A 57671-nucleotide genomic window follows, 5' to 3' on the forward strand; every position below is an offset into this window, starting at 1 on the left:
ACAAACAAACGGGCATTTTGCTTAATATACGGCAGAATCCATTCTTCTTTCCTCATGTTCTTTCCCCCAGTTGCGCCTTTACAAGTTTGGCGTATACGCCTTGTTTTGCCATCAATTCGTCATGGGTGCCGATTTCCGCTACCGCGCCGTGATCAAGCACGATAATTTCGTCCATCTCAAGCATCCAGTGAAGACGGTGAGTGGCCAGAAAGACAAGCTTGTTTTCAAACAGGTCTTTCATCGTTTCTTTTATTTCATATTCTGTTTCAATATCAAGGTGAGCGGTCGGCTCATCCAAAAGGAGAATCGGCCGGTTCCCTAAGAAGGCTCTGGCCAGCGCGACACGCTGAGCCTGCCCTCCGCTGAGCGCCCGTCCGCCCTCGCCGATCCGGCCGTCAAGACCGCCGGGCAGATTACGAATCAGGTCGGAAAGACCCGCCGAAGCGGCGGCGCGCGCCGTTTCCTCATGGGAAGCATCAGGATGATAAAACCGGATATTATTCAAAAGCGTGTCATCAAAAATATACGGATGCTGCGGAATATAAAGCAGCTGCTTCTGCCAGCTGTCCGACTGCAGATGTGAGCGGGATTCACCGTTGACCTTAATCTCACCGGACGCAGGCTCTAAAAAGCCGCCCAGCACATCAATAAGTGTCGATTTTCCCGCCCCGCTTTCACCGATAATCCCGATTTTCTTCTTCCCTTTAAAGGACAGATTAAATTCAGACATCGATTCACGGACGTTCAAACGCGTAAGCTGTAATTCGTCCCCGTCAGTCCACGTATCAAGTTCGAGCGGCTTTTCTTCTTTAAAACCGGGCTGCGCCAAAATCGCTTGAATCGTTTTTCCCGCCTCCTGCCCGTTTAATGTCGCGTGGTAGTCATTTCCCACCTCGCGGACCGGGAGAAAATATTCAGGGGCGAGAATCAGCGCGGTCAATGCCGGACCGAGAAGAATATGCCCGTCTATCAGCCGTAAGCCGAGAAACACCGCAACTGTCGCCACCGACAGCATCGTAAAGAAATCAAGGGCGAATGATGATAAAAACGCGACCCGGAGCGTGCTCATCGTCGCCTTACGGTATCTCTCACTGACATGAAAGATATTTTTGCTGTGTGATTTGCTTAATCCTAAAAACCGCAATGTCTCCAGTCCGCGGAGCGAATCCACGAAATGATTGGAAAGCGTCTGATAGGACTTCCATTGGCGATCGGCTTTTTTCTGCGCGACAAGCCCGAGCAGAATCATAAATACAATCAAAATCGGAAGCGCCAGAATCAAAATCAAAGCCGATGTTTTATCCTGAAAAAACACGTAAATGACAACGGCTGCCGGCACAATCGCCATGCTGACCATTTTCGGCAGAAACAGCTCTAAATAGCGGCGGAATTGGCTGATGCCTTCCATCGCCAGCGTTACCATCCGGCCCGTCCCCTCTTTTTTCGCAAAGCGGGGGCCGAGACGGAACAATTGCTCAAGAAATCTTTTTCTTAAGTCCGCGCCGGTTTGAGCGGCATATTGGTACACGATTTTCTGCCGAACCGCTGTCACCGCATGCCGGACCAAAAACGCAAGCAGGAAAAAGCCGATAACCGGATAAAGAGAAGCAATCCGCTTCCCGTTAAACAATCCGGTTACCGCCTGGTTCAGCCATTCCGCCTGCAAGATAATGGCGGCCGTTTGTATTATCGTTAATCCCGTAATGATCGCAAGAATCCGCTTCATTCCTTTATAAAGAAACAGGTCTTTTCCCATTAATAAGTCATAGGCTCCTTATGGCTGACGCGTTTCCGGAAGACGTAGTAGCTCCAGATCTGACTGCCGATGACAAACGGCAGCAAAGTCAGTGCGGCAATTGTCATGACCTTAAGTGAATAATCACCGGAAGACGCGTTAGCTACTGTTAAGTCATACGCGCTTTTCAGCGAGCTGACCATGACGCGCGGGAACAATGAGATGAAAATCATCGCGACTGTCAACGCAAGTCCCGCACCGGTCATACCGAATGCCCAGCCGTCTTTTTTCTTGCTCATAAACAGAACGGCAAGCAAGTTGCAGATGACAATCAGCACGAACACGGGGATCGTGATGTTTGCCCGGCGTGTAAACATATCCGTGTCGTATGCAGACATCGCAAAGAAAGCAAGTACAACAAGAAAGATAACACCAATTACGCGTTTTGCCATTTTTCTCGCACGCTCCTGTAAATCACCGATCGTGCGCAGTGTAACAAACATTAAACCGTGCAGGAATGAAAGAAGGGTGACCGCGGCTCCGCCAAGAACGGAATACACGTTCACAATATCTGAAAATCCAGCATGCATATTCATATGGCCGTCAATCGGCATGCCGCGGAACATGCTTGTGAAAATAAGGCCGAATACAAACGGCGGGATAAGGCTGCCGAAGAAAACCACCCAGTCCCATGTTTTGACCCATTTCAAATTATTCACTTTCCCGCGGAATTCAAATGCCACACCGCGGCCCATCAAGGCAAGAAGGATGATGATAAACGGAATGTAATATCCGCTCAGCATCGTCGCATACCAGTTCGGGAATGCCGCGAAAATCGCTCCCGTCCCTGTCAGCAGCCATACCTCGTTCGCATCCCAGAACGGGCCGATGGTGTTAATCAGCACTCTGCGTTCTAATTCATTATGGCCAAGAAATCGGGTCGAAATGCCGACACCGAAATCAAAACCTTCTAAAAAGAAAAATCCGACAAACAAAACCGAAACGAGTATAAACCAAAGATCATGAAGTGACCCCATGGTAGACCTCCTGACTGAACGGATCCGTTGATACAGGAACATCCTTGTGATCATCATGGTCCGCACCTTTTTTAATTTCACGAACGAATAGGAAGACAAGCAGTGTGCCTAAAATCAAGTACATGACGCCGAAGCCGATAATTGAAAACAGCAGAGATCCCGTCGTTACGTTAGGCGAAACGGATTGTGCGGTCGTCATTTGCCCCATGACCGTCCACGGCTGGCGGCCGATTTCAGTCATAATCCATCCGGCAGAGTTCGCAATGAATGGGAATGCGATCAGCGCGACCATACCGCGTAAGTACCACTTGCTCGTATGAAGCTTTTTGCGGCGGTTCAGAATAAAACCGGCAATTGCGGCAAAAATCATAAGCGCGCCCGCTCCCGCCATAATGCGGAAACTCCAGAACGTCGTTTTAACAGGCGGGATATAGTCGCCTTTTCCGTACGTTTTTTCGTATTCTTTTTGAAGTGTTTTCATCCCTTTAACACTGCCGCTGAACTTCTGATAAGCCAAGTAGCTCAGTGCGTAAGGAATTGAAATTTCAGATGTGTTTTTTTCTTTATTCGTATCAATGTTCGCAAAAGCCGTCCACGCAGCAGGATCACCGCTGTCATCCCAAAGCGCTTCACTGGCAGCCATTTTCATCGGCTGCGATTCCATTAAATGCTCAGCCTGCATATGTCCGCTGAACGCAACGCCGATACCGGCGATCAGCCCGACAATCATCGAAAGCTTGAACGATTTATGGAAGAACGGCACTTCTTTTTTCTTCAATAATTTAAATGCGCTGACACCGGCGATAAAGAAAGCACCCGTTGCAAGCGCTCCGAAAATGACGTGAGGAAATTCAACCCAAAGCTGAGGGTTTGTTAAAAGCGCCCCGAAATCACTCATTTCCGCGCGGCCGTTTTTAATCGTAAAGCCGACCGGCTCCTGCATGAATGAGTTTGCCGTCAAAATCCAGAAAGATGACATAATCGTTCCGAAGGATACAAGCCAAATGCAAAGCAAATGCACTTTTTTAGATAAACGGTCCCAACCGAAAATCCATAATCCGATAAAAATAGACTCCATAAAAAACGCCAAAAGCGCTTCAACCGCAAGCGGAGCTCCAAATACGTCTCCAACGAAGCGGGAATAATCAGACCAGTTCAAACCGAACTGAAATTCCTGAAGAATCCCTGTGACGACGCCGACAGCGAAGTTAATTAAAAAGAGATGTCCCCAAAATTTAGCCATTTTGAGATAGGTCTCTTGTTTTTTGACAACATAAAGCGTCTCCATCAAAGCAACCATAAACACAAGCCCGATAGACATAGGCACAAACAAGAAGTGAAACAATGTTGTAGATGCAAATTGAATGCGGGCTAAAACCAACTCACTCATGATGTTTTTCCTCCAATCTGGTAAATTGCTCAACATTTCACAAACACGACAAGATCCTTGCTCGCTATTTCACAAAGAATGATATATTTGCTCAATGTTTCACAAATTTGTCAAAACTAATGAATTATCAGCCTGTACACCCTGGGGTCAGCGGCTGTCATAGAAATGATTCAATATCATTACTTTACAACGATTCGGCCTAAAAAAAAAGATCAATATACCTAAAAATAGGCTGAAATTGTGACCGATTATTGTCGAATTTATAGAGAATTTATGTCAGCATCTAGGATATTTGTCCCTTTGATATCGTACCTCTTTTTTATTCGTGTGGCGAACAAAATGCTTTATGCAGTGAAAAAGCCCGTCAGATCGCCTTTTTGAGAAAGAAAACGAAGAAAAAGTATATCTTCTAGTAAATTCATAATATATGAACAATTTAAATTTTTTAGTATACTTTAAATGGGGATATTTTTCACTACATAACGACTGGGGGAACAAGCATGGGAGAACTTCAACCAAATTTGCAAACGGAATCATTCCAAAAACAGGAACGGACTGATAACTGGTTTGCCAGAGCAATGAATATAAGAATCGGCATTATTCCACTTCCTATCTATATCCTGCTGTTCTTGCTTATTACGGTGTTTGTCATGAGCCGCGATGTAAAAAGCGACATCCTGACATCGATTGCCGTCATGAGTTTTTTCGGATTTACCTTCGGCCAGATCGGAAAATCCATTCCGATCGTGCGTTCCATCGGCGGCCCTGCGATCCTCGCAACCTTTATTCCGTCCGCTGTCGTCTACTACCACCTGCTTCCGAAAGACATTATCACTTCAACAACAGAATTCACGGAAAGCTCTAACTTTCTCTATCTATTTATTGCCGGTATCGTCGTCGGCAGTATTCTCGGGATGAAAAGAGAGACGCTCGTTAAGGCTTTCGTCAAGATTTTTATTCCGCTTATCGCCGGCTCGATCGCAGCCGCCATCGTCGGCTTATGCGTCGGGACCCTGCTCGGCCTCGGCTTTCAGCACACGCTGCTTTATATTGTCGTCCCGATTATGGCTGGAGGTGTCGGTGAAGGCGCGATTCCTTTATCCATCGGCTACTCCGATATTATGCCGATGTCCCAGGGGGAAGCCTTTGCGCTTGTGCTGCCGTCCATCATGCTCGGAAGCCTTTGCGCCATTATGTTATCGGGCCTGCTGAATGTCATCGGTAAAAGCAAACCGGAATGGACGGGCAACGGGAAGGTTGATAAGTCTGATCAGAACGCTCCGGCATTGGAACAGCCGGCCAATGACAAAACGTTTGATTTGTCCTTTTTCGCTTCCGGAGGCATTTTAGCTGTTTCTTTATATTTGGTCGGCATGCTGGCGCATGATTTCTTTCAGCTTCCGGCTCCTGTCGTGATGCTCGTCCTTGCCGTGCTTATTAAGCTGTTCAGGCTGGCGCCGGCCTCGATTGAAAACGGAGCCTTCGGCGTCTCGCGTTTTTTCTCGACAGCCGTGACCTATCCGCTCCTATTTGCGATCGGCGTTTCAATGACACCATGGGACAAGCTCATTGCAGCGTTTACTATCAGCAACATCATTACCATTTTATCAATCGTCGTCACGATGATGGCCGTCGGTTTCCTGACAGGAAAATGGCTGAACCTGTACCCGATTGAGACGGCGATTATTAACGCCTGCCATTCCGGACAGGGCGGCACCGGCGATGTCGCGATCTTAAGCGCCGCCGAACGGCTTGAGCTTATGCCGTTTGCCCAAGTGTCCACCAGAATCGGCGGGGCGATTACCGTGAGCGTCACCCTTCTATTGCTTCATCAATTCTATTAAACGGAAAAAAGCCTCCGCCATATGCGGAGGCTCTGTTAGTTCATCACATTTTGAATATAAGAGCCGAATGCCGCGCCGGACATACCAGGCGACACACGTACACGGTGAAGCCCGTAAAGGCCCTGATCTCTTGATGCCGCACCCGGTTCCGTCGTGACCGCCATACGGTAGCCTGATGCAGCGGCGGCTTTTAATGTTTCCTTATTATACCGTCCGACAGGATAGCTGAGCACAGACGTCCGCTGCCCGAACATTCGATCAAATAAATGCTTGGAGTCCGCCATTTCACGGCGCTGCTGTTCCGGTGTGAGTCCGTTCAACTCAAGATGGTTCATCGTATGGCTTTGAATGGAAATGCCGTGTGCGGCCATCTCCTTCATCTGCTTCTCAGTCAGATGATTTCTATGTCCGATAAAATTTCCGATCATAAAGATAGTCGCTTTCATTTTATATTTCTTTAAAATCGGATACGCCTCTTTTACATTGTCGGTATAGCCGTCATCAAATGTGATCAGAACGCATTTTTCACGCGGCTCTCTATCCTCCGTCAACATCAGATAGGCTTCTTCCGGAGTCATCGTATAATAGCCGTGATCATGAAGCCATTTCATATGCTGCCGGAATTCTTCCTTCGGCACACGCAGGCTGTTCCCCTCAGAAATGCTGTGGTACATCAGAATCGGCAGTCTCGCCGTTCCTTTCGTTTTAACCCATGCCGACGTATCCGGCTCTTTTTTTATTTGCGGATGTACGGACTTTTTTTCGTGGTGCTCTTCCGCCTTCGGAATACTCTGTTCGGTACTTGCCTCATGCCCCGAGCAGGCGGCAAGCGTAAACACGGCAGCCAAAAGGCACATGCACATGATGATGCGTTTCATGGTTTTCCTGCTTTCTGTCTTATATTTACTTTTTATATCGGTTATGCTGATAAAATTGTTACATCAAAAAAGCCGGACATCCAGCTGTCCGGCTTTGTGTTATGAGCGGATTCTGATTTCTGTTTCACTGTCAAAGAAGTGGGCTTTATTCATGTCGAAAGCGACAGTCAATTCCTCACCGGCGTGAATGTCATGGCGGGCGTCAATCCTGGCGATGAAATCCTGATCCCCGATCCGGGAATAAACCATAATTTCTGACCCAAGCAATTCCGCGACATTGATTTTAGCTGTGATGGATGAATTCTTATAGGATTCTACCACAATCAGCTCGTCATGGATGTCTTCCGGACGGATTCCGAAGATGACATCTTTGCCGGCATAGCCTTTTTCCCGGAGCATTTTCATTTTTCCCTCCGGCACGCTGAGAGCGGCTGAACCGATCTGAATGGCGCCGTCTGTCAGCCTTCCTTTAAAAAAGTTCATCGCGGGGGAGCCGATAAACCCTCCGACAAATACGTTTTCCGGATGTTCATAGACTTCTTTCGGTGTGCCGATCTGCTGAATCTTTCCGTCCTTCATGACCACAATGCGTGTCGCCATCGTCAGCGCTTCGGTTTGGTCGTGCGTCACATAGATTGTGGTTGTTTGCAGCCTTTGATGGAGCTTAATAATTTCAGCCCTCATCTGTACCCGAAGCTTTGCGTCCAGATTTGACAGCGGCTCATCCATCAGGAATACTTTGGCGTCCCTGACAATCGCCCGTCCCAAAGCAACCCGCTGCCGCTGTCCGCCGGAGAGCGCCTTCGGCTTGCGGTGCAGATACTCTGTGAGCCCCAGCATTTTCGCTGCTTCTTCGACCCGTTTTTTAATCTCCGGTTTCGGCATTTTTCTCAGCTTCAGACCAAAAGCAATATTATCATAGACTGTCATATGCGGATATAACGCATAGTTTTGAAACACCATGGCGATATCCCTGTCTTTAGGAGCGATGTCATTCACTCTCGTATCACCGATGTAAAAATTGCCTTTCGTGATGTCCTCCAGCCCGGCAACCATCCGCAGTGTTGTCGACTTTCCGCACCCCGACGGACCGACAAACACGATAAACTCTTTATCTTTAATATGAAGGTTAAAATCATCGACAGCCGCTTCTTTTTGATCGTAATACTTATAAATATGCTCCAGCCGAAGTTCCGCCATGTCATATCCCCCTTTTCTTGAAAACGCTTTCCTAAATAGGATTGTAACAGCGCACGGCGGCGGCGTGTATGGGCAATGTACATAAAAAAAGTCCGCTGCCTTCGTGCATATTTCCCATTTAATGTGACTTTTCATACTGCAGGCAAATAAAATAAGCCAGCAGAGCGCCCCGATATGTTTTAATATCAATCCCCGAGCGTTCCGCAAATTTATCAATCCGATATTGAAGACTGTTGCGGTGCAAATGCAGTTTTTTCGATGTGAGCGACATGTTCGAGTTATGTTCAATAAAAGCCTGAATCGTATGCTTCAGCTCCGGTTCTTTCTGAAACAGCAACGCCGCCTCTTCCTGAAGCAATGCGGAAAGCTTTTCCCTGCTTTCTTCCGTGAGCATTGCCGGAAATACCGTTTCCGCGGTCATCGTGCTCAGCTGCGGGAGATGGCGCCTGCCATTCTGAAAATATTGCTGTTCTCTCCGATAATGATGGCGCAGACGTTCTCCGGCGCCGTAATACCTTCCGATGAAAAAACGGACACTGAAATAAAAATCGGCTTCAAGAACCTTTACAAAAGATGCGATATCATCCTGATCAGGCGCTTCAAGCTTTTCTTCCTCTACAATCACGCCCTGATCCCTTCCCGTCCGGACAACTGTATACGGAACCGGCCAGAAATGGCGAAGCGCTTCCGTAAATGCCCCCCAATCCCTTTCTCCTAATAAATCATAATGGATAAAACGGATACGAGGCTCCTTGACTTCAGGCACCAGGCCCTCTTCCAGCAGAAAACGCCGCCACCTCTTTGCCGCCGCTGTCTCCGGGAAAAAAACGCCCTTCTCTTCAGCGGGTGTCAAAAACGAATTCAGAAGCAGTTTCTCCTTCTGGGTGATATCCTCCTTCGGAATGGCGACATAGACCCGCCTCTTCTCATCATAAAAACAAAAGACATCCTCCGCCGTACAGCACGTATCAGACAACACAGCCCTCGGGTAAATTGCCAATATCGGGTTCATATGCGCTCCTCTCTATCGCTCTATCATATTTTCAGTATAAAACGTCCGGCGGATTGTATCCACTGAGTTTTACGAAACAGCTTTCCGGCTATTTCCCGGGAAACGAATCATAAACGCTTCTGCCGGATATGAAAAAACCCTCTGCACCAGCAGAGGGATCTTTTTTATTTAGAGATATCGACGAAGCCTTCTCCAAACACGTCACGCACATCATGAACAATGACAAACGCCTTTGTATCACAGCTTTTAATAATTTTCTTGAGCATGGAGAGCTCTTGCTTCTGGATGACGATATATAAAATTTCTTTTGACTGCCCTGTGTAATTTCCTTTACCCGACAGCAGCGTCACCCCTCTGTCCATAAGCGTGTTGACCTGTTCAGCGATTTCGTGCTTATGCTCAGATATAATCGTCACCGCTTTTTTCGTATTCAGACCTTCAATGATAAAGTCCATCACCTTCGTTCCGATGTAAAGCATGACAATGGTAAACATCATTTTTTCCGCGCCGATGATGAAATAAGAACTGAAGACGACAATCAGATCAAAGAACAAAAGCGCGTAGCTGATATTCCAATCGAGATATTTATTCGCAATCCTCGCCAAAATGGCAGATCCCGCAGTCGTGCCTCCGACTCGAATAATGATCCCGATTCCGACACCGGCAAACACACCCGCAAAAATAGTATTAATAATGAGTTCATGTGACGGCGAGTGCCAATCATGCGTCAGATGCAGAAACAGTGAGTTGGCGACAACGGTAATGATCGTATAAAGCGTTGTTTTTCCGTCTAAAAATTTATATCCGATGATCAATAAAATTCCGTTCAAAATGATATTCGTCACCCCTGGCGACCATTCAAACACATAGTACAAGATCAAGGTAATCCCCGTTACCCCGCCCTCTCCAAGATCATTCGGAATGGCGAATAAATTAACAGCCAATGCAAAGATAAAAGCCCCAATGATCAGCATCAGCACATCCAGCAATCTTTTTTTCATCCCAGACACTCCCTTTTTATAAAATCAAAAAAGCCCGGGGAGAGCACTCTTCATCAAAAGAGCAGAAACTCCCGGGCTTTTATCCCACCGTGTCACAGCAAAAACCTGCTGTGTGTTTTCTCTCGGTCCAGACCAATTCAGCATTGCGGAACCCTAGAAAACCACTGTTTTTTATGTTCAGTTTTTGTATTTCTTTCAAGATTATACGGGAAATCACGAGCATGTTCAACCTCTCTTTTTTATTAAACTTATGAAAAATTTGACCGTTCTGCCGATACTAAAAAAGGACCTAAAAATACATGACTAAAAAATCATTAAAATACTGTTTTTCTCAAAATAGTATTGACTGAAGGTTATTTTACAGGCATTATAGTATATAGTTTTCAAGAAATAGTTTACATAGGAGGAAATATTATGGCAGGCAACTTAGTGTCTTGTAAGGCATGCGGCAAAGAAATCGCTAAAGGCGTTAAAAAATGTCCAAACTGCGGTAAAGATCAGCGAAACTTTTTTATGAGGCATAAAATCATTACATTTATTTTGGCAGTGGTGGTTATTATCATTCTCGCAAACATCGGCGGCGGAGGCGGGTCTTCATCATCTAAAACTGCGTCTTCAAAAGCTGCGGAATCCAAGGAAAAGCTGTATAACATCGGTGACACTGTTAAAACTGAAAAAACTGAAGTGACTCTTACAAAAGTAGAAAAAAGAGACTCAGTAGGGACACAATATATCGAGAAAAAAGCATCTGACGGCGGCGTTATCGTAGCTGTACAATATACAGTTAAAAATGTGTCAAACAAGCCGTTAAGCTCTTTCTCCATTCCGAGCGTGAAATTAGTAGATTCTAAAGGAACTTCCTATGATCCGGATATTGACGCTTCATCGACTTATGCAACGGAAACAAAAGTGAACAACAGTAAAATTTTAAGTGACCTGAACCCGAACATTAAGGTCACTGGAGTGAAAGCCTTTGAAGTTGATAAAAACGCATACGCTAAAGGCACTTGGAAAATAAAATTCAGCAACGATGTTGAAGTAAAAGTTAAATAATGATCATAACAAAAGAGACCTTCACCATTTGAAGGTCTCTTTCTTTTTACACCTTTTGATATCCGTTCACATTGGAGGATTGCCACTTCCAAGAGTCGGCGCACATTTCTTCAAGACCGCGCTTTGCTTCCCAGCCCAGTTCAGCCTTCGCTTTTGCCGGGTCGGCGAAGCATGCGGCGATGTCTCCCGGGCGCCGGGCGGCAAAACGATACGGCACTGCTTTTCCCGATACTTTTTCAAACGCCTTGACCATCTCAAGAACGCTGTAGCCTCTTCCCGTGCCGAGATTATAGGCATCGGCGCCCGTTGTGTCCAGCACCTTTTCAAGCGCTCTGACGTGGCCCTCGGCAAGGTCAACGACATGGATGTAATCCCGCACGCCTGTGCCGTCCTTCGTCGGATAATCATTGCCGAACACCTGCAATTGCTCAAGCTTGCCGACAGCGACTTGGGCGACGTACGGCATTAAATTATTCGGGATGCCGTTCGGGTCTTCCCCGATCCGGCCGCTCGGATGCGCGCCGAACGGATTAAAGTAACGGAGAAGCGCAATGCTCCATTCAGGGTCCGCCTTATGCAGATCGCGCAAAATCTGTTCCAGCATCAGCTTTGTCTGCCCGTAAGGATTGGTCGCGCTTAACGGAAAATCCTCTGTGATCGGCGTTGTTTCCGGAACGCCGTAAACCGTCGCTGATGAACTGAAGACGATTTTTTTTATACCGTATGCCTGCATGACTTCACATAAAATAAACGTTCCCGTCAGATTATTATGATAATAACGGAGCGGAACAGCCACAGACTCACCGACCGCTTTTAATCCCGCAAAATGAATGACGGCTTCAATCTCATTTTCAGCAAATACCCGTTGAACGGCGTCACGGTCCAGAAGATCCGCTTCATAAAACACAAGCCCTTTTCCGGTAATGTCTTTTACCCGCTCCAATGCTTCCGGTGAACTATTTGACAGATTATCCAGAACCACGATCTCATAGCCGCTGTTTAACAGCTCGACACATGTATGGCTTCCGATATAACCCGCTCCGCCTGTCACTAAAATCGCCATGAAGAAAGCCTCCCCTATTGAATGAACTGTCCATATTATATAGTTTTTTTCTTCCTCAATCATCCATTTCCAAAAAGTTTAATCGTTTAGTCATCGTTTCTTCATAATTTGTTTTCATTCGCGTAAAAAACAGAGCCTTCGATTCAAAACGGGTGGCGAAATAGAAATCCCTCCCCCGCACATGGTAAGATAAGACAAAGGAGATGACGGTATGAAAAATGAAATCATTGAACGCTTTACCTCTTATGTAAAAGTCGATACACAGTCTGACGAAAACAATGAAAACTGCCCTTCAACCCCCGGACAGCTGACTTTGGCCAACATGCTGGCGGATGAATTAAAGTCGATCGGCATGACAGAAATCACAGTCGATGACAATGGGTACGTGATGGCGACTCTTCCGGCTAATACGGATAAAGACGTGCCGACTGTCGGTTTTCTGGCTCACGTGGATACCGCAACTGATTTTACCGGAAAAAATGTGAATCCTCAGATTATTGAGAGCTATGACGGACATGATATCGTTCTGAATGACAAACTCAATGTCGTCCTTTCGCCTGAACAATTCCCGGAGCTTTCCCGCTATAAAGGCCAGACGCTGATCACAACGGACGGCACGACGCTGCTCGGAGCCGACAACAAAGCGGGCATCGCCGAAATCATGACAGCAATGGCGTACTTGATCAAACACCCTGACATCAAACACGGCACGATCCGGGTCGCCTTCACGCCTGATGAAGAAATCGGCAGAGGCCCTCACAAATTTGATGTCGGCCGCTTCAACGCCGCATTCGCTTACACGATAGACGGAGGCCCCCTCGGCGAACTGCAATATGAAAGCTTCAACGCAGCCGCAGCTAAGCTTACTTGTTACGGAAAAAGCGTTCACCCCGGAACGGCAAAAAACAAAATGGTAAACGCTTCAAAAATCGCGATGGAATTTCATCACGCGCTGCCGAAAGAAGAAGCGCCGGAATATACGGAAGGATATGAAGGCTTCTATCACTTGCTTTCCATGAACGGCGACGTTTCTGAAGCCGCCCTGTCGTATATCATCAGAGATTTTGACAGAGAGCGCTTTACAGAACGAAAAGAATATATGCAGAAAACCGCCGACGCGCTTACGGCCAAATACGGCAAAGAAAGCATCAAGCTTGAATTGCATGATCAATACTACAATATGAGAGAAAAAATCGAACCGGTCAAAGAGATCGTCGACGTCGCATATCAAGCCATGAAAAACCTCGACATCGAACCGATTATCGAACCGATCCGGGGCGGAACCGACGGATCACAGCTCTCTTACATGGGACTGCCGACGCCGAACATCTTCACCGGCGGCCAAAACTTCCACGGAAAATATGAATACATTTCTGTCGATCATATGGAAAAAGCGGTAAACGTTATTGTTGAAATCGCCAGGCTGTTTGAAGAACGCGCGTAAAACCAAAGCCCCCTGCTTTGGTTTTTTTCTTTCACGTGAAACCTTTCCTTCTTTCTTTCCGTATATAAGGTATGAAATGGAAAAAAGGAGTGAAGACTATGGCAAGAGGCACTGTAGCGAAAGAATTGAAAAAAACCTTAAAAGACCCGCGCGTTTTGGAAACGAAATCAAATCCTTTTAAAAAGCTGCGGAAAATGTTCAAACGATTTTTTTAAGATAACTTATCGTTTTCTTACAAAAAATAAAGAAAGCGCTGTCAATCTATAATCATCTGTTAGAAGCAGTTATTTTGCATATCATAGGATTTTTTAGGGTACTGAATAACACAAGGCAAACGAAAACACTGAATTAGTTAATTCGACTCTGTTAAAAAATAGTAAAAAAGTGATATAAACGTTAATCATTCAGCAGCCGATACAATCTATAGAACCACAACATGAGTGAAATCCCTTGCAACTTATAGTCGTTTTTACGGAAAATGTCGTTATTTTTTAAAAAAGTGACAATTGTTTGAATACTTTTCGTTTGTTTTTTCGTACAATAATAATACCAAAACTTTTTTTGGGAGGTATGTAAAATGATGCTACTTATTTTTGCTGCTTTGACAGGATACCTGGTTTTCTCTTTCAGTAAGGACAACCGCCGGAAAACGCCAAAGACAAGCCCGCTGGTGACAGCTGCCGACACGAATAACATCATTGATTTAAATGCGATCCGTCAAAAACGCCGGATGCCGCTATCATAAAAAACGACAGCTGCCGCAAAATCGGCAGCCTTTTTTTATGCACCTGCCTATATGAAACCATCCGCCTCCTTTTTACGTACAACATAAAAAAGGAGTTTTTTTATGAATCATTTTTATATCAAAGAGCGGGTGTTTACATTTAAGAATCGGTTTCAAGTGTTTCTTGAAAGCGGAAAAGAAGTCTTCAATGCGGAGGGAAAGTTGTTTTCGTTCGGCGATGAACTGAAGCTGACTGATTTGGACGGACGCACACTCGCCAGCGTCAGTCAGAAACTGATGTCGCTCGTTCCCCGTTACGAGATTTCCGTAAGCGGCAAACCTGTATGCCAAGTCATCAAGAAAGTAACGTTTTTCAAACCGAAATTTGAAATTTCCGGCCTCGGCTGGGATATTACCGGCGACGTGTGGGGACGGAATTTTCAAGTGACAGACGGAAAATCAAGCCGGATGACCGTCAGTAAAACATGGATGAGCTGGGGCGATTCCTATCATCTGCAGATTGAAAATGAAGAGGATATCGTTCTTTGTCTCGCAATCGCAATTGTGATTGATATGGTTCTATTTGAGGGTGACAAATAAAAATATTTATCGAAATATATTGACAATTCGAGAAAACATACTAAGATTAATAGTATTACAGTTTATTCTGAAAAATAGCATATTTCCTTATCAAGAGAGGTGGAGGGACTGGCCCTATGATACCCGGCAACCGCTGTTCAGCAGAATGGTGCTAAATCCTGAAGATAAGGTTGAGATTTGCGGACGCAAGCTCTTCCCTATCCGAGGGAAGAGCTTTTTTATATTTCATCAGGAAAGAAGGAATCGTTCATGTCACAGCAAAACACAGAGCAACCATTGCACACTCTTCTAAGAAAAAACCCGCCGTTTCGCGCGGATCAGGTCGGAAGCCTGCTGCGGCCGGCGGCTGTGAAGCAAGCCCGTCTGCAAAGAGCGGCTGATGAGATTTCGGCAGAACAGCTGCGCGAAATCGAAAACAAAGAAATCATCCGCAGTGTGGAAAAGCAAAAAGAAACCGGCCTCAATGTCGTGACAGACGGCGAATTCCGCCGTGCCTGGTGGCATTTCGATTTTCTCGAAAACTTAGACGGCGTCGAAGCGTTTACGCCTGAGAGCGGCATTCAGTTCCACAACGTACAGACGAAAGCGCGCGGCATTAAAGTAACGGGAGATATTGATTTTTCTCAGCATCCGATACTTGAAGATTATAAATTCCTGCACAGCATTGCCGGCGATGCTGTGCCAAAAATGACCATCCCAAGCCCGAATATGCTGTTTTTCCGCGGAAAATTGGAAAAAGCGGCGTATCAGAACGATTACCAACAATTTCAGCATGATGTATCACAGGCGTATAAAAAAGCGATTCAGGCTTTCTATGACGCCGGGTGCCGCTATCTTCAGCTCGATGATACCGCATGGGCCGTTTTCTTATCGGAGGCGGGGCTTCGTCAGATTGAAGCTTTCGGCACGACGCCGGATGAGCTGCGCAGGCTGTTCGCCGCTTCCATTAATGACGCCATCAAAGATCGTCCTGCCGATCTGAAGGTTACGATGCATATCTGCCGCGGCAACTTCCAGTCCACATGGACGGCTGAAGGCGGATATGATGCGGCGGCGGAAACGATTTTTGACGGACTTGACCTTGACGGATTGTTCTTGGAATATGATGATTCCCGCTCCGGCGGCTTTGAACCGCTTCGTTATGTCAAACGCTCTGATCTTCAGCTTGTGCTCGGTTTGATTACGTCGAAACACGGCGAACTCGAAGACAAGGATGCGGTTAAACGCCGGATTGAAGAAGCTTCTCAATATGTCAGCCTGGATCAGCTTTGCCTCAGCCCGCAATGCGGGTTCGCTTCGACTGAGGAAGGAAATCTGATCACAGAAGAACAGCAATGGGCGAAACTGCGCCATGTCGTCGACATTGCCGATGAAGTCTGGAAATAAAAAAAAGACACGCTTACAGCGTGTCTTTTTCGTTTTACAGCGGATCGGTTCCGATTAAAATATCGATATCTATCGTAATATCAGCCGCTTTCCGGCTGATAAAGCGCTGAATGCTTTCATCAGAACATTTCCATGTTAAGGGCGTCATTTTCACAAGCAGCTCAAGATCAGGCTGCGATAAGGTCTTCGTGTAACACAGCCGCTTGCGCTCAAAGGCTTGAAAGCCGGTTTGGAAACGGACGGCCGCAGACTCAGCGGTATCATTCCGTTCAGGACTGTCTCCGAAGAAGAATTCCCTTACTTCTTTCAAGTAATCGCGCCGCGGCACCGCTTTAATGACTGTGCCGCCCTTTCTTAAAAGCCTGCTGCATTCCTTGTAATTCCAAGGTGACAAAACAGACAGAATCACATCAAAACTGCTGTCGGCAAACGGCGTATCCGCCACATCAGCGACGGCAAAAATATTATGATCCCCGAAGGCTTTTGCAGCTTGCAGCACACCTTCTTTCGAGATATCAATGCCGATTCCCGTCACGGAAAAAGCGGGCTGCAGCAATCTGCATACAGCGTCTAAATGGGAGCCCTCTCCGCATCCCGCATCCAATACCGCCGCCTGTTTTCGCGGAGATTGAATACGGCTGATGATGACGGCGATCTCTTTTTGAACCGGCGAAAAAAACTCCCGCCTCTCAAAAAGCTCGTGTCTCGCTTCGAACAGCTGCCTGTCATAGCGGGTTTTGACCGATTTATTGAGGAAATTCACATAGCCTTGTTTTGATATATCAAATGTATGCCCATGTCCGCATATCAGGCTTTGATATTGCGAAACCGCCATGGCCGTGCGGCATAGCGGACACCTGAATACGGACTGGCATGCATTCAGTAATTCCGCGCGTTTTCTTTTCATAGACGTCAAAAAAAACACCTCATTCATTCGTTATTCTGATGAAATGAAAAAGGCATAGACAAATAAACCTCACCAAATTGGAAGGTTTAACCTATTTATCTATACCTCTCATTATCTGTAACGAATGAACTGGATGATCATGAAGATGACCCCTTTTCTGCCGTCTTTTGAAGGCTGTGCCCTCAGATCCATTTTATCAGCTGCGTCCCGTTCTTACAATGAACCGAACTGTTTCTGCGTGCACTTTATACCATTAAAATCCAATTACTTTTACATATCCTTTATTTTCTTTATTTATAATATAAATTTATTATTTTGAAAATATCCAAAAAGGTTGATTTTCAAAAATTGAAACGATAAAATACTGCTATCTCATGTAATATCGTTATTCTTGTATATGATCAGTAATATGGTCTGATTGTTTCTACCTAGTGCCGTAAAAGACTAGACTACAAGGAAGTTTGCATAAATTTGAACGAGTGAAAAGCATATGACGCTGTCTATTCTTTTCTTTTGGCTCTTATTTATCACACTTTCTGACTTTCAGGAATTTGTGACGAATAAGAGCTTTTTTTATTTCCATAATACCCTTATAGGAGTTGCTCACATGTACTTTTTATTGAACATTGTCGGTCTCATTGTTGTCATGGCTGTTGTTTTCTTATGTTCTCCCAACAAGAAGAAGATTAAATGGCGTCCGATTGTCATGCTCCTCGTCTTTGAGTTTCTGATTACTTGGTTTATGTTAGGGACAAAAGTCGGCGGCTTTGTCATCGGGAAGATCGGCGCATTCTTTACATGGCTGATTTCCTGCGCCAGTCAAGGGATTGCATTTGCCTTTCCGTCTGTCATGGCGAATCCGACGGTTGATTTTTTCTTCAGCGCGCTGCTGCCGATTATCTTCGTTGTGACCTTCTTTGATATGCTGTCGTATTTCGGTATTCTGCCGTGGCTCATTGATAAAATCGGCTGGCTGATTTCTAAAATATCCCGTCTGCCGAAGCTGGAGAGCTTTTTCTCCATTCAGATGATGTTTTTAGGAAATACGGAAGCTTTAGCCGTCATCCGCCAGCAGCTTGCCGTCGTCAACAACAATCGGCTTCTGACATTCGGGCTGATGAGTATGAGCAGCATCAGCGGTTCGATCATCGGATCGTACTTGTCGATGGTCCCGTCCACTTATGTATTCACAGCGATCCCGCTGAATTGCTTAAACGCTCTTCTAATCGCAAATATGCTGAATCCTGTGGACGTTTCTAAAGAGGACGATATTATTTACGTCCCTTCAAAAGCGGAGAAAAAAGACTTCTTCTCCACGATTTCGAACAGTATGCTCGTCGGCATGAACATGGTCATTGTGATTTTAGCGATGGTCATCGGGTATGTGGCGTTAACGGCCGCGTTAAACGGCGTGCTCGGACTGTTCATGCACGGTTTGACCATTCAAAAGATTTTCTCTTACATCTTCAGTCCGTTTGCCTTTCTTCTCGGATTAACCGGACATGACGCGATGTATGTCGCACAGCTGATGGGCATCAAGCTCGCAACGAACGAGTTTGTGGCCATGGCCGATCTGAAGGGGCAGCTGCATTCACTGCCGCCGCACACGATTGCCGTTGCGACGACATTCCTGACATCATTCGCAAACTTCAGCACCATCGGTATGATCTACGGATCGTATCAATCTCTGCTTGATGGTGAAAAGTCAGCCATCATCGGGAAAAACGTCTGGAAGCTGCTTGTCAGCGGAATTGCCGTTTCCTTATTGAGTGCGGCGATTGTCGGATTGTTTGTCTGGTAAACGAAAAAAGCGATACCGCTCCGTTTTGGAGAGATATCGCTTTTTTTATTGATAGACGGATGCAGGTACGGAAACGTCCCGGATTCCCGCCGCGTATGGTCCAAGATCATATTGTCCGAACACAACGGCAATGCCGTTTTTCGTAAAGAAGAAAGGTCTTTCGTTATTCAGGGTGATCTCCTGTTTTTTGACGTCTTGGTCGAACAGATCGTCATGTTTCTTGATGTAGCCGTACAGATAGTCTCTCGTTTTGTTTACCTTCGTTTTCGTATTCAGCACATCACTGAGTGCGACCTGTTTTTTTGCGGCCAGATCATAATTAAAGGTCTGTACGGATGTCATCCCGTGTGCGCCGCCTGTGTAACTGTAGTTCTCCGTCTGAATGCTGAGCTTGCCGTCTTGATTATACTTCACCTTGAAATCTGTTTGGTATTCCGCTTTGTAGCCTTGTTTCTCACCGTCTTTTTTGTTTTTCACATATTCTTGATATGAATGGTCAATATAACGTTTGAAGTCCTGATTGATTTTCTTTTCAAAAGATGCGTTTCCCGTATTTGTGACCTCGGGGTACGTCAGCTGCTTCACTTGCTTATACGTATGGCTTTTGACAACGGGCTTTGCGGTTTGCGCGGCCTCGGCTGAAGCCGCAAATCCTCCGAACGGCGCGGCTGTCAGCACTGCCAAAAGCACAGCCGCCATCATTTTGAATGTCTTTTTCATCACAACTCCTCCTTTTTATTTACCGTTCCCTTTTTGAAAACGGGTTACACTCTATAGACAGCGCAGATCAGGAAATTGTTTCTGGGCCATTTCTCACATTTTCTCCATCAAAAAAAGAGACATGGAAAATCCACGCCTCTTTTACCGTGAAGGTCTTTGCGCAATGGCTTCATAAACGGCTTCCGCCAGATCGGAGTTGCCGAACATCTCCAAAACGCCGATAACGGTTTGATCAGGAATCGACTCAGATTCCTCCTTCGGCACGACAAGCTCTTCAGCCGTTTTTCGCAGCTCTTCGTTTAAAGGCTGTCCGGGATAAGCCCTGCTGTAAATCGCCATCGGATCAAGGTCATGATTGACGCACCATTGGGCAAACACCAAAATCATCATGTTTTCGTCACGCCGGTAATATTCTTCGAGTTGTTTTTGATTCATGTGCTTTGCTCCGCTATTATTTTTTTTATTACTTTATCATATTTATATTAAGACTTCATTCTTTTTAGGTTTTAAGGGATTGGACATACCAAAATAATCCATAATCAACTCAGCTAATGAGTTATTATCAGGCGGAGTAATCTTAATTTTCTCATTATAGAGTTTTGCAACTTTTGTTTTTATTTTTTTATCCGCTAAAAATTGAATTAATTTTTCCTTTTCACTTCCAGCTTCATAATTTGTTGGAATAAGTAATGAAGCTGTTCCATCAATTCTTGAAAATTTAATGTTTGGATTAAAACTATATAATGTAAATAACTTTTGTATATCTTCATTTGCATTTGCATTTATAATTTCTTTAATAGTTTCATAAAAAGTCTTTGGATCTAAACAATCTTCGATAACTGTTTGTTCATAATACTGACCTTGTTTCCACGGTTCTAAAAGTCTAACTGATTCGATATTATTACTTTTTAATGTTTGTAACCTTCTCAAATCCACTTTTCCATAACTTTCAGTTGCTTTTGAAACATTGATCTTTACTCGATCAGTATCAATCATACAAAGAATTTTTCCACTCATTGCTTGGGCTGTAGTTTTATCGGATAAAGGATAACTCAATAAACCATATAATTTAATCACATTAGAACATCCACCAACAGGTAAAATTTTAAAATTCCCCGCATCTTTTAATAATTCTTCAAGGTATAATTTATCTGTACTTCCTTCGCATATAATCCAATTAGTATTTTTCATAGATTTTGAGTAACTAATAATGCTAGTTGCTAAATCAAACATACTTTTTAATGCTATATCATCCGGAAATCTTCTTCTTTCATCTAAATAATCAAAAAAACTAAAATCTGAAATCGAAACACTTCCTTCTATTTCTTTACTCACATGAAGTAAATGACCGCTATTGGTGATGGGCAGAGATCCATACCAATGGGTCGTTATCATGACTTGTCTATTAAAATCTTTCGAAAGTCTTTCTAACCTCTCGAACTGCGGAAAACAATTAACAACATTCATAGACACTTCTGGTTCATCAATAGCCAGAATTAATTCTCTATCCATTTCTTTCACATTTGAAAGAAATGCATATGCAATGTCTATTAATGCCTTTCTCTGCTCACCAGAACTTAGTTTTTGGACTTCTCTATTTTTGTACCTTAATGGTCTTTTTGAAAAGTAAGCTTCAATAACTTTTTCTCTTATATCTGTTACTGTTAAATTTCTCTTACTATTTGCTTCGGGACTGTAATTATATTGATTATCAATCGCTTTTATAGAATTATTTATATCTTCCATAAATTTATTAAGATAATCATTTATAAAGTTTAAGAAACTTTTATTTTTCCCTTCTATTTCATACCTACTTGTCAGTACCTTATCAATTTCTAGTAAGATATCTTTGTTCATTAAAGTTTGCATTTGTTTATCTTCAATTTTCAAAATTTCGTTAGCACTTTGTTCCACAGGAATATAAACATAAGCATAGTGTTCTTTTATTAATTTCCTTATCTTTTCTATTTTTTTTATGTATTCTTTATTTCCTAATATTTTTTCAAAGTAGCTCTCGAAAGGAGCAAGTGTTGGCTTTCCATTAAATTTCACGCCTGAGGGAAGTATATAGTATTCTTGTTCAGAATAGTTAGTTGTTAGGTATTCAATAAACTCGTAAAAATTTTCAATGTATTCCCTTCTAGCAGCTCCTTTTAACCAATCTTGTATACCGCTCCAGAATTTGTTGCTTATAATATTTATATCCTCTAAAGTTTTTTTATTTCCATCTATCTCAGACCTGCTGTATCGATTTGAATTAATAATAAATTCTTCAAATTTATTCCTTTCAATAAAAAATACAGGGGTTATATACCGATCCTCTCTCCTAGATCCTCTTGTTGCATTCCAATCTCGTCCATTAAAGAAAACATCAAGTGACTCCAAAATTCCACTTTTGCCTACACCATTTGCACCAATATAGACAGCATACTTTTGCTCATTGTTATTTGCTATAGGTGCAAAAATTGATTTTGCATATGACTTATATCCGTTAATAAAAGTTCCCACAATCATAATACTTATCCCCCCTAAAATTTTTATTATATTCCAGAATATCACACTTAAAATAATTATTCCATTCTAAAAAACTAAAAAAGTACCCTTAGCAGGGTACTTTTTACTATCTTTATATGTTTCTGTCCCAATGCCGATGCTCGGCTACGGCCTTCAGAAATTGTTCATGGTTTCCGTCCGGAACAAGGCCGGGGCCGCTTTCGGTTCCGGCGGCGAGGGTGAGAAGTTCTTTTCCTTCTCCGGAGGCACCGATCGCTTTGTAATGACTGAAGGCTTCACTGACGAAGTCTTTAGCCGCTTTTCGGGCTTTGAGACTGTCTGTGCTTCGTTGCCCGCCCGGAATGAAAACAGCATCATACAGGACGGAATCCGCTGTCAGGAAAGTGGCTGACGCTTCCAGCTCCGTACCGTTTTCTCCCTTGACGGTTCCAAGTGCAGGGCTGATGATATCGGCTCTGACTCCCGCCTCTTTGCATACGGCAAGCAATTGTTTGACTTCCTCGTCCGCAAACCCGTGATCGGCCAAAACCGCGACCTGTCTTGTGGCTGCTGTTTTCACCGTGTTTTCCTGACTTAAGGCCGGGGAAGTGAAGGTTTCATCAGATTCACGATCCTTCGGCGGCGGGTTCACTCCGATTCCCTTCGCAACGCGCTCGGCAAGCTCGGCGTCGACGTGACTGAAGACATTCACCACCTGCTGCTGCACATCCTTGCTGTTTACTTTCCCTACCTCAAAACAGAACGCGGAAATGATATGTTCCTTTTCGGCGGGAGACATGCTGTTCCAGAACATCTTGGCCTGAGAAAAATAGTCATTGAAGCTCTCACTGCGCTGGCGGATTTTTCTGCCTTCTACTTTTTCCTGATAATGAACGTATCCGCCTTCTTCTTCTGAGGCCGGCGACGGATCATTATTCTGCAGAGAATTCTTATGATAGGCGACAGGGCCCTTATTAATCGTCATCCGGTGGTAGCCGTCGTATTGGTTGTTATGGAACGGACAGACCGGCCGGTTGATCGGAATCTCATGAAAATTCGGCCCGCCAAGACGGATGAGCTGTGTGTCTGTATAAGAGAAAAGCCGTCCCTGTAAAAGCGGGTCATTGGTAAAATCAATGCCCGGCACGACATTTCCCGGGTGGAATGCGACCTGCTCTGTTTCCGCAAACACATTATCCTGGTTGCGGTTCAGCGTCATTTTTCCAATAATCTTCACCGGCACAAGCTCTTCCGGCCACAGCTTGGTCGGGTCAAGAATATCAAAATCAAACTTGAATTCATCTTCTTCATCAATCATCTGAACGCCAAGCTCGTATTCAACCTTGCCGCCGTTTTCAATGGTTTCCCACAGATCGCGGCGATTGAAATCGGGATCTTTCCCGGCAATTTTCTGCGCTTCATCCCATACGAGTGAATGAACGCCGAGAACCGGCTTCCAGTGGAATTTCACGAAACGCGCCTTTCCTTTCTCATTGACGAAACGGAATGTATGTACGCCGAAGCCCTCCATCATTCGGTAGCTTCGCGGGATTCCGCGGTCAGACATCGTCCACATCACCATGTGCGCGGATTCAGGATTGTTGGCGACAAAATCCCAGAACGTATCATGAGCCGTCGCAGCCTGAGGCATCTCATTGTGCGGTTCCGGTTTTAAGGCGTGAACGAGATCCGGGAACTTGATCGCGTCCTGAATGAAGAACACCGGAATATTGTTTCCGACAAGGTCGTAATTCCCTTCTTCGGTGTAAAACTTCGTCGCAAATCCCCTGGCGTCACGGACTGTGTCGGCTGACCCCTTGGAGCCCGCCACTGTTGAAAAACGAACGAAGACAGGCGTTTTGACAGACGGGTCCTGCAAAAATTTCGCCCTTGTGTATTCCGTCATCGGTTCGTACACCTGAAAATGCCCATGAACGCCGTACCCGCGCGCATGAACGACCCGCTCCGGAATCCGCTCGTGGTCAAAATGCGTCATTTTTTCGCGAAAATGAAAATCCTCCATCAGCGTGGGGCCGCGGACACCCGCTTTTAAAGAATGCTCATCCTCAGACACACGAAGCCCCTGATTGGTCGTCATTTTTTTGCCGCTGTTATCTGCCCGGTACTGCTCCAGCTGCTCGTCCTTTGAGTGTTCATTTACACGTTTGTTTTGATCCTCACTCATGTCTATTCCCCCTTATCAAACGAAACATTCTACAGCACATTTACCCGCGGCGTTCTTCATATAAACTGCTGATCTGCTGATTAGGATTTTAGGTCTACATATAAATATGCGGCCATACACATTTGAAATAAGCCTTCTTCACAGAAAGAAAGTGTGGAAGCGCTTACCAAAATAGCTGTTGAACAGGGGAGGTCATATCGTGCTTGCCATACTCGGTTTTGTGATGATGATTGTCTTTATGTATCTTATTATGTCTAACCGGCTTTCCGCTCTTATTGCTTTGATTGTCGTTCCTGTTGTGTTTGCCCTGATCAGCGGATTCGGCAAAGATCTCGGGGAGATGATGATTCAGGGCGTGACAGACCTCGCACCTACCGGTATCATGCTGTTATTCGCCATCCTGTATTTCGGCATTATGATTGACTCAGGCCTGTTTGATCCCCTCATTGCCAAAATCTTATCGCTTGTCAAAGGAGACCCGTTAAAAATCGCCGTAGGCACAGCGGTTCTGACAATGACCATTTCGCTGGACGGAGATGGGACAACAACCTATATGATTACCATCGCGGCGATGCTGCCTTTATACAAACGGCTCGGCATGAACCGTTTGGTGTTAGCGGGAATAGCGATGCTCGGTTCAGGGGTCATGAATATTATTCCTTGGGGCGGGCCGACTGCGAGGGTTTTGGCTTCCTTGAAATTGGACACGTCAGAGGTCTTCACGCCGCTGATTCCAGCTATGATCGCCGGCATTCTCTGGGTGATCGCCGTTAGTTATATCCTCGGCAAGAAAGAGCGGAAGCGGATCGGCGTCATTTCGATTGATCACGCGCCCTCTTCCGTGCCTGAGGCGGCGCCGCTCAAACGTCCCGCTCTTCAATGGTTCAACCTGCTGCTGACTGTCGCACTGATGGCCGCACTGATCACCAGCCTGCTGCCGCTTCCTGTTCTTTTTATGACCGCGTTCGCCATCGCCTTAATGGTCAACTATCCGAATGTCAAAGAGCAGCAGAAACGAATCTCGGCGCATGCGGGTAATGCGTTAAACGTTGTCTCAATGGTGTTTGCGGCAGGCATATTCACAGGCATTCTCTCCGGCACAAAAATGGTGGATGCGATGGCTCATTCCCTCGTTTCACTCATCCCTGATGCCATGGGCCCGCACCTGCCGCTGATCACTGCGATCGTCAGCATGCCATTCACCTTTTTCATGTCGAATGACGCCTTTTACTTCGGTGTCCTTCCCATCATCGCCGAAGCCGCTTCCGCTTACGGAATAGACGCCGCTGAAATAGGAAGGGCCTCCTTGCTGGGGCAGCCGGTGCATTTGCTCAGCCCGCTTGTGCCTTCCACCTATCTATTGGTCGGAATGGCAGGCGTCAGCTTTGGCGACCATCAAAAATTCACCATCAAATGGGCCGTGGGGACAACGATTGTAATGACGATTGCGGCGCTTTTGATTGGGATTATTTCGTTTTAATCAAAAAAGGATTTCCGCCCAGCGGAAATCCTTTTCTGTACATTATTTTTTTGTATAGCGCACCCAGTCGTAATGAGCGTATAGCGGATTTACGCCATTGTAGGAACCGAGCCAATCATCGACACCCGTACCATTCCACAAATTCATCATGATTTTCCCCGGCGCTGCCGGTATTTGGGTTGTCGCAGTATGTTTTAATTGCCCATCGACATACCATTTAATAGAGTTTGGCTGCCAATCGAACGCATACGTATGATAGGCATTGGCTGCATCAAATCCGAGATCCGCCAACTTCTCATGGTTTCCTGCGCCATTTGTATAATAGTTAAATTGAACCTTTGTTGTGTCTTTTCCCAAAAATTCGATATCAATCTCATCCCAAGGAGTCCCCTCCGTTGGACCTGTATAAGTGAAGAACGATGAAACAATCCCTGTGTTTTTAGCCGGTTTCATTCTGACTTCATAAAGTCCATAGCCATATGTTTGAACCGAGCGGTTTTCCCCGCAGTCAAACTTGTTATAAGACGGACTTGTCAGCGCCAAACGCATTTCACCTGATGACGTCATAGAGACGTTATTCGCACGCCAAGTGCAGTTAAACATATCTCCATTTGAGTAACCATCAGCTTTTTGCCATAACCCGGAGTTATAGCTGTTAAAAGGTTCAAAAAACGATCCGCCTGTTTGAGCCGAAACACTAGAAGTGATCCCACACAAACTCATAAACAATCCGGTGACAAGAATTAGCAACACTCGTTTCATGTTAGCATTCCCCCTTTTTTGAACACGCTTTCTTTATTGATCATACATGATCCTTTTCAAAGGGAACATCGGTCGAAATAATGATAATCCTTCTGTTAAAAAATACAAACCTAAACTACCATCAGCACAGACAGATAGGTTTTGCCTGCTTATCCGTAACAATCCTATATATGAATGGAAGAAACAATTAATACGAGGAAACGCTTTCATTATACTTGTTTGACTACCCTTTCTATGTGAATCGTTAAATACAGCAGCTCGTCACTGGTGAGCTTATGCCCATACTCTTTCTCAATGTAGGTATGGATATTCTTCGTGCATTTATACGCCTGATGATACTTTTCTTTCACTGTCTCCAGTAAAAAATCGTCCTGGCTTTCCATGTGTGTGCCGTTAAAAAGACGCTGTGCGAAAAACTTTAAGTGGGTGACAAATCGATAATAGTGCAGCGATTCTTCGTTGAATTCAATCTTAAAATGGTATTTTACGATACTCAAAATCTCTTGCATGACTTTTGTAATGTTGATGATATTGGGCATCTCTTCATTCAGCTCGGCATTTACAATATGCAGCGCAATAAAGCCCGCTTCATCCTCCGGCAGAGACACGCCAGTCTTGTTTTTTACCATGGCCAACGCTTCTTTGCCGATGGCAAATTCGTCTTTGTACAGCCGCTTTGTTTCCCACAGCAAGGCATTTTTGATATCGAGCCCTTTCTGATTGCGCTGAATGGCAAAGTTAATATGGTCGGTCAGCGATACATAGATGCTGTCGTTGAGTTTTTTGCCGAGCTGTAATTTCGCATAGCTGATAATCTCTTCGGATACTTCCATACACTCGATCGGAATTTCATACAAAAGGGTTTTGAACTTTTCGGATACATCTTTGTTATCGAGCGTGAACACTTTCTCAATGAGGGCTTCATCTACCGGGTCTCCCGTTTTCTTTTGAAAAGCAATGCCCCGGCCCATGATGACCAATTCCTGATTGCCTTCCTTGAGCACACTGACGACATTATTATTAATGACTTTCGCAATCTTCAATTCCGTCTCCCTCCCACCTGACCATTTACCTGTTACACCTTGATTGTACATCCTTTTTGAACTAGGTCAATATCTCCAGGTCAATCAGAAAACTCCGTTCAGAAATCATTGTCCAACTATGTGACAGAGGCGCATATAATGCAGAGAACCGGTTTTTGAGAAGGAGCGTGTGTGATGAAACGGTTTTCGAAAGAAGAAAGCAGCTGGATGCTGTATGATTGGGCCAATTCAGCTTATTCCGTCATTATTATGACGGCGGTGTTCCCCCTGTTTTTTAAAGCGGCTGCGGCTGAAAACGGCGTCAGCGCGGCCGATTCCACCGCTTATTTGGGCTATACAATTGCCGCCGCGACTTTTATTTTGGCGATGCTCGGCCCCGTCTTAGGAACGATTGCCGACTACAAAGGATGCAAGAAACGGTTTTTCGCTTTCTTTTTCCTGATCGGTGTGGCGGGCACCGCCGCGCTGGCTTGTATTCCCGGTGAATCTTGGGTGCTGTTATTAATTTGTTATACGATTTCCACGATCGGCTTTGCCGGGTCTAATGTGTTTTATGATGCGTTTCTCGTAGATGTGGCCGCAAAGGAGCGGATGAACATGGTGTCCGCCAGGGGGTTCGGGCTGGGCTATATCGGCAGTACGATCCCTTTTCTTCTCAGCATTGCCGTCATCCTGTCAGCACAAGCGGAGGTGATTCCGCTGTCCGCCCAGGCTGCGGGCCGCATTGCCTTTTTGATTACGGCCGCATGGTGGGGGCTGTTCACGATCCCGCTCCTTCGCCGCGTCCGCCAGCGCTATTATATCGAGAGAGAGCCTCGGCTTGTGATCAGCAGTTTTAAACGGCTTGCCGGCACGCTGAAGCAGATCAGGAAGTACCGGGCGCTGTTTTTGTTTCTGCTCGCTTATTTCTTCTACATCGACGGGGTCGGCACCATCATCACGATGTCGACGTCATACGGGGCTGACCTCGGCATCAGCGCTGCAAATCTGCTGATTGTTTTATTTGTCACGCAGGTCGTCGCCGCCCCTTTTTCGATTTTGTACGGGAGACTGGCCGAACGGTTTAAGGGGAAAACGATGCTTTACGCCGGAATCGGCGTGTATATGATTGTCTGCACGTATGCTTATTTTATGGATTCCGCTTTTGATTTTTGGATTTTGGCTATGCTTGTCGCCACTTCTCAAGGCGGGATTCAGGCTCTGAGCCGCTCGTACTTTGCCAAGCTCGTCCCCAAACAGCACGCCAATGAATTTTTCGGCTTTTATAATATTTTCGGCAAATTCGCTTCAATTATCGGGCCGCTTTTGATTGCCGTAACCGCCCAGCTGACCGGGAATTCGTCAGCCGCCGTGTTCAGCCTGATACTATTATTTGTGATCGGCATTGCCATCCTTGCGTTTGTTCCGGAGGAGACGGCGTAAAAAAAAGCCTGCGTGCACAGCAGGCTTTCTTTTTTATTTCTTGGCTTTATGGACTTTCAGTTTTTTGCCTTTGACCGTCGTATTTTTCATAATGCTGAGAACGTGCGGGCCTTTGCCGTTCAGAATCTCGACGTACGAAGCGTTGTCCAGAATCGTGATAATGCCGATATCATCTGCTGAAACGCCGTCGATTTTCGCAATCGTTCCGACAAAATCGACCGCCCTGATTTTTTTCTTTTTTCCGCCGTTAAAGTACAGCTTCATAATGTCTTTGTTTAACTGTTCGCTTTTGTCTGTTTTGACGTCGGGGCGGGCGTTCAATTTTTCCGCAAAAGCCGCTTTCCGTTCCGCTGTTTCTTTCTCTGACGGCGCCTCCCGCTTTTTGATGCGGAAACCGATATATGTCTCAATGTCATTCAGAAATCGCGATTCAGACGGCGTCACAAACGTAATGGCCCGTCCACGGTGTCCGGCGCGCCCCGTTCTGCCTGTGCGATGCACATAGCTTTCTTTTTCAAGCGGAATATCATAATTGATAACGAGGCTGATGTTTTCGATATCAATTCCTCTGGCGGCTACGTCGGTCGCAATCAGATAGCGGAACTCGCCGCGCTTGAACTCATTCATGACGTCAAAGCGGTCTTCCTGCACCATGCCGCCGTGAATTTTATCGCAAGGATAGCCCAGCCTGTCCAGCTCATCGGTTAACTGGATAACTCTTTCTTTTGTCCGGCAGAATATGATGCAGCTGTCCGGGTTTTCAGTGATCAGGACGTCACGCAGCAATGATGATTTATCCTCTTCTGCTGCTCTGGTGACAAAATGCTCGATGTCTTTAGTCGTCAGGCCTTCCGCTTTTACTTCAATCAATTCCGGGTCCTTCATATATGTGCGGCTCAGCTTCTCAACGTCGTCCGGCAGCGTCGCTGAAAACAGCATGGTGACTCTGTTTTTCGGCAGGTGCTGAATGATGGCTTCCACCTGTTCAATAAACCCCATATTCAGCATTTCGTCCGCTTCATCAATCACCACATACGCCAGCCGGTCAAGCGGCAGCGTCCCTTTTTCTATATGGTCAAGCACACGCCCCGGCGTTCCGCAAACGACATGGCTTTTTTGCTTCAGTTCGGTTTTCTGTTTATCAAAAGAAGCTTTTCCGAAAACCGCCGTAGCTTTTATCCGTTTAAAACGGCCGATATTCGTGATATCTTCTTTTATCTGCGCCGCAAGCTCGCGGGTCGGCGTTAAAATCAGCGCCTGCGGTTTGTTTTCCTCCCAATCCGCAAGCTCACAAATCGGAATGCCGAAAGCCGCGGTTTTGCCGCTGCCCGTCTGCGATTTGACGACGAGATCTTTTTTTTGCAGCGCGGCGGGGATGACGCGCCGCTGCACTTCAGTCGGCTCGGTATATTGAAGTCCTTCCAACGCTCTTGCGATGTCGAGGCTGATAGAAAAATCTTTAAATTCGCTCATGAATAAACTCCTTCTCTGTCTAACTCCCCTCATTATACGCGAAACGCCGCCGCTTTACCCTGACGTTTTGCCGGGCCATTCGGAGGACTGCTTTTTCTTCATGTCAAGTACGACCCATTTGGCGCAATAAAAGCTCATGCTTCCTTCCACGTCATCGACATAATAGCGTATCGATTCCCAGCCGCCGTCGACCGGGCTGATATCCAGACGGATGTCGGTGATGCTTTCAAGATCATCCAGCCGGGCAGCGCTCACACCTTCAAACCGCAGCACAGCATCATACTGTCCATCAGTCAGCTTCAGCTCAAATACCGGGATTTTATCATAATACTCGTTATACCCAGTAAAGAAAGTAAACTCCGTCAATTCAAAACACCCCGGTGAATCCGGCCTCAGCATAACTGCTTTCTCATGTTTGTGCCACTCCATTTTGTGTCTCCTTCTTTACAGCTGATTTGGCATGCCTGGTTTATACGGTATTTTTTCACAATACGTATGTATTTCCGGTTACTTATATCCCTGCATCCATTCTCTTAATTCTTCTGTGGTATGCAGATATGAATCAGGCGAATCTTTCAGATCAAACCCGCTCAAATACACGAGCATCTCCCAAACGTTTTCATCCTCAACCTCCGGATCATGTGCAGCCACATACTCACACGCCCAATCCGACACTTCTTCCCTTGCCGCTTGACCGTTCAGGATCAGATCAGCCTTCTTCAGACATTCTGCCATTGTTGGTTCTTTCACGTTAGAAACCTGCTTTTCGATTTCCTTTCATTTCTTGTTTAAAATGCTGACTAACAGCCTCCTGGCCCGTTCGTGCAGCCTGACTTCCTGGCTGAGCTCCGGGTAATCTGTTAAAGCGTTTTCCAGATGCGCATATTGAGGATACAGCTCAAAAAAGGATTTATATAAGGCTTTACGCTGCCGCGCAGGCATTTGTTTATTCGCCAAAACAAAATCTAAGCTGCCGCAGACAAGCGCGAAATATTCATAAAAATCCCCCGCGCAGGCAACCTCCTCAAAGTCTTCTTCAAAACTCCCCGCATCTGAGGGTAGCGGACCCTCCAATTCTTTTTTGTGAAACTTCAGGTTTCTGATGAGGTCATCATTTAAAGAATATCTGCTGGATCTCAACATTTCATTTAGCCGAAAAGAATTCATTTTGTTTCCCATTACTTATATCCCGCTTGTAGATCCCCGAAGTCGAGACCGCGTAAATGGCATTACTTGTCAGCTTCAGCTGATGCCCCGAAAGCTCACCGCCATCCGGATCACAGCACGTTACCTCTTGCACCGGCAGACTGACATCAGCCGGAATGAAGGACAGTGAATGATCATCTTTGCATATCCAAAACCCGTCATCTGAAATCGCAAGCTGGTCATATACCCCTGAACATGCTTTATCAGAAATAATCCACACTCGTTTCACGTCGGTTTCATCAAACGCAGCAATGACTGTATATGAATAATACAGCATGTAGATCAGTCCGTTTTTTTCTGCAAGCGCATAGCAGTCATCTACAACGGGCGCATATATTTCTGAAAGCTGCTGATCAATATGCGTTTCCTTTAATTGTCCGTCTAAAGTGAAGCACAGCATACTTTGACCATTTGAATTTTCATCATCATAAATGCCTTCATCACTTAAACCGACCCATAGGTTTTGTTTCTCATCCAGAAGACTGCATGAAGCCCCTGAAGGCAGAGAAAATACACTTTGTTCTTTTCCATCTGCTGAAAATACCTTCACTTTATGCTCATGCGATTCAAAGAAAACCAACACATACCTGTCATCCGAACTCTGTTGAAACAGCATAATATCCTCACTCGGAATTTGTTCATCGATATGAACCTCTCGGGTGTCGCCGGATTCCTCCGTGATCGTAAACGAAAGACTGCCATTCTGATGCCGTCCGAGATACAGACGCCCGCAGCCGTCAAAATGACAGAAACATCCTTTTACCAGATCGTCATGTATCTTGTTCATTTTTATTTTCATGCAATTGCCCCTTGCTATTTATAATGAGCGGCGAGCTTTTTTTGAAATTCATCCGGAACAATCTGATCCGGGAATACAACTGATATCCAGTCTAAAACATGATCATCTAACGGCCTCCATGATTCTAACGTTTTTCCCGCAATCTCCTGATCAATGCCTAAAATACAAATTTCAAATTCCCTCTCTCCGTAAATCGCCCACTTGAAAGTCGGTGAAGCCCAAACAACACGAGATGCAATGTTCAATATACAGTCATTTTTACTGTGCTTTGGATAATCAGTTAAGATTGAAAGATATTCATCTGCAGTTATATGCAAAGGGATCTTTAACCAGTTAAAATATCCGAATTCCCCGTAAAACCGATTCATATCATCCGAGTGTTCCAGAACGGCCATTAAGATAAATTCATCGTGATGATGATGCGCCAAACTTTTGAGCATCATCCAGCCTTCATCAGACAAGACCCAGTGGAATTCCTCGAATAGATAATAATGTTTTTGTTGTTTAAATACTTGTTCGGGCAACGTTTTGTCTTCATGAAATAAGGAATATATCTGGGATTGAAAGACTGCCGATTCCTTTGTGTTCTTTATAAAAAAGGGGTGCATCTTGTACCTCTCTTCGGCGGTTTATATGCAAGCTCACAGCCGTATTCTGTGTGGAATAAACGGTTTCCCACGTATAAATGTATTTGCTGCAGATCCACGGTTTGGTTTCTGTCCTTTAAGAAAAGAGAGGCTGGGAACCTCTCTTATTTGTTTATTTATGACTTCGAATGATACGCATAAAATGATTGATTATCAAAGCGGACTGTTTCAGCTTCTATAGCAATCAGCATTCTGTTCATGTCAATGAGAAAGTTAGCATTTGATTGGTACTCCGGAATTACAGAATTTGATAGATTTCCGATTCCTTCCGGGTGATAACTCATCTCAAATACTTGCCAATTGTATTCTTCGGGATCTATTTTTTCTAATCTCATATCACCAATATCTGCGCTAAAATAAACAGATGCTACATTTTGAAATAATATTTTATGTGTATATTCACTTTCTTTTTCAAAAACCTTAATATTAAGTGAAAGTTCTTTTTTAAACACATTAAAGTCAAAATGAAGGACAGCGCACCCCTCATCTATATAATCAACCCACTCATTTATTGTTTTGTACATCGTTTATCTCCTAAGGAAGTTTTGGAGGATTTTTTGTGTCTTTGAGATCTGATTTTAAAGTCTTCACGAAAAATTCTAGCTTTTCTTCATTACAGTTCAATTTATAGACAGTTGTATTTGAATAATTTTCTACAAATCTAATTATAAATCTGTAATATTCGTTTTCTTTATCAATTCTCAAAATAAAAAATGGTTCAATTGTTTCTAAACGTATCCTATCTTGATTCCCTGCTAATAATGCTTCAATCCCTGATATCAGCATTTTATATTCACTTTCTAATAAAGCGGCGGAGTAATCCCGGGCGATTACTTTATTATGTTCCAACAGTTCAAACATTGTTGAGATAAAAGGATCATCCTCCGCCTCTTGGTACCTTCTCGGTGTTATGTCAAGTTCCAGACAATCATCTCTAATTTTGGCCATGCTGCCTCCTCGTTTTGGGTGAAAAGAGAGGCTGGGAACCTCTCTTCGCATTAACAGACTAGGATTCATTTACCATTTCAATCATTTCTGCCGCTTCTAAGTACAATTCATTTATCTTGTTTTGAATTTCTTTTGCGATTTCTTCATCACTTTCTAGATCTGATAAATATCCAGCTTTACCTGAAAACAACTTTTTTTCACAAACCCTAAATGGTCTACACAATAGCCGTCTTCATTATCGCGAAAGTCGGTGCCGTCCAAATAAGTTGCAGAAAAAAATATCAGTGAATTATAGGTACTCTTAAAACAATCTGAGGCCCGTACTTCTTTTCCTATTTTTTTTCGTCTCTAAAAGCAGCTTCAATTTTCAAACCCATTTTTCTAAACTTTTCTTGATTGTTTCTTATTTTGTTTAATGCGATTCGTTCAAATTGTTTTTCTATTTGTAAGATCTCTTTTTGTGTAATAGAACGCAGGTTGATTTTTTTCATATTACACCTCAGTATTCTGGAATTATCCTCTTTCCATAGCCAGTAATGAGTTAAAGTGAGTTAAGTTCCACTTCTTGTGCAACACAGTTTTAAAAATAGTAATATTATTGAAATAACTTATCAATATTTTCCTAGGTATTTAAGGTTATTTTAAGGATTTCAGGGATTTATGACCTTTTACTCACAAAAAAACGGCGGTTTTCGTATTATGGATAGCGGAGATTTGTATTTTGCGCTCCCGCGTAGGATTGGGCGAAGTTTTTGGCATCCTGTGCTGAAAGCGCGCCATAGCTGTAATTCGATCTCGGATTCCAGCCGGTGCGCGGTAATTTCGGGGCATTGAGCGACGGGAATGAACCGATGTCGGTAAATTGGGCCGTTCCGTAGTCGTCTATCATTCCGCCTTTTTCATTTCCGTTACCGAAATAGTTGGCTTCTGAGAAGACAGTCGCGTTTGTATGAATGGTGAATCCTAAATTGAAATTGGTCACATAGTTGTTTTTCGCGTGAAAATAGCCGTATCTCATCAAGCCCGGCGAACGGACATAGACGTTATTAAAATAGTTGTTGGTGATGGTCATATGCGGATAGCCGATATAATTGCGTCCTTCGTTATCATCATTCGGATAACCGAGAATCAAGCCGTACAGATGATCGGAGAATTTAGAATTAGAAAGAGTCACAAAATCCGCTTTGGCACCGACGTACAGAAGCTTTCCCAAATCGCTGTGGCTGTTCGGATTGTAGCTGTGCCCTTCAAACCACACGTGGTCAATCCAGTAATTCTGTCCGTTCGCTATGTACATCGGAATGTCGTTGTTGCCCGTAATGCTGGCACTATGGCTGATAATGAGGTTTTTGAAAATCACATTGTTTGAGCCGGAGCCTGTTGTCAGATAGATGTTGGTCAGCCTGTGGCTGGTATAAGAGCCGACAATGGTTTTATTGGCGCCGACTGTCACAACGGCTTTACCCGGAGAGTAAATATCACTTGTGATGACAATGGTTTTGCGGTCTGTCCCGCCCGCATTGTTTTTCAAATCATTGAGATTGCTGACATAGACAAAGGAGCCGCCCTGGCCTCCCGATACGGCGGATTTTGCTTTTCCGTTATGATCCTTCGCATTTCCTGCGAACCCGGTAAGTCCCTGCATCACATCCGGATAAGCCGCTGCCGCTTCTGCCTGCTTGGATGCAGAACATAAGATAGCCAGACAAAGCGCAAAGCCGAGAGCAGCCAAGAAAGCGAGATGACGCGTCTTCTTTATCATGCCCTTCACTCCTTTAATCTCTTAAATTGTAAACACAAGAAGTATTATACAACTACTATCCTCTTTTTCCATGATCTGTTTGTCTGCTTTTTCGTTATGGCTGAAAAGCCCCAAAACGTAAAAAAGCAGCCTGGACGGCTGCCTATATACGGGTGCTGTCTGCCTGAGCCTGCTCCGGCACGGCTTTATGCTTTCTCATTAGGGACAGCGCCATCCCTGCAAAAATCATTACAATCCCCAAAGATTGATAAAGGTCGGGGCGAAATCCCGTAAATACGGTGTCAAGCACGATCGCGACAGCCGGGTCAAGAAATACGATGATTGAAATAAACCGGGTGGATAAAAACCGCAGGCTGTCAAAAAAGAGCAAATACACAATTCCCGTGTGAATGATGCCGGTCGACACAATCATAATCCAGTTCATATGCGACAAATCAGAAAAAGCGCCGAAACGGACGAACGGGAGAAGAATAATGACGCCCAATCCGGTCTGCAAACAGGTGACCGCATATGGGCTGAGGCTGTTGATGCCTTTCCCGGCCAGTGTCGTAAAGGCATAAAAAAGAGCGGCCAGCACGGCCCAAATAATCCCCGATCCCATCAGCTGGGAAAAGGACGTATTTCCGTTGATGCCGGAAATCAGGGCGGTTCCCAGAAAACAAATCACGATAGAACTGACGGATGCGAGACGCAGTTTTTCCCGGTATATGAGACTCCCGAGGAGAAGGACGAGAACCGGAGCCAAATGATAGACGGAAATCGCTATCGTCACTGATGTCTCCTCAAACGATTTAAATAAAAACACCCAGTTCAGCACAAGAAAAAAGCCGCAGGCCAGCGTCTGCAGAACCTCCCGCCGGTTCCATTGTTCGGTGCGGTAACGTCCGGAACCAAACCAGCAAACACCCAGAAACAATGAGGCGCACAGACACCTCACAAAAACCAGTTCAATCGACGGCACATTCGTATGTTCTGAGAAAAAGCCGATTGATCCGAAAATCACCATAGAAATCACCATTTTGATGACGGCATTTGATGTTTGTTTAGCTTGCATCGTGCTCTTCCTCCATATCATTGACTGTTTATTCAGACAAATACTAACAGCCATTTTACTTGATTCAGAGGAAGAAATCATCCTATTTTTCAGCCGGGGGCGGTCTTTTCTCATGAAAAAAGCCCCGCATCAGCAGGGCCGTTTGTTTAATGAACGATCAGTACAGGACAAGGAGACAATTGTGAGACCTTGTGGCTCACGCTTCCGAGCATCATTTCTTTAAATCCGCTGATTCCTCGGCTTCCGACGACAATCAGATTGAAATGCTGTTCTTTCGCTATGTTTAAAATTTGATGCGCAGGCTCACCTTGGACGTACAGGCTTTCCGCTTCTACTCCGCTTTCCGCCGCTTTTTGCTTGGCATCTTCCAGAATGGCTGCTCCTTTTTGCTCGACTTCATGTTTGATGTCTTCAATGAAGTTCTCCGGAACATAGACAATCCCGGTTAAGGCTGATGTGGAAACAACGGCTTCACGTCCCGCATAGAGAATGGTGAGCTCAGCCTGCTGTTCTTTCGCCAGGTGGATGGCTGCGTCCAGGGCTTTGCTGCTCATGTCTGAACCGTCTACTGCTGCAAGAATTTTTTTAAACATATGAATCCCGCCTTTCTGCTTTTATTGTCCTCCTCTCATTGCTGAATGTCAATTTTGCCGGCTTTCTCCGGAACATTGCCTTACAGACTTTCTCCATTTGTCGCGATGACGTCTTTATACCAATAAAAACTTTTCTTTCTCTTCCTTTCAAACGTGCCTGTTCCGTCATTGCCGCGGTCAACATAGATATAGCCGTAGCGTTTTTTCATTTCAGCAGTTGAGGCGCTGACGAGGTCAATCGGCCCCCACGACGTGTAACCGATCAGGTTGACTCCGTCTTCGATCGCCTCTCTTGCTTCTATTAAATGATCCCGCAGATATTTGATACGGTAATCATCCTGTATGCTTCCGTCTTCCTCCGGCTGATCTTGTGCGCCGAGCCCGTTTTCGACGATGAAGAGCGGTTTCTGATAACGGTCGTACAGCGTGTTTAAGGTAATGCGCAAGCCCTTCGGATCAATCTGCCAGCCCCATTCCGAAGATTCCAGATAAGGATTTTTCACGCCGCCGAGAAGATTCCCCTTCGATTGCGCCAGATCCTCAGGCGCGGTGCTTGCCGTCATCGACATGTAGTAGCTGAAGCCGATGTAATCCACCGTGTGTTCTTTCAGGAGCTCCTCGTCTCCTTCCTTCATCTCAATCGTAATTCCGTTTTCTTTAAAGAAGCGCTTCATGTAGCCCGGATAGCTGCCCCTCGCCTGCACATCAGAAAAGAACAGCGTGCTCCGCTCTTTCTGCAAAGCCGCATATACATCCTCCGGCTTCGGCGTCATCGGATACGTCGTCGTCGCGGCGATCATGCAGCCGATCTGTGAATCCGGGATGATCTCATGGCCGGCTTTTACCGCCAGCGCGCTCGCCACAAACTGGTGGTGGGCCGCTTGGTACATCGTGTTTTGTTTATTTTCGCCTTCCCGGAATACGAGACCGCCGCCTGTAAACGGAGCGTGAAGAACGACATTGATTTCATTGAATGTCATCCAATATTTCACCTTGTCTTTATAACGGGTGAAAACCGTGCGGGCGTACCTCTCATAGAAATCGACCGTTTGGCGGTTTCTCCAGCCGCCGTAATTTTTCACCAGACCGAGCGGCATCTCGTAGTGCGAAATCGTGACCACCGGTTCGATCTGATGTTTTCTCAATTCATCAAAAAGACGGTCGTAAAATTGCAGCCCTTCTTCATTCGGCTCTGTTTCATCGCCGTTCGGAAAGATTCTCGTCCACGCAATGGAGGTGCGGAACGCTTTAAAGCCCATCTCCGCAAACAGAGCGATGTCCTCTTGATAGCGGTGATAAAAATCAATCGCGTCGTGATACAGATTCAGCGCATCGTCTGTCTCATGGAACGGTGACATAATGCCGTCCGGGGAGACATCCGCCGTGGAAAGTCCTTTGCCGCCTTCTTTGTAAGCTCCTTCAATCTGATTGGCAGCCGTTGCGCCGCCCCATAAAAAACCTTCCGGAAATCTCTTCATGTTTTCTCCACCTCTTTTTCAGGATAACGCCAGAAGCGCTTCATTCGGTTTGACCATGCCGCTTTTTTTCACGTCTGTAAATGAATATTGATCCGTATTCGTAATGATGACCGGTGTGATCACGTCATAACCGGCAGCCTTTATTTCTTCGATATCAAAAGTAATCAGCAGATCTCCAGGCGCGACAGCATCGCCCTCTTTTACGTGCACCTCAAAATGTCTGCCATCCAGCCGGACCGTATCAAGCCCGATATGAATGAGAACCTCGGCTCCCCGGGCGCTCGTAATACCGATGGCGTGCTTTGTTTTAAATACGGCTGTCACCGTGCCCTCTACGGGAGAAACCGCCGCGCCCTCTTCAGGCAGAATCGCAAAGCCTTTTCCCATAATTTCACCGGAAAACACGCTGTCGTTCACTTCACTTAATGCTTTCACTTCACCTTTAATCGGGCTGTGAATGATTTCGCCGCCAGCCGTCACCCCCGGCATTCCAGGCGCTTTGGCCTGTTCGGGCTGTACATCTTCAAACCCGATCAGCAGTGCCGCCGCAATACCGGCCGCAAACGAGATAAAAAGCCCGATCAGCGCGTAAAGAAACGTCGGCCCGATAAAGACCGGAATGCTCGGCAGACCGGCGTTGCCGCCGACAATGTAGGAAGCGACGCCGGTTACACCGTAAAAAGCTCCGCCTGCCGCACCGCCGATTAACGCAGCCGCGAACGGTTTTTTCAATCTCATGTTGACGCCGTACATCGCGGGTTCGGTAATGCCCATCAAAGCCGTAATGCCCGTCGTAAACGCCAGCGACTTGAATGTTTTGTTCTTTGATTTCAAGAAAACCGCAAATGACGCGCCGGCCTGCCCCATGTTCGCCAAAAACATCGCAGGCAGAATGTAATCATGTCCGTTTTGAGCAATATTATTGATCATGATCGGCACAAGCGCATAATGCATCCCCGTCATAATGATGAGTGAAAATGTTCCGGCAAGCAGAATCATCGCGGCAATGCCCGCATGATTGAACAAATAATTGACGCCGACAGACAGGTAATTCCCGAGAATCGCGCCGAGCGGGCCGACCGTGATAAGCGTGACAGGCACGACGATCACAAGCGTAAGCATCGGCACAACAATCAATTTCAAGGATGAAGGGGTGATTCGGTCGATCCCTTTCTCCACATAGGACATCAGCCATATCGCCAGCAAAATCGGAATGACTGTCGATGAATACGTGGCAGCGGTTACAGGAAGACCGATAAAGGAGATGCTTTTCCCTGACCCAAGCAAAGCCGTCAAATCCGGATGCAGAATCGCACCCGCCACAGCGGCCGCCACGTACGGATTGCTTCCGAATTTTCTCGCCGCGCTTACCGCAAGCAAAAGCGGCAGAAAGTAAAACGCACCGTCGCCAACAGCCGTAAGAATGCTGTGAGTCTGGCTCTTCTCCGACATCCAGCCGAATGTCACCGCTAATGCGACAAGCCCTTTTATCATTCCGGCTCCGGCAATCGCCGGCAGAATCGGCGTAAACACGCCGGAAATCACATCAAACACGGCGCTCAGCATATTTTTCTTCTGCTTCGAGGTTTTGTTTGCGCTTTCATCACTGAGCCCGCTGCTCTCGATCAAAGCCTGATACACCTTCGGCACATGATTGCCGATAATGATCTGAAATTGCCCGCCGCTGATATTTGTCCCCATCACGCCTTCTGTCTGCTCCAGTGCGTTCCGATCTGCCTTCGCATTGTCATACAAATTAAAACGAAGCCGCGTCATGCAATGGATGACACTCTGAACATTCTCCTCCCCGCCGACAAGTTGTAAAATCTCTTTTGATATTTTATGATAGTCCATGAGTCTGCCTCCTTAAAAATGGGGGATCTGCCGGACGAAAGGTGGCCGCCTTTCTCCGGCTTTTTTTTATGAAATAAGCATCACCTCCGAAAAAAGGGTATAAAAAAAACCTAAACTGCACAGAGCAAGGGGGTCTTCCCCTGCCTGACGCAATTTAGGTTTTGCCTGCGGTTTGCAGTAACAATCCTAGGTGAATGATATTGGGTTGATATGTATACTTTAGCACTAGGGTTATGGGGGTGTCAACGCTTACATTTTAATGTTCTGTTGAAACAAATTAAAGTCTAAGTTATACGCAAGACTAAGCCTTCCCTTCCACGTATACGGCAACAATGAGGCTGGCTGATTAAATGGTTGATATCTGAAAACTCAAGTATCAAATGTGCATTTCATATCTGGGGCGTTTCAGCTTTTCTTCCAGAAATCAAAAACCTCTTATTGTGAATTCTAATTGTGATAGATAGCTATGCTCTGGCCCTACAACTCATTCTTGCCTTTTTTCTTTTTAATAAAGGCTTCAATATGATTAATTGTTTCCGTAAAATTCTCTTTAAATTCATGTTCCCATATCCTTAATACATGCCAGCCGATTTCTTGATAATAGGAAGTTACTTCTTTATCTCTTTCTTTATTTCTCTGTAACTTTTTCTCCCAATAAGCTGAATTGCTCTTTGGTTTATTCCCATGAATACTGCAGTCATGCCAGAAACAAGAATCAATAAAAATCACAATTTTGTATTTTTTTATAGCTATATCCGGTTGACCAAAAAGAGATTTTACATTCCTTCTAAACCTTAAACCCCTTCTCCATAATTCTGAAGAAACTTTATCCTCTAATTTAGACTTAGATTTTATTGCTTGCATGTTTTTTCTTCTTTGCTCTTTTGTATGAGTATCACCCATTGGCTTTAACCTCTCTTTTAATATTTAATATATTTCTTTCCTATATTAAGAGCAATAACCGTCATTTTTTTAAAAAATAAACTTGCAACGTAAGCTTAAAAAAGGGTATGCTGCTATAGAAAGAAACACCGAAAAACAGAGAATATATTTCCTATAAGCAGAAAGAGTTGAAAGAAATGAACAGCAATAATAAGAGATTTAAACTGGTTGATTTATTTGCTGGTGCTGGAGGTCTAAGCAAAGGATTTGAGCAAACTGGCTGCTTTGAAACAATTGGAGCGGTAGAAATAAATCAAGCAGCTATTGAAACTTATGTTTATAACCACGGCGGAAACAGAGACATTATTATTAGGCCGGACGAAAGTGATACCAGTGACATTAGTAAAATCGACTTCCGTAAATGGAAGAAGAGCAAAAACATTGATCCTAATTTGTTAACAATTATTGGCGGACCTCCTTGTCAAGGATTTTCCAATGCTAATAGGCAGAAAAATTATCTGATATCAGGAAATAATCAGCTTGTTATAGAGTTTTTTCGTGCTATTGATGAGATCCGGCCAGCTGCATTTCTTATGGAGAATGTGCCATCGATGAACTCAGATAAACATAAATTTTTCATCACAAAACATTTAGATAATTCGCGCTTTGCATATAGCTCTTTAGAACATTTAACTTGCTTATTTAATACATCAAAAGAAAAGTTGATTGAAAATAAGTTTTTAATGGATGATAAGATAATTCTAATGGAGTCAGTTGAAATATCACTAAGTCATATTTGGAGAAAAATCATCGATGGTTCAACTCCCCCTAAACCAATAATTGGGGATCATAACTACTTATCCCGCTTGAAAAGTATATCAAAAAAAATTATAAAGACAGAAGGTAATCCTAGCTTGTCACTAAAGGAAAAAAAAGATATTATTCGAATTATTGAGTTGATTAATCAACAACTAAAAACCTTCCAAGCAGATGGAGATCACCTAAGCACTAAAGATATAGTTTCTCGTGGAAAAGCAGCACTCCAATTGCTGCTTGAGGATTTTGAGGAATTTGATAAATGCGCTAAAAAAGATATCACTAACTTTATGAGTTTAAATCTAATACTGTTAAGAATAAAAGAACTAAATGATGAAAAAATTAGATATGAGCTTTATATAGATGATACACATAAGGATAATATTAAAATCATTGCAAAGGTTTGGTCTTATAATATTGTAAAATATCTTGAAATGGCATTCCACCAAATTGGATATAATACTGATTTCGGGGTCTTAACAGCTACAGACTTTGGCGTACCACAAATAAGAAGAAGGTTTATCATCCTTGGTGTTAGAAATGATTTATTTGAGAACAGTCCGAAACTTCCCGATGCGTTGGTACACTCAACACCTTTTACAGTAAGGGATGCAATACAGGATTTAGCCGATATAACGCCCCTTACAGATATGGAAAAAGCTAAACCATTAGATTATATAGAATCAGATGCGCAGGCATCGCCTATGCTTCGATATTTCAGAAAAGATGCTGATAAAGGGTTGATTGATAATCATATAAATACTGAAAGCCGTCAGCTAAGTAAAACTCGTTTTGAAGCAATACTTCAATTGAAAGGTAAAAATTTCCACAGTCTTAATGATGAGTTAAAAACAACCTACTCTGATGTGTCTAGAACACAGAATACAATCTATTTAAGACTAGACTATGGCAGTCCATCTCCTACAGTCGTTAACGTAAGGAAATCAATGTGGAGTCATCCAGAAAAAGCTAGAGCAATAAGTATTCGCGAGGCAGCCCGTCTGCAATCATTTCCAGATAATTTTAAATTTAGAGGGACAAAAGATCAGCAATATCAACAAGTAGGGAATGCAGTTCCCCCTTTGCTTGGACGTGCAGCAGCCGAGGCATTATTAAATGCTATGGGTGTTGAGCCTACTATCTCACTTAAAAATGAATTATTAGATTTAGAATAACAACAAGCTTGACGATAAAATCAGTATATCGTCAAGCTTTTTTGATAATTCTTGTTAAATCTTTTTAGAAAGATATACGTTTGGAATGAACTTATTTTATTATAGTTATATTAAAAAATTGAAAAACAGGGGGATTTATGAACATTATACTAACACGGCCATCAGCTGCACCAGTACTTCATGCACTCAGATCAATAGGTTATAAAGCAAAAACTGCAATTGCAGATATAGTTGATAATGCAATTGATGCTCAAGCCTCAAAAATCACATTACACTTTGAATATGATAAACTTAATGGCTATATTAAAATTGAAGATAATGGGAACGGTATGAGCGAAGAAGAAATACAGACTGCAATGAATATAGGAGCAAAAGATCCTAGAACTAAAAGATCACCAAATGAATTAGGCCGTTTTGGAATGGGGTTAAAAACTGCCTCATTTTCATTAGGAAAACGCTTAAGCGTTATAACAAAGAAAGATGGAGTATACCATGAGAGATGCTGGGATCTCGATTACGTATCTGAATGCAACGAATGGAATCTGTTGACTTCTATACCTACTCCGGTTAAAGAAGTGGCGGGCGAAATTAATGGATCTAGTGGTACTGTCATAATAATTGATAAACTTGATCGTTATATGCGCAATAAAAAAATACAACGAAAAACTTTTTTTTCAAAAACCGCTCAAATTCAAAAACATCTTGAATTTGTTTTTCATGATCTTATAGACAATAACAAGATTATTATTTCTATAAACGATGTTGAATTAACTCCTTGGGACCCTTTTATGACTGAGCATCCCTCAATAATTGAAGGAGAAGAAACACTATGGAAATTGGATGGACATAAAATGAAAGTCAAGTATACAATTCTTCCCCATGCCTCCAAACTTACTCGCACTGAATTTAAAAAAGCAGGCGGCGAAAGAGGATGGAGAGATCACCAAGGTTTATACATATATAGGGAAAATCGCTTATTACACTATGGAGATTGGAGAAACCTTTTCCCAAAAGATACTCAATCTCAATTAGCCAGAGTACGAATTGACATCTCTAATGAAGCGGATTCTGATTGGCACGTTGATGTTAAGAAGTCAATGGTTACAATACCCGAACAAGCCATAAAAATCTTACGTCCAATTGCCAAAGAAGCAAGAGATATCTCTAGAGAGATATCTTACTTCAGGACACAGTCTTCAATAGCTGGAAGCAAAATTAAAGGCAGCTTAAATACTTGGGAACAGTCTGGGAAAGATTCAGAATCCCCTTTTGTTTTAAATAAAAGTCATCCAATTTATTTAGAGTTATTAAAGATGTTGAATGAAGAACAAGCGCGAATGCTGAACTTTTTTTTGAAATTAATTGAAATAGGTTCACCTGTAAATATTATAGCAGTACCACAATTAGAAGATGAAATTCAAAATTTTACAGACCAACAGTTAGAAATGGTTCATCGCTTTGCTGAAACAATGACTCAACTTGGCCTTTTAAATACAAAAAAAGAAATTATCGAAGCACTAATGACTCAACCTGGTTTTGAGATGTTTAATAAAAGCACACTGAAATATATTCTAGAAAAGGAGAGCAAAGAATGAATATAAATTTCAACTTATTGGATTTTCATTTCCAGACAATTCACTCCAGTATGGAAGCTCACGGCCATAATCGAGATCAAGCTGCGGAAGAAGCTTTTGATTATGCCTTAAACATTCTTAATATAAAAGAAATCTCTCAAACTGAGAGAGAAAAAGCAAAAGCAAAAATCTTTTTCAAATATAAAATTGGGATGGAGTTGCCAAATAAAATTAGTGTGTTAGACGGAAAAAACAGAGATAACTGGTATTCACCATCAAAGAAAGCAACTTTTTACTTTTGGAATCGATATAGAAGATATTTGCTCGATAAAAAACAATGGGATTTTGAAACTGTGGATTCTATTGATAAATCAACTGATAAGATACTAGAATTCCTCGGTAATCCTGAGAACCCAAATCCTTTTGACAAAAGAGGGCTGGTTTTAGGATATGTTCAATCAGGAAAAACTGCAAATTTTACAGGTCTTATAAATAAAGCATTTGATGTCGGTTATAAATTAATCATTGTCCTCGCAGGAATTCATAACGATCTGCGGACTCAGACCCAAATAAGATTAGAAGAAGAAGTTGTTGGTAATCGTACAGATAAGAGCGGGTGCCCAGTTGGCGTAGCTGAAATCAGACCAAATAATGATGATCATATTATTGGAACATGGACTACCGAAAAGCATGATATATCTGCTCGCACAACCCCTCAAGTGTCCCATCTGAATAAGCCAACTTTAATGGTCGTTAAGAAAAACAAGTCAGTATTGGAAACACTTATTGAACAATTAATCAATCATAGAAGACTTTATCAATTAGATATACCGGTCTTAATAATTGATGATGAAGCAGACCAAGCCTCAATTGATACGGCGGACAAGATAAAAGAAGAAGAACCAAAAACAATTAATAAATTAATTAGACAGCTATTAGATATTTTTCCACGCAGAAATTATGTCGGTTATACTGCTACTCCTTTTGCAAACTTGTTAATCGATGTAACTTCTGAAACAGAGGCTGAAGGCAAGGATCTTTATCCTAAAGATTTTCTAATTGGTCTGCCAAAACCAACAGGATATTGTGGGCCTGAAGAGTTTTTTAACACTGAAGAAAACTCTAATTATAGTAAACCTAGTTTAATTAAGTATTTAGATAGTGATGAAGAGAAACTCATTGGGTCAATAAAAAAAGTGGACGACTTAGAAATATTTGATTCCGTTCCAAGTCAAATGAAAAAAGCGATTTTATCCTTTTTAATCACTATTGCGATAAGAAATCTAAGAGGCCAGAAAAAAAAGCATAATTCAATGCTCATCCATATCTCCAGATTAAAGGGTGTTCAAACCTATATTAAAGATGTAATCGCTGAAGAATTCGCGTCTTATACAGATTCTATACTTTATGACCAATACAGTCCTATAATAGATGAACTTAAATTTATTTATGATCATGAAATAACTAAAACAACGGAAGAATGGGATAACAGTATCAAGACCTTTGAATGGAACACTGTATTAAAAGAGATAAAAAAAAGCATTATAACAGTACAATTATTTGCAATTAATGGCGACAGTAGCGATGCTTTAGATTATCACAGCTATAAAGAAGACGGGCTAAATGTTATTGCAATTGGAGGAGACAAACTTTCAAGGGGCCTTACCCTTGAAGGATTAAGCATTACATACTATACACGCAATACTCTTATGTATGATACATTAATGCAAATGGGCCGTTGGTTTGGTTATCGAGAAGGTTATATAGACCTTTGCCGGATTTATACATCAAAGACAATAGCAAACCATTTTGAACATCTGGCTATTGCTATGCAAAAGTTGCGTGAGGAACTTGATTATATGGCAGAAAAAAACAAAACGCCAATGCAATATGCAGTACGCATGTTAAGTCATGAAACAATGAGATTAACAAGTTTATTAAAAATGAAAATGGCGACTAATTATAATGCTCGTTTTGATGCAAGTCTGCAGCAGACAAGAGTTTTTAATGCTTCTGAAACTTTCTTTCGCAATAACATGAAGGCTGTGTCAGATCTTGTTTCTAACCTTACTTTTTCTACAATTCAGAGAAAAAAGTCTTTATATCACCTAGCTAAAAATGTGAATATACATACTATATTGAAATTCTTTCAAAAGTACCAAACTAGTGAGCATGCAACAATAGTTAAATCAAATTTACTATCAAATTATATAGCCCTTGCCAATAAAGAAAATAATGAACTGGAAAATTGGACAGTAGCAGTATTTGAAGGTCAAATGTCAAATCATATTGTACCTAACCATCCTGTTAAATTAGGAAGTTTATATCTATCAAATACCGTTATGCGTGGAGAGAAAGCACATGAATACAATAAATCCAGAGAGCTAGTAGATATACGGGCAATTGTAGCAGATAACCAAGAATTTCTAGATTTGGATGAAAAAAAACTTGTCACCTCGAAATCAAAGAGGAAAATGCGTGAAGAAAGAGACAAAACTCAAGGCTTTCTTATGATTTATCCTTTAAATCCAAACGTAAAAATATTTAGTGATTTAGAAATAAAATTTAGCGAAGAACTCGTACCGATAGGAGTTGCCCTTTCTTTTCCCGGGACTAATATTGAAAATGATAAAGTCTATCAAATAAACAGCACGGTACCGCAGGTTCAAGGAGAACAAAGTGGTTTCAATAAAAAATGAATTTACAGAAATGTTTAATGAATCAATGCATCCTGTTCAGCCTGCTCCATTAAAACTAAGGCTTGTTTTGGTCGATCCTGTTGCTGTTTTTGCAGGAATCAATCCAAGTTCAGAACAAAGGATTTTATTTATTACTGCTGGTAAAAAAGCATGGGGAAAAGAACAAATTATATCTTTACCTAAGTGGAAAGGCATGACTATTAGCTTTGATTTCCACTTTAAGATTGGACCTTTTGAAAACGAATATGTTGTAGCTATCAGCCAAGAAAAAGGGTATGACACAGATGTATTTGTGTCTGTTTTACAAAATATTCTAGAAACAATCACTTTAAAGGCTGAAACAGAAGAATTATATCCTTTATTATATCGAACTTTAGATAAGTGGAAAGCTTTCTTTTCTAAAGGTGGGTATAAAAAATTAACAGAGGAACAACAAAAAGGACTTTTCGGCGAACTTTACTATATAAAAAAATGGATTGAAAAAAACCCTGGAATTCCTCCAACTTTAATAAATTGCTGGGAAGGTCCCTTAACAGGTCGTTTGGATTTTAATATGTTACACCACTGTATTGAAATAAAAACAGTAACAGAAAAAATAGGTAAGAAAGTGAAGATTTCCAATGAGACGCAACTAACCTTAACAGAGGCCGTACAATCTATATACTTGTATGTTTGCTTTATTGAGAATAGCCAAACCCATGGTACATCACTCGATTCAATGGTTAATACTATTAGAGACTTAATTGAAAGCATGTCTCAAGAAATATTACTGGTATTTAATGAACTACTGATAAAAGCCGGTTATCGTGATGGGGAGTATGCTGAGAATCTCTTTGCAATTAACAGCGTTGAAGTCTATGATGCAAATGAGAATTTTCCCCGTATTTTACCGGAATCTCTTCACTCTGCTGTATCTCATGTTAGTTATTCTATAGATTTAAAAGCTTGTGAAGAGTTTTTATTACAAGAAAACCGTGCCTACAATACAAAATGGAGCTGAATATTAATATGTTGGAACGACAGCTAGAAAGAAATTTTTTAGGTAATCTATTAAATATAGTACTAGAAAAAGCCGCAAAAGAAGGGAATTTCCAGAATGTTTTTCTAAATGAAATGCTTAAGTACATTGATAGCGAAAATGACCCTAATATTTTATATCCTCCCTATAAAAATACACATAAAAAAATTTTAGTAAATGCTTATTCCAACATTAAGGAGGAAAGCAGGCTTCAGTTGTATGTAGTAGATTATGATAGTGAACAAAGTGAAGATGAGATGCTGACTATAACTATGTCTGAAATAAATTCTATAGCTGAAAAAGCAAAACGTTTCTATACAAATGCAAAATTGCTTTTTAACAATATAGATCCGTCTCAAGAATCCCATTCTCTCGCAAGAACAATTATAGAGAATGATATAAATAATATTGATATTATAGTTGTAACAAACAGGTTTTACAGATCAAATAAAATGGTCAAGTTAAACATACCGGGTATTAATGAAGTGCATGTTCATGTATGGGACGTCGAAAGAGCTTATCAACTGTACTCTGCCGATAATGGAGATCAGCTAACTTTTATTGATTTTAAAAGTCAGTTTGACGAAACTTTTGAGATGATGTATGTACCGGACAATAAGGCTAAGAATTTTGAATGTTATATTGGCTTTATCCCTGCAGAACTTTTAGCCAAAATTTACAATTTTTGGGGACCAAAATTAGTTGAAAGAAACGTTCGTTCCTTCCTGCAGGCACGTGCACAAACAAATAGAGGAATTAGAGATACACTCAAAAATCCCGAGGAGCGTAAAATGTTTGTAGCCTATAACAATGGGATATCTTCTGTGGCCAGAAGCGGAGACATTGAAAAATCTGCTGAGGGCATCAACCTCTATACTATAAAAGGGCTTGATGGGTGGCAGATTGTAAACGGCGGACAGACTACGGCTTCTATTCACCGAGCTTACTTGGAAGGTATTGATTTAAGTGATGTCTACATACAAACTAAATTAACAATATTGAAGGTAAGCAGTAAAAATGAAGACGAGCGAATTAAATTAGAAGATAACATGGTTGCTAAAATATCGGAATTTGCCAACACTCAAAACAAAATTAATAAGTCGGATCTTCTAGCCAACACTCGATTTATGTCAGAGATTGAAATGTTCTCCAGAAGCACATGGATACCTGTCCATGATGGACGTAAAGCGGGTGAAAAATGGTATTTTGAACGTACTAGAGGCCAATATATGGTTGATGTTAACAGATTCAAGAAAGATAAAGGATCAAATAACTTCAAAAAACAAAATCCTTCAGATAAAGTGCTTTCCAAAGTAGACCTGGCAAAGTATTTTATGTCTTGGGAAGGTTTCCCTCACATTTCAAGTAAAGGAGGGGAAGCAGCTTTTAAAGAATTTATGGAACACAATTCGCTTTATTGGAAAACTGAAAAAAATGAAGATGGTAGAAAAAGCTTAAGCCTTGATGATTATAAAAAATTAATAGCGCGAGTTATTATTAACATGCGAGTACATGAAATTGTATCTGAACAAAAACTTAAAGGGTATAGAGCTAACGTTGTTTATTATTCCGTAGCAATCCTAAAAGAAATATATGGTGATCAAATAAGCCTAATTAAAGTTTGGGAAAACCAAAAATTATCAGATGTTTGGAACCCTATCATTGCAACTATCGCGAATGTTACTTTAAATTATTTAAGGGATTCTGCTGGAGAACGAAATGTTACACAGTGGGCTAAACAAGAAGCCTGTTGGGATGAATTCAAAAAGGAACATAAGTCCACACTACAATATCTAAGATAGATAACAATTTGAAAAACTCTTTTACGTGAGGAAGATATCAACGAAAAAGAGTTTTTTTATTCTAAATAACGTCTCTGATTAAACTACTCCACTCCCCAAACAGCCTCCCCATCACCGCTCAGCACACTAAACGTCACGACTTCTTTCTCTCTTGCTGAGTCCCATTCTTTCAGGAAGACGCCGTCGTAATTTGTGCCGTTCAGGTTGATTTTGGCTTTGCTGCTGCCGGTTATTGTCCAGGTTCCGGTCATTTCCCCGGAAATGGTGCCGTCGTTGTTAAGCCGGATGGTTTTTGGGGTTTTGATGGCAGCTGTGATGTCTTTTCCGTGCTGGATGAGTTTGTAGGTTCCGGGTGCGGCGGCTGCCGATATGTGTGTATCCGGTTCCCCCGCATAGCGGTACGGGGCTGCAGCCGGCCATCCGTCTTTGTTCATGTACAGCTCATGCACTCTGACTTCGTGCTCCTCGCCTCTGTTCGGGAAACGGGTGTGGAAAATGAGGTATGATCGTTTCGTTTTCCCGTCGTAAAACACGGAGTTGTGCCCCGGTGAGACGTAGCCTTTGCCTTTTTCAGATTGTGAGGCGAAGGTATAGCTGCCCATGAGTTTGACCCCGTACGGTTCAATTGCTTTGTCATCGAAGAAGCTGCCGTCTTTTCCTTTGGCGTCAAGCATGTTATGACCTGCGGCGTCATAATACGGTCCGTCCGGATATTTGGAGCGGGCCGCACGGATATTATAACCGCCTGATGCGTCAAGCCCGCCGAATGACAGATACAGATAGTAATATTTCGTTTCCGGATTGTAGCTGATGTACGGGCCTTCGATCCGGCTGTGATTTCCGCCGAGCAGTTTTTTTCCGTAGCCTTGGTTCGGGAGGGGGAAGCCGGTTTTCGGATTCATTTTTAGTATAAAAATCCCGCCGGAGTAAGAGCCGTACACCATCCAGAGCTTGCCTTTATGGTCAAAAAACGTTTGCGGGTCTACGACGTTCGGGTGGACGTTTGCATGATACGTCGTGCCGTCCTCGCTTTTTCCTTCCATTCCCGATTTCAAAAAGATGCCTTTGTTTTTGTAGGGCCCTTCAATCTTGTCACTCACGGCGACACCGAGAGCGGATCGCGGCGAGTCCCCTTTACAGGCGTTGTAGTACATGTAAAATTTCCCGTCAGCCAGCTGGGCGACGTCCGGCGCCCACAGCGTATCAGATTGGGCCCAGTCGAACGTCTCTTTTAATTCAGTATAGACGTTCGGGATCAGCGGATTATTGTTATTGACGCTTGAAGATATTTGCTGCCACTGCATCAGGTTTTTCGACTTGGCGGAAGCCAAATGCGAGCCGAATACATAATACGTATCGCCTGTTTTGATAACGGACGGATCATGGACGCTGACCTCTGAAAAAACCGGATGCTGGGCTTTTGCCTGCGGCAGGGTGAACCCGATGACCGCTGCTGAAATCAGGCACACACGAAAGAAACTGGTTTTCATTTTCTGAAATCTCCTCGCTCTCCTCTTTCTTAAAAACGCTTTCAAGACAACGTTCCATTTTATGATGGGGATGGCGGGAATATGTGATCAACAGCGCCGGCTTCGTGATGTACCGCTTTACTGCGATAATAATCTGATTTGCAAAAGAATGGAAAAAAAGTTTTGACTTCTGATTCGCAAACACTTAATATAAAAAACAGTTACTAGTTATCAGAATATTTAAGAATTGAGTGAAGCATATATGACCTTACACAAAGACCGCCGCATCGGGCGATTGTCCGTCCTTCTTCTGCTTCATGAGTCTGAAGAGAGCCAGCAGATCAGCCGGCTGGAACGGGATGGCTGGAAAGTCTGTCTCGGCAGGGTCGGTTCGATGGATGCGCATAAAGTGGTAGCCGCAATTGAAACCGCTTCCAAAAAGAGCGGTGTCATTCAATCAGAGGGTTATCGTGAATCACACGCGCTTTATCATGCCACAATGGAAGCTTTGCATGGAGTGACGCGGGGCGAAATGCTGCTTGGCTCGCTGCTTCGTACCGTCGGCCTTAAATTTGCCGTTTTGCGGGGAAACCCTTATGAAAGCGAGGCGGAAGGCGATTGGATCGCCGTTTCACTTTACGGCACGATCGGAGCTCCGATTAAGGGGCTTGAGCACGAAACATTCGGAGTAGGAATTAATCACATATGAATCAGCCCATAGATTTTAGACGATAGGGGGCTATGCGTGAAAAATCATTTTCATGGCATAGCTCCTTTTTGTATGGGCGCTTTATCAAAGTAAAGAAAAAGGGGTTGAAATGATGGTAACGTTAGACGGTTCCTCACTGACAACCGCAGATGCCCAGCGTGTTTTATTTGATTTTGAAGAGGCTCAAGCATCTGCTGAAAGCATGGAAAGGGTGAAAAAAAGCAGGGCTGCGGTTGAACGGATTGTTCAAGAAGAAAAGACCATTTACGGGATCACGACGGGGTTCGGCAAGTTCAGCGACGTGCTGATTCAAAAGGAAGACGCCGCTGATCTGCAGCTGAATCTGATTCTTTCCCACGCGTGCGGCGTCGGTGATCCGTTTCCCGAATCTGTATCACGGGCCATGCTGCTTTTGCGCGCCAATGCCTTGCTGAAAGGCTTTTCCGGCGTGCGGACTGAGCTGATTGATCAGCTGCTCGCGTATCTCAATCATCGCATTCATCCGGTCATCCCGCAGCAAGGGTCACTGGGGGCAAGCGGAGATTTGGCGCCGCTTTCTCATCTCGCGCTGGCGCTCATCGGTCAAGGCGAAGTCTTTTACGAAGGGGACCAGATGCCGACGGCGCACGCTTTAGAAAAGGCAAATCTTCAGCCGGTCGTCCTGACCTCTAAGGAAGGCCTCGCGCTGATCAACGGAACACAGGCCATGACCGCGATGGGGCTGATCGCTTACCTCGAGGCGGAAAAGCTGGCCTATCAGTCAGAACGGATTGCGAGCTTAACGATCGAAGGGCTTCAAGGCATCATGGATGCGTTTGACGAAGATATTCATGCCGCCCGCGGCTATCAGGAGCAAATGGATGTTGCAGAACGAATCCGCTATTACCTGTCTGACAGCAAACTGACGACTGTCCAAGGAGAGCTGCGTGTCCAGGACGCCTATTCGATCCGCTGTATTCCTCAAGTCCATGGCGCATCGTGGCAGACATTAGCGTATGTAAAAGAAAAATTAGAAATCGAGATGAATGCCGCGACGGATAACCCGCTCATTTTCGAGGACGGCGCCAAAATCATCTCTGGCGGAAACTTTCACGGACAGCCGATCGCCTTTGCCATGGATTTTCTCAAAGTGGCGGCTGCCGAGCTTGCGAATATTTCTGAACGGCGTATCGAACGGCTTGTGAACCCGCAGCTGAATGACCTGCCGCCCTTTCTGAGCCCTCAGCCCGGCTTACAGTCCGGAGCGATGATCATGCAATATGCGGCGGCCTCCCTCGTGTCGGAAAATAAAACCCTGGCCCATCCCGCCAGTGTCGATTCGATCCCTTCGTCGGCAAACCAGGAGGATCACGTCAGCATGGGGACCATCGCCTCAAGGCACGCCTACCAGATCATCGCGAATACGAGACGGGTGCTTGCCGTTGAAGCCATTTGCGCGCTGCAAGCCGTGGAATACCGTGGCGCAGAACATTGCGCTTCGTACACAAAGCAGCTCTATCTCGAAATGAGAAACATCGTTCCGTCCATACAAGAAGACCGCGTGTTTTCTTATGATATCGAGCATCTGAGTGACTGGCTGAAGAAAGAGTCTTTTCTGTCGAATGAGCATCACCAAAAACTGATGACCAATGAAGGGGGACTTACAAGATGACTGAAGTAAAGAAATCAATCCGCGCCAGCCGCGGCACCGAACTTGAATGCTTAGGATGGGAACAGGAAGCTGTGCTCCGCATGCTCCGAAACAACCTTGACCCGGAGGTTGCCGAAAAGCCGGAGGATCTGATCGTATACGGCGGCATAGGCAAGGCCGCGCGAAACTGGGATGCTTTTCACGCGATTGAGCGCTCCCTCAAAACGTTAAAAGATGATGAAACACTGCTGATTCAATCCGGGAAACCGGTCGGACTGTTCCGCACGCACAGCCGCGCGCCCCGCGTCCTTTTGGCCAATTCGGTTCTCGTGCCGAAATGGGCGGATTGGGAGCATTTCCATGACCTTGAGAAAAAAGGGCTGATGATGTACGGGCAAATGACGGCCGGCAGCTGGATTTATATCGGCTCCCAAGGTATTTTGCAGGGCACTTATGAAACCTTTGCAGAACTTGCGAGACAGCATTTCGGCGGCAGTCTGAAAGGAACCGTTACGCTGACAGCCGGACTTGGCGGAATGGGCGGCGCACAGCCGCTGTCCGTCACGATGAATGATGGCGTCGTCATCGCCGTTGAAGCGGATGAAAAACGGATCGATAAGCGGATTGAAACAAACTATTGCGACCGGAAAACGGCGTCCATTGACGAAGCGCTGCGCTGGGCCGAGTCAGCCAAACAAGCCGGAAAGCCTTTGTCCATCGGCCTTCTCGGCAATGCGGTAGAGGTGCATCATGAGCTTCTGAGCCGCGGAGTCCATATTGACATCGTGACCGATCAGACTTCCGCCCATGACCCGCTGATCGGCTATATTCCGGCCGGATACTCACTTGAAGAGGCCGACCGTCTGCGCCGGGAGCAGCCCGAATTATACGTGAGACTCTCTAAACAGAGTATGAAAAAGCATGTGGAAGCCATGCTTGCTTTCAAGAAAAAAGGGGCCATCGTCTTTGATTACGGCAACAATATCCGCCAGGCTGCCAAAGATGAAGGCCTCGCCGATGCTTTTGATTTTCCGGGATTCGTCCCCGCCTACATCCGGCCTTTATTTTGTGAAGGAAAAGGGCCGTTCCGCTGGGCCGCGCTGTCTGGGGACCCAGAAGATATTTACCGCACGGACGCTTTATTAAAAGAGCTGTTTCCCGAAAATAAAGCTCTGCACCGCTGGATTGACATGGCGCAGAAAAAAGTCACATTCCAAGGCCTGCCGTCCCGCATTTGCTGGCTTGGCTATGGCGAACGGGAAAAGATGGGCCTCGCCATCAATGAATTGGTCAGAAACGGCGAGCTGAAAGCCCCGATCGTCATCGGAAGAGACCATTTGGACTGCGGATCAGTCGCCTCCCCGAACCGTGAAACAGAAGCGATGAAAGACGGAAGTGACGCAGTCGGCGATTGGGCGGTGCTGAACGCGCTTGTCAACACGGCCTCAGGCGCAAGCTGGGTTTCTTTCCACCACGGCGGGGGCGTCGGCATGGGGTATTCCCTTCACGCGGGAATGGTTGCGGTCGCTGACGGCACCCGGCTTGCGGAAGAACGGCTTGCCCGGGTTCTGACAAGCGATCCGGGAATGGGTATTATCCGCCATGCGGACGCGGGATATGAAAAAGCGGCTCAAGTCGCCGAGGAACAAGACATTATGATACCGATGAAAAAGGAGCGGTAACATGCCGAAACAGATTGATACGATTCTCACCAACATCGGCCAGCTGTTAACGATGGAATCCGGCGGCCCCCGCGCAGGCGGAAGCATGCAGGATCTTCAAGTCACGGAAGATGCCGTTATCGGCATTCACGACGGGCACATTGTTTTTGCCGGACATAAAGGAGCGGAGGAAGGATACGAGGCAAGAGACATGATCGACTGTGGGGGAAGGCTCGTCACCCCCGGCCTCGTCGATCCCCATACCCATCTTGTATTCGGCGGCTCCCGCGAAAAGGAATTGAATTTAAAAATTCAGGGTATATCCTATTTGGATATTTTGGCGCAAGGCGGCGGCATTTTGTCAACGGTCACAGATACGAAAGCCGCTTCCGAAGAAGAACTGATTGAAAAAGGGCTTTTTCACCTCGGACGCATGCTGTCATACGGCATCACGACGGCGGAAGTAAAAAGCGGATACGGACTCGACAAAGACACTGAACTGAAACAGCTGACCGCGGCGAAAAAACTGGGTGAGCGCCAGCCGGTCGACCTTGTCACGACCTTTATGGGAGCACATGCCATTCCGCCTGAGTACCGGAACAGCCCTGACGAATTCCTGGATCGTATGCTGCAGCTTTTACCTGAAATAAAAGAAAAAGGCCTCGCGCAATTTGCCGATATTTTCACGGAAACAGGCGTCTTTACCGTCAGCCAGTCGCGGGACTACCTGCAAAAAGCGGCTGAAGCGGGCTTCGGCCTGAAAATCCATGCTGATGAGATTGACCCGCTCGGCGGCGCGGAATTGGCGGCAGAGCTGGACGCAGTTTCAGCCGATCATCTGGTGGGGGCATCTGACGAAGGCATCCGCAAGCTTGCAGAGTCCGGGACGATCGCCGTCCTGCTGCCGGGCACAACTTTCTATCTTGGCAAACACACCTATGCCAGAGCCCGTGAGATGATTGATGCGGGCGTGCGGGTCAGTTTGGCGACTGACTTCAATCCGGGCAGCTCACCGACGGAAAACCTCCAGCTCATCATGTCGATTGCCGCACTTCATTTAAAAATGACCGCAGAAGAAATCTGGCACGCCGTCACCGTTAACGCCGCTTATGCGATCGGGAAAGGCGAAGAGGCCGGACAAATTAAAGCCGGCCGGCTGGCTGACATTGTCATTTGGGAAGCGCCGAACTATATGTATATTCCGTATCATTACGGCGTCAATCATGTGCACCGTGTCATCAA

The 57671-nt window shown here is 44.3% G+C and carries 50 protein-coding genes and 3 riboswitches (2 of these 53 running past the window's edge); of the genes, 18 read left to right on the top strand and 32 right to left on the bottom strand.

Features of this window, described 5'->3' with window-relative positions; genetic code table 11:
* The 4 genes in view from cydC to MHH91_RS19610 are tightly spaced (each overlapping or abutting the next) and all read right to left on the bottom strand, a layout consistent with a single transcriptional unit that may run on beyond the window.
* On the bottom strand, positions 1-56 hold the start of the coding sequence (gene cydC, locus MHH91_RS19595; RefSeq protein WP_014471227.1) for a thiol reductant ABC exporter subunit CydC. Its footprint begins 1675 nt before the window's first position; the window shows 56 of its 1731 coding nt (coding positions 1-56); it begins with the start codon at positions 54-56; the stop codon falls past the left edge of the window.
* Complete coding sequence (gene cydD / locus MHH91_RS19600) at positions 53-1756, bottom strand: thiol reductant ABC exporter subunit CydD (protein WP_013354088.1); 1704 nt, start codon at positions 1754-1756, stop codon at positions 53-55. Before cydD ends, cydC begins: the two co-directional genes overlap by 4 nt.
* A complete protein-coding gene (cydB, locus tag MHH91_RS19605; RefSeq protein ID WP_014471229.1) occupies positions 1756-2772 on the bottom strand; it encodes a cytochrome d ubiquinol oxidase subunit II in 1017 nt (338 codons plus the stop codon). The genes cydD and cydB overlap by 1 nt, the downstream gene beginning before the upstream one ends.
* On the bottom strand, positions 2756-4162 hold the full coding sequence (locus MHH91_RS19610) for a cytochrome ubiquinol oxidase subunit I (RefSeq protein ID WP_013354090.1): 1407 nt from the start codon (positions 4160-4162) through the stop codon (positions 2756-2758). Before MHH91_RS19610 ends, cydB begins: the two co-directional genes overlap by 17 nt.
* A gap of 500 nt (positions 4163-4662) precedes the next feature.
* On the opposite strand from MHH91_RS19610, the gene MHH91_RS19615 reads away from it, so the two are divergent.
* Positions 4663-6006, top strand: coding sequence for a 2-hydroxycarboxylate transporter family protein (locus MHH91_RS19615; protein ID WP_013354091.1), 1344 nt, complete (start codon positions 4663-4665; stop codon positions 6004-6006).
* Between the two features lie 35 nt (positions 6007-6041).
* On the opposite strand, the gene MHH91_RS19620 is transcribed toward MHH91_RS19615, so the two are convergent.
* The 4 genes from MHH91_RS19620 to MHH91_RS19635 form a co-directional block, all read right to left on the bottom strand.
* Positions 6042-6884: a polysaccharide deacetylase family protein gene (locus MHH91_RS19620; protein WP_013354092.1), complete on the bottom strand. Its 843-nt coding sequence runs from the start codon at positions 6882-6884 to the stop codon at positions 6042-6044.
* Positions 6885-6983: 99 nt separating this feature from the next.
* A complete protein-coding gene (locus MHH91_RS19625) occupies positions 6984-8084 on the bottom strand; it encodes an ABC transporter ATP-binding protein (protein WP_013354093.1) in 1101 nt (366 codons plus the stop codon).
* A gap of 118 nt (positions 8085-8202) precedes the next feature.
* Positions 8203-9096 carry a PucR family transcriptional regulator gene (locus MHH91_RS19630; protein WP_013354094.1) on the bottom strand — a complete coding sequence of 298 codons (894 nt, stop codon included), beginning with the start codon at positions 9094-9096 and terminating at the stop codon, positions 8203-8205.
* A gap of 164 nt (positions 9097-9260) precedes the next feature.
* On the bottom strand, positions 9261-10097 hold the full coding sequence (locus MHH91_RS19635; protein ID WP_003150818.1) for a YitT family protein: 837 nt from the start codon (positions 10095-10097) through the stop codon (positions 9261-9263).
* 66 nt (positions 10098-10163) lie between these two features.
* Positions 10164-10265: riboswitch (guanidine-I (ykkC/yxkD leader) on the bottom strand.
* A gap of 345 nt (positions 10266-10610) precedes the next feature.
* Here MHH91_RS19635 and MHH91_RS19640 point away from each other — a divergent pair.
* Entirely contained in the window at positions 10611-11150 is a 540-nt protein-coding gene (locus tag MHH91_RS19640; RefSeq protein ID WP_142919101.1) for a DUF4352 domain-containing protein, read from the top strand.
* Positions 11151-11196: 46 nt separating this feature from the next.
* Here the strand turns inward: MHH91_RS19640 and galE are convergent, their stop codons facing one another.
* Complete coding sequence (galE, locus tag MHH91_RS19645) at positions 11197-12213, bottom strand: UDP-glucose 4-epimerase GalE (protein ID WP_013354096.1); 1017 nt, start codon at positions 12211-12213, stop codon at positions 11197-11199.
* Between the two features lie 211 nt (positions 12214-12424).
* Here galE and pepT point away from each other — a divergent pair, with 211 nt between their 5' ends.
* The 4 genes from pepT (at position 12425) to MHH91_RS19665 (ending at position 16367) form a co-directional block, all read left to right on the top strand.
* Positions 12425-13657, top strand: coding sequence for a peptidase T (pepT, locus tag MHH91_RS19650; protein WP_013354097.1), 1233 nt, complete (start codon positions 12425-12427; stop codon positions 13655-13657).
* Positions 13658-14234: 577 nt separating this feature from the next.
* The gene (locus tag MHH91_RS19655; protein WP_003150808.1) at positions 14235-14402 is read left to right on the top strand and encodes a hypothetical protein; all 168 of its coding nucleotides are present in this window, start codon (positions 14235-14237) and stop codon (positions 14400-14402) included.
* A 102-nt stretch (positions 14403-14504) separates the two neighbouring features.
* On the top strand, positions 14505-14981 hold the full coding sequence (locus tag MHH91_RS19660) for an LURP-one-related/scramblase family protein (protein ID WP_013354098.1): 477 nt from the start codon (positions 14505-14507) through the stop codon (positions 14979-14981).
* Positions 14982-15065: 84 nt separating this feature from the next.
* Positions 15066-15152, top strand: a riboswitch (SAM riboswitch).
* A gap of 78 nt (positions 15153-15230) precedes the next feature.
* On the top strand, positions 15231-16367 hold the full coding sequence (locus MHH91_RS19665) for a 5-methyltetrahydropteroyltriglutamate--homocysteine S-methyltransferase (RefSeq protein WP_013354099.1): 1137 nt from the start codon (positions 15231-15233) through the stop codon (positions 16365-16367).
* Positions 16368-16401: 34 nt separating this feature from the next.
* On the opposite strand, the gene MHH91_RS19670 is transcribed toward MHH91_RS19665, so the two are convergent.
* On the bottom strand, positions 16402-17283 hold the full coding sequence (locus tag MHH91_RS19670; RefSeq protein ID WP_013354100.1) for a methyltransferase domain-containing protein: 882 nt from the start codon (positions 17281-17283) through the stop codon (positions 16402-16404).
* Positions 17284-17645: 362 nt separating this feature from the next.
* Positions 17646-17746, top strand: a riboswitch (purine riboswitch).
* Positions 17747-17881: 135 nt separating this feature from the next.
* Here MHH91_RS19670 and MHH91_RS19675 point away from each other — a divergent pair.
* Positions 17882-19075 (top strand): NupC/NupG family nucleoside CNT transporter, encoded by a 1194-nt coding sequence (locus MHH91_RS19675; protein ID WP_013354101.1) that lies wholly within the window; start codon positions 17882-17884, stop codon positions 19073-19075.
* Between the two features lie 45 nt (positions 19076-19120).
* On the opposite strand, the gene MHH91_RS19680 is transcribed toward MHH91_RS19675, so the two are convergent.
* From MHH91_RS19680 to MHH91_RS19695, 4 genes are all read right to left on the bottom strand, one after another.
* Positions 19121-19795 carry a DUF3298 and DUF4163 domain-containing protein gene (locus MHH91_RS19680; RefSeq protein WP_013354102.1) on the bottom strand — a complete coding sequence of 225 codons (675 nt, stop codon included), beginning with the start codon at positions 19793-19795 and terminating at the stop codon, positions 19121-19123.
* A 141-nt stretch (positions 19796-19936) separates the two neighbouring features.
* Positions 19937-20230, bottom strand: a complete 294-nt coding sequence (locus MHH91_RS19685; protein WP_013354103.1) for a hypothetical protein — start codon at positions 20228-20230, stop codon at positions 19937-19939.
* Between the two features lie 42 nt (positions 20231-20272).
* Positions 20273-22309, bottom strand: a complete 2037-nt coding sequence (locus MHH91_RS19690) for an AAA family ATPase (protein ID WP_013354104.1) — start codon at positions 22307-22309, stop codon at positions 20273-20275.
* Positions 22310-22421: 112 nt separating this feature from the next.
* Complete coding sequence (locus MHH91_RS19695) at positions 22422-24473, bottom strand: catalase (RefSeq protein ID WP_013354105.1); 2052 nt, start codon at positions 24471-24473, stop codon at positions 22422-22424.
* Positions 24474-24672: 199 nt separating this feature from the next.
* Between MHH91_RS19695 and citH the strand changes: the two genes are divergently transcribed.
* Positions 24673-25953, top strand: a complete 1281-nt coding sequence (citH, locus tag MHH91_RS19700) for a citrate transporter CitH (protein ID WP_014471234.1) — start codon at positions 24673-24675, stop codon at positions 25951-25953.
* Between the two features lie 42 nt (positions 25954-25995).
* On the opposite strand, the gene bglS is transcribed toward citH, so the two are convergent.
* Positions 25996-26715 (bottom strand): beta-glucanase, encoded by a 720-nt coding sequence (bglS, locus tag MHH91_RS19705; protein WP_013354107.1) that lies wholly within the window; start codon positions 26713-26715, stop codon positions 25996-25998.
* Between the two features lie 209 nt (positions 26716-26924).
* Positions 26925-27758, bottom strand: coding sequence for a BglG family transcription antiterminator LicT (gene licT, locus MHH91_RS19710; protein WP_013354108.1), 834 nt, complete (start codon positions 27756-27758; stop codon positions 26925-26927).
* A gap of 171 nt (positions 27759-27929) precedes the next feature.
* Between licT and MHH91_RS19715 the strand changes: the two genes are divergently transcribed.
* Positions 27930-29180: an MFS transporter gene (locus tag MHH91_RS19715; RefSeq protein WP_088030659.1), complete on the top strand. Its 1251-nt coding sequence runs from the start codon at positions 27930-27932 to the stop codon at positions 29178-29180.
* Positions 29181-29213: 33 nt separating this feature from the next.
* Here the strand turns inward: MHH91_RS19715 and MHH91_RS19720 are convergent, their stop codons facing one another.
* From MHH91_RS19720 to MHH91_RS19790, 15 genes are all read right to left on the bottom strand, one after another.
* Positions 29214-30653: a DEAD/DEAH box helicase gene (locus MHH91_RS19720; protein ID WP_014471235.1), complete on the bottom strand. Its 1440-nt coding sequence runs from the start codon at positions 30651-30653 to the stop codon at positions 29214-29216.
* Between the two features lie 54 nt (positions 30654-30707).
* Entirely contained in the window at positions 30708-31082 is a 375-nt protein-coding gene (locus MHH91_RS19725; protein WP_013354111.1) for a hypothetical protein, read from the bottom strand.
* A gap of 78 nt (positions 31083-31160) precedes the next feature.
* Complete coding sequence (locus MHH91_RS19730; RefSeq protein ID WP_014471236.1) at positions 31161-31403, bottom strand: hypothetical protein; 243 nt, start codon at positions 31401-31403, stop codon at positions 31161-31163.
* Positions 31404-31430: 27 nt separating this feature from the next.
* Positions 31431-31796, bottom strand: coding sequence for a YxiJ family protein (locus tag MHH91_RS19735; RefSeq protein WP_041481747.1), 366 nt, complete (start codon positions 31794-31796; stop codon positions 31431-31433).
* Position 31797: 1 nt separating this feature from the next.
* Positions 31798-32658, bottom strand: a complete 861-nt coding sequence (locus MHH91_RS19740; protein ID WP_013354114.1) for a hypothetical protein — start codon at positions 32656-32658, stop codon at positions 31798-31800.
* A gap of 14 nt (positions 32659-32672) precedes the next feature.
* Positions 32673-33266 carry a hypothetical protein gene (locus tag MHH91_RS19745; RefSeq protein ID WP_013354115.1) on the bottom strand — a complete coding sequence of 198 codons (594 nt, stop codon included), beginning with the start codon at positions 33264-33266 and terminating at the stop codon, positions 32673-32675.
* 155 nt (positions 33267-33421) lie between these two features.
* Entirely contained in the window at positions 33422-33829 is a 408-nt protein-coding gene (locus MHH91_RS19750; RefSeq protein ID WP_013354116.1) for a YxiG family protein, read from the bottom strand.
* A gap of 10 nt (positions 33830-33839) precedes the next feature.
* A complete protein-coding gene (locus MHH91_RS19755; RefSeq protein ID WP_014471237.1) occupies positions 33840-34253 on the bottom strand; it encodes a WapI family immunity protein in 414 nt (137 codons plus the stop codon).
* A 332-nt stretch (positions 34254-34585) separates the two neighbouring features.
* Positions 34586-34744: a hypothetical protein gene (locus MHH91_RS19760; RefSeq protein WP_013354119.1), complete on the bottom strand. Its 159-nt coding sequence runs from the start codon at positions 34742-34744 to the stop codon at positions 34586-34588.
* A 206-nt stretch (positions 34745-34950) separates the two neighbouring features.
* Positions 34951-36015, bottom strand: a complete 1065-nt coding sequence (locus MHH91_RS19765; RefSeq protein ID WP_014472376.1) for a polysaccharide lyase family 1 protein — start codon at positions 36013-36015, stop codon at positions 34951-34953.
* A gap of 142 nt (positions 36016-36157) precedes the next feature.
* The gene (locus MHH91_RS19770; RefSeq protein ID WP_013354121.1) at positions 36158-37069 is read right to left on the bottom strand and encodes a DMT family transporter; all 912 of its coding nucleotides are present in this window, start codon (positions 37067-37069) and stop codon (positions 36158-36160) included.
* Between the two features lie 146 nt (positions 37070-37215).
* On the bottom strand, positions 37216-37662 hold the full coding sequence (locus tag MHH91_RS19775) for a universal stress protein (protein ID WP_013354122.1): 447 nt from the start codon (positions 37660-37662) through the stop codon (positions 37216-37218).
* 80 nt (positions 37663-37742) lie between these two features.
* A complete protein-coding gene (locus tag MHH91_RS19780) occupies positions 37743-39140 on the bottom strand; it encodes a 6-phospho-beta-glucosidase (protein ID WP_013354123.1) in 1398 nt (465 codons plus the stop codon).
* An 18-nt stretch (positions 39141-39158) separates the two neighbouring features.
* Positions 39159-40994: a beta-glucoside-specific PTS transporter subunit IIABC gene (locus MHH91_RS19785; RefSeq protein WP_013354124.1), complete on the bottom strand. Its 1836-nt coding sequence runs from the start codon at positions 40992-40994 to the stop codon at positions 39159-39161.
* 477 nt (positions 40995-41471) lie between these two features.
* Positions 41472-41897 (bottom strand): very short patch repair endonuclease, encoded by a 426-nt coding sequence (locus tag MHH91_RS19790; RefSeq protein ID WP_013354125.1) that lies wholly within the window; start codon positions 41895-41897, stop codon positions 41472-41474.
* A 176-nt stretch (positions 41898-42073) separates the two neighbouring features.
* Here MHH91_RS19790 and MHH91_RS19795 point away from each other — a divergent pair, with 176 nt between their 5' ends.
* The 5 genes from MHH91_RS19795 (at position 42074) to MHH91_RS19815 (ending at position 50960) form a co-directional block, all read left to right on the top strand.
* A complete protein-coding gene (locus MHH91_RS19795) occupies positions 42074-43867 on the top strand; it encodes a DNA cytosine methyltransferase (protein WP_013354126.1) in 1794 nt (597 codons plus the stop codon).
* A 137-nt stretch (positions 43868-44004) separates the two neighbouring features.
* Positions 44005-45462 carry an ATP-binding protein gene (locus MHH91_RS19800; protein ID WP_013354127.1) on the top strand — a complete coding sequence of 486 codons (1458 nt, stop codon included), beginning with the start codon at positions 44005-44007 and terminating at the stop codon, positions 45460-45462.
* Positions 45459-48140, top strand: a complete 2682-nt coding sequence (locus tag MHH91_RS19805) for a Z1 domain-containing protein (protein ID WP_061573607.1) — start codon at positions 45459-45461, stop codon at positions 48138-48140. The genes MHH91_RS19800 and MHH91_RS19805 overlap by 4 nt, the downstream gene beginning before the upstream one ends.
* Complete coding sequence (locus MHH91_RS19810) at positions 48121-49140, top strand: PD-(D/E)XK motif protein (RefSeq protein WP_014471242.1); 1020 nt, start codon at positions 48121-48123, stop codon at positions 49138-49140. The genes MHH91_RS19805 and MHH91_RS19810 overlap by 20 nt, the downstream gene beginning before the upstream one ends.
* A gap of 8 nt (positions 49141-49148) precedes the next feature.
* Positions 49149-50960, top strand: coding sequence for an AIPR family protein (locus MHH91_RS19815; RefSeq protein ID WP_013354130.1), 1812 nt, complete (start codon positions 49149-49151; stop codon positions 50958-50960).
* An 83-nt stretch (positions 50961-51043) separates the two neighbouring features.
* On the opposite strand, the gene MHH91_RS19820 is transcribed toward MHH91_RS19815, so the two are convergent.
* Positions 51044-52450 carry a glycoside hydrolase family 43 protein gene (locus MHH91_RS19820; RefSeq protein WP_014472381.1) on the bottom strand — a complete coding sequence of 469 codons (1407 nt, stop codon included), beginning with the start codon at positions 52448-52450 and terminating at the stop codon, positions 51044-51046.
* Between the two features lie 241 nt (positions 52451-52691).
* Between MHH91_RS19820 and hutP the strand changes: the two genes are divergently transcribed.
* The 4 genes from hutP to hutI all read left to right on the top strand — a co-directional run.
* Entirely contained in the window at positions 52692-53138 is a 447-nt protein-coding gene (hutP, locus tag MHH91_RS19825) for a hut operon transcriptional regulator HutP (RefSeq protein WP_013354132.1), read from the top strand.
* A 112-nt stretch (positions 53139-53250) separates the two neighbouring features.
* Positions 53251-54789 carry a histidine ammonia-lyase gene (gene hutH, locus MHH91_RS19830; protein ID WP_014472383.1) on the top strand — a complete coding sequence of 513 codons (1539 nt, stop codon included), beginning with the start codon at positions 53251-53253 and terminating at the stop codon, positions 54787-54789.
* The gene (hutU, locus tag MHH91_RS19835; RefSeq protein WP_014472384.1) at positions 54786-56450 is read left to right on the top strand and encodes a urocanate hydratase; all 1665 of its coding nucleotides are present in this window, start codon (positions 54786-54788) and stop codon (positions 56448-56450) included. The genes hutH and hutU overlap by 4 nt, the downstream gene beginning before the upstream one ends.
* A gap of 1 nt (position 56451) precedes the next feature.
* On the top strand, positions 56452-57671 hold the 5' portion of the coding sequence (hutI, locus tag MHH91_RS19840; protein WP_013354135.1) for an imidazolonepropionase. Its footprint extends 46 nt past the window's final position; 1220 of the gene's 1266 nt are visible here — the first part of the coding sequence; the start codon lies at positions 56452-56454; its stop codon lies beyond the right edge, outside the window.

Origin of the sequence: Bacillus sp. FSL K6-2819 (assembly GCF_038008305.1) — a bacterium.
In the GTDB taxonomy this organism is placed as follows: domain Bacteria; phylum Bacillota; class Bacilli; order Bacillales; family Bacillaceae; genus Bacillus; species Bacillus amyloliquefaciens.

Excerpts from the sequence above, each read along its gene's own strand:
- cydD (WP_013354088.1), bottom strand. The coding sequence starts at position 1,756 with ATGGGAAAAGACCTGTTTCTTTATAAAGGAATGAAGCGGATTCTTGCG.
- cydB (WP_014471229.1), bottom strand. The coding sequence starts at position 2,772 with ATGGGGTCACTTCATGATCTTTGGTTTATACTCGTTTCGGTTTTGTTT.
- MHH91_RS19610 (WP_013354090.1), bottom strand. The coding sequence starts at position 4,162 with ATGAGTGAGTTGGTTTTAGCCCGCATTCAATTTGCATCTACAACATTG.
- MHH91_RS19615 (WP_013354091.1), top strand. The coding sequence starts at position 4,663 with ATGGGAGAACTTCAACCAAATTTGCAAACGGAATCATTCCAAAAACAG.
- MHH91_RS19620 (WP_013354092.1), bottom strand. The coding sequence starts at position 6,884 with ATGAAACGCATCATCATGTGCATGTGCCTTTTGGCTGCCGTGTTTACG.
- MHH91_RS19625 (WP_013354093.1), bottom strand. The coding sequence starts at position 8,084 with ATGGCGGAACTTCGGCTGGAGCATATTTATAAGTATTACGATCAAAAA.
- MHH91_RS19630 (WP_013354094.1), bottom strand. The coding sequence starts at position 9,096 with ATGAACCCGATATTGGCAATTTACCCGAGGGCTGTGTTGTCTGATACG.
- MHH91_RS19635 (WP_003150818.1), bottom strand. The coding sequence starts at position 10,097 with ATGAAAAAAAGATTGCTGGATGTGCTGATGCTGATCATTGGGGCTTTT.
- MHH91_RS19640 (WP_142919101.1), top strand. The coding sequence starts at position 10,611 with ATGAGGCATAAAATCATTACATTTATTTTGGCAGTGGTGGTTATTATC.
- galE (WP_013354096.1), bottom strand. The coding sequence starts at position 12,213 with ATGGCGATTTTAGTGACAGGCGGAGCGGGTTATATCGGAAGCCATACA.
- pepT (WP_013354097.1), top strand. The coding sequence starts at position 12,425 with ATGAAAAATGAAATCATTGAACGCTTTACCTCTTATGTAAAAGTCGAT.
- MHH91_RS19655 (WP_003150808.1), top strand. The coding sequence starts at position 14,235 with ATGATGCTACTTATTTTTGCTGCTTTGACAGGATACCTGGTTTTCTCT.
- MHH91_RS19660 (WP_013354098.1), top strand. The coding sequence starts at position 14,505 with ATGAATCATTTTTATATCAAAGAGCGGGTGTTTACATTTAAGAATCGG.
- MHH91_RS19665 (WP_013354099.1), top strand. The coding sequence starts at position 15,231 with ATGTCACAGCAAAACACAGAGCAACCATTGCACACTCTTCTAAGAAAA.
- MHH91_RS19675 (WP_013354101.1), top strand. The coding sequence starts at position 17,882 with ATGTACTTTTTATTGAACATTGTCGGTCTCATTGTTGTCATGGCTGTT.
- MHH91_RS19680 (WP_013354102.1), bottom strand. The coding sequence starts at position 19,795 with ATGAAAAAGACATTCAAAATGATGGCGGCTGTGCTTTTGGCAGTGCTG.
- MHH91_RS19685 (WP_013354103.1), bottom strand. The coding sequence starts at position 20,230 with ATGAATCAAAAACAACTCGAAGAATATTACCGGCGTGACGAAAACATG.
- MHH91_RS19690 (WP_013354104.1), bottom strand. The coding sequence starts at position 22,309 with ATGATTGTGGGAACTTTTATTAACGGATATAAGTCATATGCAAAATCA.
- MHH91_RS19695 (WP_013354105.1), bottom strand. The coding sequence starts at position 24,473 with ATGAGTGAGGATCAAAACAAACGTGTAAATGAACACTCAAAGGACGAG.
- bglS (WP_013354107.1), bottom strand. The coding sequence starts at position 26,715 with ATGAAACGAGTGTTGCTAATTCTTGTCACCGGATTGTTTATGAGTTTG.
- MHH91_RS19720 (WP_014471235.1), bottom strand. The coding sequence starts at position 30,653 with ATGAGCGAATTTAAAGATTTTTCTATCAGCCTCGACATCGCAAGAGCG.
- MHH91_RS19725 (WP_013354111.1), bottom strand. The coding sequence starts at position 31,082 with ATGGAGTGGCACAAACATGAGAAAGCAGTTATGCTGAGGCCGGATTCA.
- MHH91_RS19735 (WP_041481747.1), bottom strand. The coding sequence starts at position 31,796 with ATGTTGAGATCCAGCAGATATTCTTTAAATGATGACCTCATCAGAAAC.
- MHH91_RS19740 (WP_013354114.1), bottom strand. The coding sequence starts at position 32,658 with ATGAAAATAAAAATGAACAAGATACATGACGATCTGGTAAAAGGATGT.
- MHH91_RS19745 (WP_013354115.1), bottom strand. The coding sequence starts at position 33,266 with ATGCACCCCTTTTTTATAAAGAACACAAAGGAATCGGCAGTCTTTCAA.
- MHH91_RS19750 (WP_013354116.1), bottom strand. The coding sequence starts at position 33,829 with ATGTACAAAACAATAAATGAGTGGGTTGATTATATAGATGAGGGGTGC.
- MHH91_RS19755 (WP_014471237.1), bottom strand. The coding sequence starts at position 34,253 with ATGGCCAAAATTAGAGATGATTGTCTGGAACTTGACATAACACCGAGA.
- MHH91_RS19760 (WP_013354119.1), bottom strand. The coding sequence starts at position 34,744 with ATGAAAAAAATCAACCTGCGTTCTATTACACAAAAAGAGATCTTACAA.
- MHH91_RS19765 (WP_014472376.1), bottom strand. The coding sequence starts at position 36,015 with ATGATAAAGAAGACGCGTCATCTCGCTTTCTTGGCTGCTCTCGGCTTT.
- MHH91_RS19770 (WP_013354121.1), bottom strand. The coding sequence starts at position 37,069 with ATGCAAGCTAAACAAACATCAAATGCCGTCATCAAAATGGTGATTTCT.
- MHH91_RS19775 (WP_013354122.1), bottom strand. The coding sequence starts at position 37,662 with ATGTTTAAAAAAATTCTTGCAGCAGTAGACGGTTCAGACATGAGCAGC.
- MHH91_RS19780 (WP_013354123.1), bottom strand. The coding sequence starts at position 39,140 with ATGAAGAGATTTCCGGAAGGTTTTTTATGGGGCGGCGCAACGGCTGCC.
- MHH91_RS19785 (WP_013354124.1), bottom strand. The coding sequence starts at position 40,994 with ATGGACTATCATAAAATATCAAAAGAGATTTTACAACTTGTCGGCGGG.
- MHH91_RS19790 (WP_013354125.1), bottom strand. The coding sequence starts at position 41,897 with ATGGGTGATACTCATACAAAAGAGCAAAGAAGAAAAAACATGCAAGCA.
- MHH91_RS19795 (WP_013354126.1), top strand. The coding sequence starts at position 42,074 with ATGAACAGCAATAATAAGAGATTTAAACTGGTTGATTTATTTGCTGGT.
- MHH91_RS19800 (WP_013354127.1), top strand. The coding sequence starts at position 44,005 with ATGAACATTATACTAACACGGCCATCAGCTGCACCAGTACTTCATGCA.
- MHH91_RS19805 (WP_061573607.1), top strand. The coding sequence starts at position 45,459 with ATGAATATAAATTTCAACTTATTGGATTTTCATTTCCAGACAATTCAC.
- MHH91_RS19815 (WP_013354130.1), top strand. The coding sequence starts at position 49,149 with ATGTTGGAACGACAGCTAGAAAGAAATTTTTTAGGTAATCTATTAAAT.
- MHH91_RS19820 (WP_014472381.1), bottom strand. The coding sequence starts at position 52,450 with ATGAAAACCAGTTTCTTTCGTGTGTGCCTGATTTCAGCAGCGGTCATC.
- hutP (WP_013354132.1), top strand. The coding sequence starts at position 52,692 with ATGACCTTACACAAAGACCGCCGCATCGGGCGATTGTCCGTCCTTCTT.
- hutH (WP_014472383.1), top strand. The coding sequence starts at position 53,251 with ATGGTAACGTTAGACGGTTCCTCACTGACAACCGCAGATGCCCAGCGT.
- hutU (WP_014472384.1), top strand. The coding sequence starts at position 54,786 with ATGACTGAAGTAAAGAAATCAATCCGCGCCAGCCGCGGCACCGAACTT.